Origin of the sequence: Cellulomonas wangsupingiae (assembly GCF_024508275.1) — a bacterium.
Classification (GTDB): Bacteria; Actinomycetota; Actinomycetes; order Actinomycetales; family Cellulomonadaceae; genus Cellulomonas; species Cellulomonas wangsupingiae.
This window is the reverse complement of the sequence record NZ_CP101989.1, coordinates 3843342-3901012: the sequence shown is the minus strand read 5'-3', so window position 1 is coordinate 3901012 and position 57671 is coordinate 3843342. Positions and strand designations below refer to the sequence as shown.

Here is a 57671-nt window from a genome sequence, read left to right as displayed (position 1 = left end):
CTCACAGCGAGTGGACCAGCTCGACGACCCGCGTCAGCACCGTCGGGTCCGTGTCCGGCGGCACGCCGTGGCCGAGGTTCACGACGTGCCCGGGCGCCGCCGTGCCGCGTCGGACGACGTCGCGCACGTGCGCCTCCAGGACGTCCCACGGCGCCGCCAGCAGCGCGGGGTCCACGTTGCCCTGCAGCGGCGTCGCGCCACCCAGCCGCGCCGACGCCTCGTCGAGCGGCACGCGGTAGTCGACGCCCATGACGTCGGCGCCCGCGTCGCGCATCGCGACCAGCAGCTCACCGGTCGCGACGCCGAAGTGCACGGTCCGCACGCCGAGGGCGCGGGCCTGCGCGAGGACGCGCGCCGACGCGGGCGCGCAGTGCGCGGTGTAGTCCGCGAGCGACAGCGCGCCCGCCCAGGAGTCGAAGAGCTGACCCGCGCTGGCGCCGGCCGTGACCTGCGCGGCGAGGAACGCACCCGTGACCTCGGCCGTCCAGTCCATGAGCGCCGTCCACGCGGCCGGGTCGGCGTGCATGAGGCGCCGCGCGGCCAGGTGGTCGCGCGACGGGCCGCCCTCGACGAGGTACGCCGCGAGCGTGAACGGCGCACCCGCGAAGCCGACGAGCGGGGTGCCGCCGAGCTGCTCGACGGTCCGGGCGACGCCGTGCGTCACCGGGGCGAGCCGCGCGGCGTCGAGGGGGCCGAGGTCGCGCAGGCGCGCGACGTCGTCGAGCGTGCGGACCGGCGAGGCGACGACCGGACCCGTGCCGGGCACGATCTCGACGTCGACCCCCACGAGCTTGAGGGGGACGACGATGTCCGAGAAGAACACCGCCGCGTCCACGCCGTGGCGCCGGACGGGCTGCAGCGTGATCTCGGCCGCGAGCTCGGGGTCCAGGCACGCGTCGAGCATCGCGACGCCCGCACGGGACGCGCGGTACTCCGGCAGCGACCGGCCGGCCTGACGCATGAACCACACGGGAAGGCGTTCCGGGCGGTCCCCGGAATAGGCGCGCACCAGCGCGGAACCGGTGGTGCGGCCGTCGACGAGAGGATGGTGTGGGGGAAGACTCACCCGATCGATTGTGCCCGACATTTCCCGGGATGATTCAATCGGTTCCCGTGGTGCTCATGTCCCTGGTCGCGAGCCACCACGACCTGGACCTGACCGTGCTCGAGCGTCTGCAGTCCGACGTCCACGCCGTCGGTCGCGAGGTCGTCGCCGCGACCAACGCCGTCACCGGTGCCGTCGTGCTCGCGACGTGCAACCGGTTCGAGCTGTACCTGGACGTCGACGACACCGCCCACGCCCCGCGCGCCCGTCGGGCCGTCGCGCAGGCCGTCGCGGCGCGCTCCGGGTACAGCCCCGACGACGTCGCCGAGCACCTGCGCCCGCTCGTCGGTGCCGACGCGAGCGAGCACCTGTTCGCCGTCGCGTCGGGTCTCGAGTCGATGGTCGTCGGGGAGCGGGAGATCGCGGGGCAGGTGCGGCGGGCGCTGACCACCGCGCGCCGCGACGGGACGACGACGTCCACGCTCGAGGCGCTGTTCCAGGCGGCGTCCCGCGCGTCGCGTGCGGTGGAGGCGTCGACGGGCCTGGGCTCGACGGGCCGCTCCGTCGTCGGCGTCGCGCTCGACCTCGCCGCGCGGACCCTGCCGCAGGGGGAGGCCGGCGTCGACTGGTCCGCCGTCCGGTGCGTCCTGGTCGGCACGGGCTCCTACGCGGGCGCCAGCCTCGCGGCCCTGAAGGCTCGCGGTGTGCACGACGTGCGCGTGTACTCGCCCAGCGGGCGGGCCGGCGCCTTCGCCGCCGCCCGCGGCGTCACGGGGCTGCCCGCCGGTGCGGACCTGCTGCCCGAGCTGGCGCGCACCGACCTCGTCGTCGCCTGCTCCGGCGCCGCCGGCACCGTCCTGGGGGTCGAGGCGCTCGCGGCCGCCCGACGCGGGTCCGCGCAGCCGCTGACCGTCGTCGACCTGGCGCTGCGGCACGACGTCGACCCCGACGTCCGCACCCTGCCCGGTGTCGCGCTGGTGTCGCTGCAGTCCGTGGCGGAGCACGCCCCCGCCGAGCACGCGGCGCTGAGCCGCGCGCGGGACGTCGTCCTGGAGGCGGCGGAGGACTTCGAGGCCGACCGCCGCGTCCGCGAGTGGGACCCGGCCGTCGTCGCCGAGCGCACCCGCGTGCTCGGTGCGCTGGAGGCCGCGCTGGCCGCCGTGCCGCCGGAGGCCCGGGACGAGGCACGCGCCCGCACGCTGCGTCGGCGCACGCGCAGGCTCCTGCACGGGCCGACGGTCGCGGCCCGCGCGGCCGCCCGCGTGGGGGACGCCGCCGGGTACGCGCGCGCTCTCGCCGACCTCGCCGCCGTGCCCGTCCCGGACGTCAGCGCCTGACGCCGCCTTCCCGCGGTGCGCCTCGTTGCGGAGGCGGGGTGGCCGAGCGCGCCGTAGCGTCGGCCGGGCACCTGACCGCCCGGCGCCAAGGAGACGGCATGAGCACGATCGACCAGACCATCGACGTCGACGTCCCTGTCCGCACCGCGTACGACCAGTGGACGCAGTTCGAGGAGTTCCCGCACTTCATGGAGGGGGTCAAGGAGGTCCGGCAGATCAGCGACACGCTGACGCGCTGGGCCACGGAGATCCAGGGCGTCGACCGCGAGTTCGACGCGACGATCCTCGAGCAGGAGCCCGACGTGGTGGTCGCGTGGGCCAGCGTGGACGGCACGATGCACGCGGGCCGCGTGACCTTCGAGCCGCTGGGGCCGGGCCGCACGCGGGTGACGGCGCACATCGAGTGGAAGCCCGAGTCGTTCGTCGAGAAGGTCGGTGCCGCCGTGGGCGCCGACGACCGGCAGGTGAAGAAGGACCTGCACAAGTTCAAGGAGTTCATCGAGTCCCGCCGCACGGAGACCGGCGCCTGGCGCGGCACCGTGCGCGACGGGCACCCGATGCCCTGACACCCCGCGGTCCGGTGCGTCCAGGGCGACGACGACCCGCAAGAAAAAGCGCACCGGGCCTGGTCGGGGGGGAGGACCAGGCCCGGTGCGGTCTGTGGGCCGGCCCCGAGGGGCCGACCGGACCGGGATGCTTCGTGGAGCACCGCTCGGGTTCGTGCCGGTATGTCTGGGATGCTACGCGAACGCGGCGTCCCGTGGGTGAATATTCACAGATCAGATGTCACGAGTGCGCCCAGTGCCGCTGCTGCGCCGCCGGCCCGGGGGCCCACGTGTGCGGCACGACCTGGTTCGTCTCGATGTCGGTGAGCTCGGCGGCGTAGACGATCGCCTCGTAGACGCCGGCCTCGACGCGCTCGAGGTGCAGCCGCTCGGCCCGCTCGATGTCGTCGCCCAGGTGCGAGATGCGCGCCACGACGTACCGCTGCGCATCCTGCCACTGGTCGACCACGCGGACCGACAGCCCGTTCCACCGTGCCGTCAGGTCGAGCTCGAACAGCTCGGTGACGTCCTCCCGGGCGACCCGGCGGTACCAGCGGCCCGAGGGCGACTGGTGGAACCCGGTCTCCGCGAGCGGGGGGTTCGCCAGCGCGAGCACGACCGTGTGCCCGCCGTCGACGACGTCCGCCTCGAGGTACGCACCGTGCCACTTCGCGACGGGCCCGACGCACCGCGACAGCGACGCGAGGGCCGGGCGCGGCGCGCCGAGCTGCGTCACGGTCCAGCCGGTGCCCACGTCGCCGTAGCGCGCGAGGAGCGTCGAGGTGCCGTCGTCGTGGACGCGGATGAGCTCGGCACCCGGGGGGATGCGCGAGTGGCGCAGCCACCACAGCGGGACGATGTAGCCCGGCACGTCGCGGTACTGCAGCTGCGGCGAGGACTCGAAGCGCAGGATGTCGATCGAGCGGTCGTACGGGCTGAACGGGGACCCCGGGTAGCCCAGGCCGTGCACCTCGAAGAGCTGTGCCGGCGTCGTGGCGAACGCGACGTCCTCCGCCCGGACCACGTAACCGGCGATCCGGTCGTGACCCTGCGTGAGGTGCGCGTGCGCCAGCGACGGTGTGATCGCCTTCTGCATCAGTGTCACGTGTGGCTTCCTTGCCGGATCGGACTGAAGGGGAGGATTCCGACGACGCCGACGATTCTGACCCGATCCAGGGCACATGTCCAGGTGTCGAAACGTCTCGACAGGGACCGCTCCCACTCCCGGGGCCGCAATTAGGCCGAACGGGTGAGGCAACCGGGGGACGTTCCGCCCGTGAGCCGGACGAAACGGACGTCACCTTACTCCAGGTGGGCGACGAGCGCAGTAGCCAGACCGGTGTACGTCGCCGGCGAGAGGTTTCGCAACCGCTCGGTGGTCTCGGCCGGCAGGCCCAGGCCGTCGACGAACTCCCGCATGTCCTGCGCGGTGAGCCGGCGGCCCCGCGTCAGCTCCTTGAGCCGCTCGTACGGGTTGTCCATGCCGGCCACCCCCGCGACGGACGCCGCGCGCATCGCGGACTGCACGGCCTCGCCCAGCACCTCCCAGTTGCCGTCGAGCTCGCGCGCCAGCAGCTCCTCGTCCACCGACAGGGCCCGCAGGCCGCGACGGACGTTGTCGATCGCGAGCAGCGAGTGGCCGAACGCCGGGCCGATGTTGCGCTGGGTCGTGGAGTCGGTGAGGTCGCGCTGCAGCCGGCTCGTGACGAGCGTCGAGGCGAGCGTGTCCAGCAGCGCGCACGAGATCTCGAGGTTCGCCTCGGCGTTCTCGAAGCGGATCGGGTTGACCTTGTGCGGCATCGTCGACGAGCCCGTCGCCCCCGCCACGGGGATCTGGGTGAAGACGCCCCGGCTGATGTACGTCCACACGTCGGTGGCCAGGTTGTGCAGCACCCGGTTGAAGCGGGCGACGTCGGCGTACAGCTCGGCCTGCCAGTCGTGGGACTCGATCTGCGTGGTCAGCGGGTTCCACGTCAGGCCCAGGTGCTCGACGAACGTGCGCGACACCATCTGCCAGTCGGCGTCGGGGACGGCCGCGAGGTGCGCGCCGTACGTGCCCGTCGCGCCGTTGAGCTTGCCGAGGTACTCGTCGGACGCGATGCGGCGCAGCTGGCGGCGCAGGCGGTGCGCGAGGACCGCGATCTCCTTGCCGAGCGTCGTCGGGGTGGCGGGCTGGCCGTGCGTCAGCGCGAGCATCGGGACGGCGGCGTGCTCGGCCGCCAGGGCCGCGACCTCGTCGCTCAGCGCGACCGCCGCGGGGAACCAGACCTCCCGGACCGCGCCGCGCACCATGAGCGCGTAGGACAGGTTGTTGACGTCCTCGCTGGTCAGCGCGAAGTGCACGAGCTCGTTGACCTGCGGCAGCACGGTGTCGGGGCGCAGGGCCTCCGGGGCCGCGGCGATGCGGCGCTTGAGGAAGTACTCGACCGCCTTCACGTCGTGCACCGTCGTCCGCTCGATCTCGGCCAGCTCGGCGATCTCGTCCGCGCCGAACGTGGCGACGACGTCGCGCAGGTAACGCTCCTCATCGGGGGCGAGCGCCGGGGCGCCCGGGACCACGGCGTGCGACGTCAGGTGGATGACCCACTCGACCTCGACCTCGACGCGCGCGCGGTTCAGCGCCGCCTCCGAGAGGTGGTCCACCAGCGGCGCGACGGTCGGGCGGTAGCGGCCGTCGAGCGGGCCCAGCGCGATCGGCGGAGTCACGTCGGCGAGGGGGACGCGGGGCGAAGAGGCGTCGTCGATCGGCATGGGGTCAGTGTTTCAGAGGCGGGGGTGGCGAGGCGCCGGACGTCCGCCGGGCCACGGGACGCGGCGTGGACGTCTGCGCCTCAACCCCGCGTCGACACCGTCACCGTGAACTTCGGCCCCCGGCCGACCTGACGCGTCGGGCCGACGACGTGCTCGAGCGTCGGGCGGTACCGAAGGTGGGAGTTCCACACGGCCCAGAGCTGCCCGTCGGGGCGCAGCACGCGGGCGGCGTCGACGAACAGGGCGCGCGCGACGCCGGGGTGCACGGTGGCCTCGACGTGGAACGGCGGGTTGAGCAGGACGAGGTCGACGCTCCCGTCGGGGATGCCGGCGGTCCCGACGGCGCGGGTGACGCGCACGCGCTCGGTGAGGCCGTTCGCCTCGACGGTGGCCTGCGCGGACGCGACGGCCGCTGCGGACTCGTCGGTCGCCGTCACGGTCAGGCCCGGCCGTGACCGGGCGAGCACGACCGCGAGGACCCCGGTGCCGCAGCCCAGGTCGAGGGCGGTGCCGGTGGTGTGCGGGACGTCATCCAGGTGCGCGAGCAGCGCCCGCGTCCCGATGTCGATCCCGGTGCCGGCGAACGCGCCGCCGTGCGCGCACACGGTGATCCCGAGGTCCGGGTGCTCGACGCACTCCGGCCAGCGCCGTGCCGGTCGCTGCGACGCCGGCAGCGGGGACGAGGCGACGATGACCCGCGACTTCTGCCGCGCCAGGCGTGCCCGGACCTCCGAGAAGTGCCGGCCGAGCACGTCGTTCATCGCGTGGGTCATGTGCTTGACCCGGCCGCCGGCCATGACGACGACGTCAGGGTCGGCGTGCTCCGCGACGAGCGCGGCGACCTCGTCCAGCGCGTCGAGCGCGCGAGGCAGCTGCACGAGCACGAGCCGTGCGCCCGCCAGGAGCTCCGGGGTGAGGCCGTGCGACGTGAACCCGCCCGTCATCCCCAGGCGCCCGGCGTTCGCGTGCAGCGCGAGCTCGCCGGTGAGGCGGTCCTGGTGGGTGCGGACCCCGCTGACGCCGTACCGGGCGATCGCCCCGAGGGTGAGCGCGCCGTACCGGTCACCGATGACGACGACTGTGCCGTCACCGGCCGCAGCGAGCTCGGGCGCGGCCTCGTCGAGCAGCAGACGGTCGGTCGCGTCGACGGCGTGGAGGTTCGGTCCGTCGAGGTCGGGGTCGCGGCGCAGCTCGTCGAGGACGTCGCTCATCGCGCACGCCGGGGTCGGGTCATCAGGTCGAGGCTAGCAACGCGGGGTGGGCGGCCGGACCGGGGGTGCGCCGAGCAGTGTCGGGCACCGAGGATCGGGCGTCGCGACCGCCGTGGCCTGCGGCCGGGCGCACGGACTTGTCGCGGCGGCGTGCCGCGCGCTCCTCCGTCCGAGGGTCGGGAACCGCCCGGTCCCCGCCCGACCGACGACCGGCGAGAAGGAGGGCATCATGCGCTGCCGCTACCTGCGGGTGACGCTCGCGCCCAGCGCGTCCGCACAGTACGTCGGCCAGGTCGGCGTGCACGACGAGCTCACCGTCCACCACCCGACCCGTCACGTCGTGGTGGGCCGGACGCACGTACCGCAGGTCCTCGAGCGGCACCGGGCAGCCGGGCCGCCCGACTGGGGAGGTCTCCGAGGCGGCTTCGTGACGTCGCAGGCGACGACGGCGAACCCGCTCGCTCGAACGGTCGATGACGAGGCCGAGCGCCGCGGGCAGGATGACGGCGACCGCGGTTCGTCACGACCCGGCGAGCAGCCGCACGACGCGCCGGTCGACCGCCGCCCACGCGGTGTCGCCGACCCCGGGGTACGCGCCGCGATCGAGCCCGCGCAGGGCGGCACCGAGCCGCTCGAGCGTCTCCCTCACGACGCGCGCGGCCAGCCGTGGGGGCATGCCCCAGCCGCCGGCCTCGGCCGCGAGGTGGGCGGACGTGAGCGCGTCGATCTCCTGGACCCCGTCGACGTCCATCGCGACGCGCGTCTCGGCGTGCCGGTGGTGCGTGTGCATCGCGACGTCGTAGGCGGGCGCCAGACGGTGCGTGCCGTCGGGCAGGTGCAGCACCGACAGGTTCTTGGCGTGGGCGTCGGTGTTCCCGACCGCCACGTTGAACGTCGTGAGTGCGAGCAGCCCGTCGAGCGGGACGCCGAGCCGTTCGAGGCGCGTGGCGATCTCGCGGAGCGACGGCAGCCGCCTGCCGTACTGGAACTTGCGCTCGGGGTCGGTCGTGTCGAGCCCCAGCAGCTGGGCGGCGTCCTCCTGGTGGACCCGCTCGGTGGTCTCCGGGCCGACGACGCGGTCGTACCGGCGCACGACGAGGGCGCGTCGCCCGGCGAACGTCCGGTGGTACGCCTCGACGTCGCCGAGACCGCACGCCCGCGCGAGCGCGAGGGACGCCTCCTCGGTGTCGGTGAGGTCCGCCGACCGGGAGTCGGCAGGACGGGCGACCTTGAGGATGTGCGTGGACGGGCGGTCGGGCGTCGGCAGCGCGAAGCCGTCGGAGGTCGCGGCCAGGACGATCTTCGACTCGAGGCCCGCGATGGACGTCGGCTGGTCCGCCGTGCCCTGCTCGGTCGCCTCGTCGAGGAGGGCTCCGATCTCGCCGTCGTCGAGCGTGCGCAGCGGGACGCGCGGCCGGTCGGGCGCTGCACCCTCCGGGACGAGCGCGAGTGCGCCGGCGGTGTCGCGCCCGTGGACGGCGAGGAAGCCGACCACGTCGTCCGGGGCCACGCCGGCGCGGCGCGCGAGGTGGCTGCGGGCGCGACCCTCCGGCATGAGACCGCGGAGCCAGGCGCTCACGGCGACCGGCGACGGCGCGCGGTCGGAGAGCGGCAGCAGCCCGGACAGCACCGCCGAGCCGTGGCCCCAGCGTGTGAGGGCGTCGTCGGTGAAGCGCAGCCGGACGCGGTCGTCACGGTCGCGTTCGACCTGCGCGGCCAGCGTCCCGTAGAGCCACGCGTCGAGCGTCCGGACGCTCACCGCTCGTGCACCTCCATGCGCACGTCGAGGGCTCGGAGCATCGCGAAGAGGCGTCGCGTGTAGAGCGTCGGCGTGCCGGACTCGATCTGGTAGACGTACCGGCGGTCGATGCCGAGCGCGTCGGCGAGCGCGTCCTGCGAGAGGCCGCGCCGCTCGCGGACGAGCCTCAGGAAGGCGCCGAGCTCGGCGGCGCTGTTCACCGAGGCCCAGGCGGGCCGGTCCTGCTCAGCCATGCCGGCTCCTCCATGGGTTGATATCTGCGCATGCGATCGATGCGAGGATATCAGCCCATGACCCGGATGGGCTGATATCAGCGCTTCCAACTGACCAGTGGTCGAGGTGGCGGTCGCGTGTCCCGTCGGCGCGGCGGGTGCGCGGGACGTCCGGGCTGACGTCCCCGCTGGTTACAGTCCCCTCGTGCAACGGAGCCACGCGGGCCGTCGGCTGTGGGTCTGGGTGGTCCTGCTGGGGCTGACCGGACAGCTCGCCTGGACGGTCGAGAACATGTACCTCAACGTGTTCGTCCACGACACGATCACGGACTCCCCGACGGTGCTGGCGACGATCGTCGCGGCCAGCGCCGTGGCGGCGACGGTCACGACGCTGCTCGCCGGGGCGTGGTCGGACCGGGTGGGCCGGCGGCGGCCGTTCATCGCGGGCGGGTACGTGCTGTGGGGTGCGTCGACGGCGGCCTTCGGCCTGGTCGGCGTCGACACGGCCGCCTCCCTGGCGCCCGCGCTCGACGCGGTCGTCGTCGCGGTCGTCGGGATCGTGCTGCTCGACTGCGTGATGAGCGTGTTCGGTGCCACGGCCAACGACGCGGCGTTCAACGCGTGGGTCACGGACTCCACCGACGCGTCCCACCGGGGCCGGGTCGACGGCGTGCTCGCGACGCTGCCGCTGCTGGCGATGCTGCTGGTGTTCGGCGCGCTCGACCCGCTGACGCGCGACGGCCGCTGGTCGGTCTTCTTCGCGGTCGTCGGCGGGGCCACGGTGGTGGTCGGCGTCGTCGCGTGGTTCGGCCTGAAGGAGGCGCCGACGCCGCGCCCCGGCGGCACCTACCTCGCGAGCCTCGTGCACGGGCTGCGGCCGAGCACCGCGCGCGCGCACCCGCGGCTGTACGTCGCGCTGGCGGCGTGGGCCGTGCTCGGCACCAGCACGCAGGTGTTCATGCCGTTCCTCATCATCTACGTGCAGCGCTACCTCGACATCGACGGGTACCCGGTCGTCCTGGCGTCGGTGCTGCTGGGCGCCGCGGTGGTCAGCGTGCTCGGCGGGCGCGTGCTGGACCGCGTCGGGCCGCACCGCGCGATCCTGCCCGTGGCGGGCGTGTACGCCGTCGGGCTGCTGCTGATGTTCCCCGCGCGCGGCATGCTCGCCGTCATCGGCGCGGGGATCGTCATGATGTCGGGGTTCATGCTGGGAGTCGCGGCCGTCTCCGCGACCGTGCGCAACCTGACCCCGCCGGACCGTGCGGGCCAGGTGCAGGGCCTGCGGATGGTGTTCGCCGTGCTCGTCCCGATGGTCGTCGGCCCGTTCCTCGGCGCGGCCGTGATCGCGGGCGCCGACGAGACGTACGTCGACCTGGGCGTCGTCAAGCAGGTGCCGACGCCGTGGGTGTTCGTCGCGGCGGCGGTCGTGGTGGCGTTCGTCGTCGTCCCGGCGCGACGGCTGCGCGACGTGCCCGTGCCCGTGCCCCTGCCCGACGAGACCCCTGACGTGGAGGTGCCCTCGTGATGACGCCCTGGGGCGAGGCCCTGGACCCCGACGCGGTCCTCCCCGAGCACCCGCGCCCGCAGCTCGTGCGCGACTCCTACCTCAACCTCAACGGCCGCTGGGACCACGCGGTCACGCACGCCACCGACGAGGAGCGCCCGCAGGTGTGGGACGGCCCGATCCTCGTCCCGTTCTCTCCCGAGGCCCCGCTGTCCGGCGTCGGCCGCACGCTGCAGCCCGACGAGGCGCTCTGGTACCGCCGCACGTTCACGCTGCCCGCGGGGTTCGTCCGCGACCGCGTCCTGCTGCACCTCGGCGCCGTCGACCAGGACGCGCAGGTCCGGGTCGACGGCACCGACGTCGGCGGTCACCGCGGCGGGTACCTGCCGTTCACGCTCGACGTCACGGACGCCCTGGTCGGCGACGAGCACGAGGTCGTCGTGCGCGTCCGCGACGTCACCGACACCTCCTGGCGCAGCCGCGGCAAGCAGAAGCTCGAGCCGGGCGGCATCTGGTACACCCCGCAGTCGGGCATCTGGCAGACCGTCTGGCTGGAGTCCGTGCCGGCGCGGTGGGTGGACCGGCTCGTCCTGGCGCCCGACCTCGCGACGGGTGAGGTCGAGGTGACGGTCGTCGCGGGCGGCGGCGCCGGCGAGGCGGAGGTCACGGTCGCGGCCGACGGGCGCGAGGTCGTGCGTCGCACCGTCCCGACGGGCGTCGCGACGCGCCTGCCCCTCGGCCCCGACGTGCGCCCGTGGAGCCCCGACGACCCCTACCTGTACGACGTCGAGGTGCGCCTCGGCGACGACCGCGTGACCAGCTACGTCGGCATGCGCTCGTTCGGCGTCGGACCCGACGCGCACGGCCGCAGCCGCCTGCTGCTCAACGGCGAGCCGTACCTGCACGCGGGCCTGCTGGACCAGGGCTACTGGCCCGACGGGCTGTACACGCCGCCGTCGGACGCCGCGATGGTCCACGACATCCGCACCGCCAAGGACCTGGGCTTCACGATGCTGCGCAAGCACATCAAGGTCGAGCCGCTGCGCTGGTACCACCACTGCGACCGGCTCGGGATGCTCGTGTGGCAGGACATGGTCAACGGCGGGCGGACGTACCACCCGGCCGTCGTCACCGCGCCGGTGCTGACCCCGCTGCGGCTCGACGACTCCCGGTACCGCGCGTTCGGCCGGCAGGACGCCGAGGGCCGCGAGGAGTTCCTCGCCGAGGCCGACGCGACGGTCGAGCTGCTGCGCAGCGTGCCGTCCGTCGCGCTGTGGGTGCCGTTCAACGAGGGGTGGGGGCAGTTCGACGCCGCGGCGGTCGCGGCGCGCGTCGCGGCGCTCGACCCGACCCGGCCCGTCGACCACGCGTCCGGCTGGCACGACCAGGGCGCGGGGGACCTGGTCAGCCGGCACGTCTACTTCCGTCCCTACCGGCTGTCGCGCGCCGACGCGGCCGACCCGCGCGCCGCGGTGCTCTCGGAGTACGGCGGCTACTCGCACCGCGTCGAGGGCCACACGTGGTCCGACAAGGAGTTCGGGTACCGGCGCTTCCGCGACCGCGACGCCTTCGAGCGCGCGTACCTGCGGCTGCAGCACGCGCAGGTCGGGCCGGCGGTCGACGACGGGCTCGCGGCGTTCGTCTACACCCAGCTCGCGGACGTCGAGGAGGAGACCAACGGCCTGCTGACGTACGACCGGCGCGTCGTGAAGGTCGACGCCGAGGCCGTCCGCGCGTCGAACCGGCGGCTGCGCGAGCGGCACGACGTCGCCGCGGGCCTGCACGCACCGCGTCCGCTCGCGGTCACGGAGCGGGAGATCACCGCTCCCGTGAGCCTCACGCTGCCGGACGGCCGGCTGAACCCCGCCGCCGTGGGCTGGACCCGCACGCCGCTCGTCGACACCGACGGGGTCGGGCGGGGGCTGCGCGGGCGGGGCCGCAACAAGCGCTGGGAGTACTGGGCGGTCACCACGCCGACGCACGTCGTCGCGCTCGTGGTGTCCGCCCTCGACTACGCGGCGCTGCACGGCATCTGGGTGCTCGACCGCACCACGGGCGAGGCGGTGGCGCACGACGCGATCGGCGCGCTGACCGGCTCGGCGCGGTTGCCCGGGACGCTCGGACGCGGGCCGGTGCGCGCCGCCACGCGCGCGGTGCGGATCGCGATCGACGAGGTCCCCGGCGGGACCCGCCTGCGCGCGGTGGGGGAGCGCGTGCGCGTCGACGTCGTCGCGCACCGGCCCGACGGGCACGAGTCCCTGGGCGTCGTCGTGGCGTGGTCCGACACCCTCTTCCAGTACACCGTCAAGGACGTCGCGCGCCCCGCGACGGGCACGGTGTGGGTCGACGGGGTCGCGTCGGACGTGCCGGCGGGGGACTCGTGGGCGACGCTCGACCACGGCCGCGGCCGCTGGCCCTACGACGCGCGGTGGAACTGGGGCGCCGGGTCCGGGCGCACCGACGGGCGCGTCGTCGGCCTGCAGGTCGGTGGGCGGTGGACCGACGGGACGGGATCGGTCGAGAACTCGTTCCTCGTCGACGGACGGCTGACGAAGATCAGCGAGGAGCTCGTGTGGGACTACGACCCCCAGGACTGGCTCGCGCCGTGGCGCGTCACCGGCACCGACGTCGAGCTCACGCTCACGCCGTTCCACCTCAAGGAGTCGGCCACGGACCTCAAGGTCGTCGTGTCCCGCACGCACCAGTGCTTCGGCCACTGGTCGGGGCGGGTCCGCGACGCCGGCGGGACCTGGGTCGCGGTGCGCGACGTCGTCGGGTGGGCGGAGGACGTGCACAACCGCTGGTAGCGAGGGACGCGCCCGGTCCGCGCCACGGGGTCCCCGCCCGCGTCGGCAGATAGCCTGAGCGTCGGCCCGCCACCGACGGTCGGCCGCCGACCCCCTGGAGCCCACGGTGCCGACCCGCCAGGCCGCAGCCGCGGCGACCGCACTGGCCGCGGTCCTGGTGGTCGTCGGGGTCCTCGCCGCCGCGCTCGTCGGCCCGCTGTCGCTGCAGGGGACGCCCGACGTCCCCGTCGTCATGCCCGAGCTGACCGAGCTGCCCGTCCTGCCGTCCGACACACCTCCGTCGGAGCAGACCGCCGACCAGGAGCCGCCGACCACGCCCTGGTGGGCCGTCTGGGTGGTCCGCGTGGTCCAGGTGCTGGCCGTGGCGCTGCTCGGGCTCGCGCTGTTCCTGCTGCTGCGGCACGCCGCACGCGGGTGGCGGTTCGACCGTGGCACCGACGACGAGGACGACGTGCCGCCCGGCGACGGCGAGAGCAGCGAGCTGTCCGTCACGGCCGTCGCCGCGCTGCGCGAGGGCGTCGCCGCGGCGACCCGCGCGCTCGACGAGGACGTGCCGCCCGGTGACGCCGTCATCGGGGCGTGGGTCGCGGTGGAGACGGCGGCGGCCCGCACGGGCGTCGAGCGGGACCGCGCGCAGACCGCGAGCGAGTTCGCCGTCGACGTGCTCGGCGCGACCCGCGCGGACCCCGCGGCGACCCGCGAGCTGCTCGGCCTGTACCTGGAGGCGCGCTTCGGTGCGCACCCCGTCACCGTCGACGACGTGCGCCGCGCGCGGGACCTGCTGGCCGTCGTGGCGCGCGGCCTCGTGCCGCGCGACGAGCAGGACGGGCCCGCGACGCAGGAGCCCGCACCGTGAGCGGCGTGCGCGAGGCCCTCGCCCGGGGCTGGGACCTGATGTGGCGGCCGCTCGCCGCCGGTGGCCTCGTCGCGGGCGTCACGCTCGCGCTGGGCATGACCGTCGCGTCCGCCGTCGTCCTCGCGCTGGCCGTCGTGACGCTCGCCGCCGTCGTGCTGCGGGTCGACGGCCGTGCCGAGCCGCGCCCGGCACGCGCCGTGGCCACCCGGCACGAGGGGGCGCGCGGGGACGTGCACGACCTCGCGTGGACCATGGTGGGCCGCGACGGACGGGCCGGTGAGCGGGCGCTGCGGCGCCTGCGGGACGCGGCCGCGCGCCGCATCGCCCGGCACGGCCTCGACCTGGGCGACCCGGACCAGGCGGACGCCGTCGCCCGGCTCGTCGGCGCCCGCGCGTACGGCACGCTCACCCGCCGCGGTCACCCGCTGCCGACCGTCGGGGACCTGAGCCACGCCCTCGGCGTCCTGGAGCGCCTCGGCGCCACCCGTGACCGCACCGACCCCGACCCCGACCCGGCGAACCTGAGGACGAACCAGCGATGACCCAGACCCCCGCGCCCCTCGCCGTGGCGGACGCCGCGGCACGTGGCCGTGCCGTCCTCGACGAGGTCGCCACCGCCGTCGTCGGCATGGCCGAGCCCTTGCGCGTCGCGCTCGCGGCCGTGCTGGCCGGCGGGCACGTGCTGTTCGAGGACGTCCCGGGGCTGGGCAAGACCCTCGCCGCCCGCAGCCTCGCGACCGCCCTGGGGCTGGACTTCCGGCGCATCCAGTGCACCCCGGACCTGCTGCCGTCCGACGTCACGGGCTCGAGCGTCTTCGACCCGGTGACCTCCGAGTTCACGTTCCGTCCCGGGCCGGTCTTCACGGGCCTGCTGCTGGCCGACGAGATCAACCGCACCGCCCCCAAGACGCAGTCCGCGCTGCTCGAGGCGATGGCGGAGCGCCAGGTCAGCGTCGACGGCACGACGCACGCGCTGCCCGCGCCCTTCCACGTCGTCGCGACGTCCAACCCGGTCGAGTACGAGGGCACGTACCCGCTGCCCGAGGCGCAGCTCGACCGGTTCATGGTGCGCCTGGCGGTCGGCTACCCGGACCGGGACGCCGAGGTCGACGTGCTCGGGCGCCGCCTCGCGCGCCGCCAGGAGGGCGCGTCGGTGCGCCAGGTCGTGGACGCGCAGACGCTGCTGGCCATGCAGGCCGGCGTCGAGGGCGTGGACGTCGACGCGGACGTGCTGGCCTACTGCGTGGACCTGGCGGCGGCGACCCGCACGCACCGCGCCGTCGAGGTCGGCGCCTCGCCGCGCGGGTCGCAGGCGCTCGTCCTGGTGGCCCGCGCGCTGGCCGTGCTGGACGGGCGGGACTACGTGACGCCCGAGGACGTCAAGGCCGTCGCCGTGCCCGCGCTCGCGCACCGGCTGTCGCTGACGCCGCAGGCGTGGGCCGCGGGTCTCGCGCCGGAGGCCGTCGTGCGGGAGGTGCTCACGCAGGTGGCCGGGCCGACGACGGCACGCCGCGCGTGAGCCTGCCCGAGGCGCCGCCGGCGCGTCCCCCCACGTGGGTGGACGACGCCGTCGTGGAGGCCGCCCCCGCCGGGCGGTGGACGCCCGCGCTCTCGGTGACGTGCGCGTCGGCCGCGTGCCTGGTGCTGCTGGTGGCCGGCGTGCTGGCCGCGCGCCCGGACGTCGCCGTGCTCGGCGCGGCCCCGCTCGTGCTCGCGGTGCGGGCGCTCGCCCGTCGTCCCGCCGGCGCGCTGCGGGCCTGGTTCGAGCCGGACGTGACCGGGGACGATCCCGACGGGACGGGCGCGCCCGGGGGCGTGCGCGCGCGGCTGGGCCTGGAGGGACCGGGGTCGTGGGCGCGCGTCGTCGTGCGACGGCAGGACCGGCCGGGCGCCGACGTGCTCGTGCGCGTCCGGCACGAGCGGTCGCTGCCCGTCGTCGCGCGGACCGTGCGCACGGGGCCGCAGGAGGTCGCGACGGCCGACGTGCAGGGCGTCGGGCCGGACGGCGCGTCGGTGGCCGAGCCGACGCCGTCGGTCACGCGGCGCACGACCGTCCTGCCGTCGACGACACCCCTGCTCGACCTGCCCCTGCCTGTTCGGCTGCGCGGCCTGACGGGCCCGCACGAGTCGCGCCGGCCCGGGGAGGGCGGCGGCCTGCGCGACGTGCACCCGTGGGCGCCGGGGGACCGGCTGCGGCGCATCGACTGGCGCGTCACGGCCCGGCGCTCTCCCGACCTGCGCGAGCTGTACGTGCGGCGCGAGCACGCGCAGGCGGAGGCCGTCGTCGTCCTGGTCGTCGACTCGCGCGACGACGTCGGCCCCGACCCGCGCACCTGGCGCGGGGCGCTCGCGCCCCGCCCCCAGGACGCCACATCGCTGGACCGCGCGCGGCAGGCGGCCGCGTCGCTCGCGCGCGCCTACCTCGACGGCGGCGACCGCGTCGGTCTCGACGACCTGGGGGTGCGCCGCCGGCCCGTGCCGCCCGGCGGCGGCCGGCGGCAGCTCGACCGGATCCGCCACGCCCTGGCCCTCACGGCCCCCGAGGGTGAGCCCGCGGCGCGGCTGCGCCCGCCGCGCGTGCCGTCGGGAGCGCTCGTCGTGATGTTCTCGACGTTCCTCGACGACGAGTCCGCCCGGGTCGCCGCACGGTGGCGGAACGCCGGCCACCGGGTGGTCGCGGTCGACGTGCTGCCCGCGCTGCGCACGTCCGGCCTGTACGACCGCGAGCGTCTCGCGGTGCGCCTGATGACCCTGACCCGCGAGGACCGCATGGCCGAGCTGGCCGACCAGGACGTCGAGGTCGTGACGTGGCGCGGCCAGCCGGCCGTCGCCCTGCGGGTGCTCGCACGCCGGGCGCAGCGCCGGCCCGGCGCGGGGGTGCCGCGATGAGCGCGCGGTTCGGCTCCGAGGGGTTCGGGGCCCGGGTGCAGGACCTGCTCGGGCCGCTGGGACGCGCGCCGCGGCGCCGTGGCGAGCCCGCCGAGGTGGACGTGCGCACCGGGCGCACCGTCCCCGCCGTGACCGTGCGGGCGGCGCTCGCGGTGGCCGGCGTGGCGGCGGTGGTCGTGGCCGCGACGGCCCCCGGGCGGGTGGTGCCCGTGTCGCTGCTCGGGCTGATGGTGCTGGTCGGTGCCGCGCCCGCCGTCGCGCCGCGCCTCCCGCTGACGGCGCTGCTGCTGCTGGTCGTGGGCGTCCGGCTGCTCGTCGCGGACCCGGCGCCGCCGCTCGTGCTCGCCGCGCTGGTGCTGCTGGTGCACGTCGTGCTGCGGCTGGCCCCCGTCGCGGCGCGCACGGGGTGGCGGACGGACGTCGAGGTGGCGGTGCTGCGCGACGACCTCCCCGCGGCGCTCGCCGCGCAGGCCGGCGCGCAGGTGCTCGCCCTGGTGGCCGGCCTGGCCTCCGCTGCCGACGCCGGGACGGGGTGGCACGTCGTGGGGCTCGTCGTCGTGCTCGGCCTGGCGACGCTCGCGATCGCGCCGCCCGCGCGGCCGTGGTGGCGCGCGGCGCCCTGAGCCCGCGGGGGACGCCCGCGGGCCGGTGAGCCGACCCCAGGGGCCGCCGGCGGCGGGTGCGTCCCCAGGTCGGGCCGCGGGCGGCCCGCGACCTGCGCCGCGCTCCTAGCGTCGAGCACATGTCGACGACGGTCATCGGGCCCGCGCTGGCGGACGTGCGCGCGGCGGTGTGGGCCGCGCAGGTCGCGGTCGTGCGCGCGGGCACCGTCACGTGGACGGGCGTCGCCGCCGACGCGGCGGAGGCGCGGCGCCAGGACCTGCTGACCGACCTGCGGCGCTGCCTGGACGCCCTCGACGCGGCGGACCGGCTGGTTCTGCAGGCGCGCCGCGCCGAGCAGCGGTGCGTCCCGGGCCGTGCCCTCGTGCCCGCGGGCGGCGGGACGTGGCCGTGAGGGACGGGCGGTCGCTCACCCTGGACGGTGGCCGCCGCGTGCTGGTGGACGCGAGCGAGCTCGCCCTGGTGGCGCACCGGCTGCGCGACGCCGCGGACGGGCTCGACCGGGCCGACGGGCGGCTCGGCGTCGCGGCATGGGCTGCTGGCCTCGCGGCCGGCTCGCCCGAGGCCCGCGCGCTGCAGGACGCCGTGGACGCGCTGCGGGTGGCGTCGGCCGGGCCGGCCGCCCTCGCCCGTGACCTGCACGACCTCGCGACGCGGACCCGCGACGCCGCCGCCGTCTACGACCTCGCGGAGACGGACGCCCAGGCCCGGTGGGCGCGGGTCGTCGGGATGCTCGGACTCGTGGTCGGGGCGGGGCCGGTGGGGCCGGCCCTGCTGACCGGCGCTGCGGTGGGCGTCGCCGTCGGGGACCTGCTGATCGAGGAGGCGGGCCGGCTCGTGGGCGGTCCGTCGGGCTGGCCGTCGATCGGGGGCCTGAGGGAGGACGCGGAGCGGATCGCCTCCGTGCCGCAGCGGGTCGTCGACGACGGACGCGGTGCCCTCGTCCTGCAGCTGCTCGCCGCGGCGCTCGGGTCGATGACCGGCGCGTACGCCCCGCAGCTCGACCCGGTGCGACGGTTCTCCGCCCACGTCGCGGGTCTGCTGCCGGCGCGCGACGTGCGGCTCGTGCCGCGCACCGACCCGCCGGACCTGCCGGCGCCCCGCGGGATCGGTGACCTCGTCGACCTCGTCGCGCGCACCTACGACGACGGCACGGCGACCGGGGAGCCCGGCACGCCGGTGGCGACGATCACCGTGCAGGCCCTCGACCACACCGACGGCACCCGCTCGTGGGTCGTCGCCGTGCCCGGCACCCGTGCAGCCGGCCTGACGGGCGACGTGCCGACCGACAACGGCACCAACCTCGCGCTCGAGGGCGGCGTGCCCGACGTCATGAGCCGGGCGGTCGTCGAGGCGATGGCCGCCGCCGGGATCGGCGCGGACGAGCCCGTCGCGCTCGTCGGGCACAGCCAGGGCGGCATGGTCGCGACGCAGGTCGCGGCGGCGACGGCGGGCGCGTACGCCGTGCGGCTCGTCGTGACCGCGGGGTCCCCGGACGTCCCGGCGACGGTCCCGCCGGGTGTCGCGACCGTCACCCTGCGGCACCGGCAGGACGCGGTGACCGTCCTCGACGGCAGGGTCGGCGAGCGCGGGGGAGCGGCTGCGCTGTCGGTGGTCCGGGACCTGGCGACGACGGGCGGCCCCGCCCGCCCGTCGTTCAGCACCGCGCACACCGTCGCGGGCTACGTCCGGACCGGCGCGATGGTCGACGCGGCGCTCCCCGACCTGGCGGCCGACGACCCGGTGCGCCGCGCGCTCGCTGACGTCCTTGGCCCCGCGCCCACCGTCGCGACGACCACGCAGGTCACCGTCACGGTCGCCCGTCCGGAGGACCCGGCGCGACCGACGTCGTGGCCCGCCGGCTCGCCGGGCGGCGCGCCCGGGTGGCCGCCGGCCCCGCGGGTTCTGCCGACGCCGGAGGTCCTGGGTGGCCCCGCGGTGGGAGTTACCGGTCCCGCGACGACGACGTCATCGACGACAGCACGAAGCTGACGACCGAGATGATCAGCGCACCGATGATCGCCGTGCCGAAGTCGTCGATCCGCAGCCCCCAGGTCGTGCGCTCCGTGATCCACTCCGTGAGCAGCAGCATCAGGGCGTTCACCACGAGCGTGAACAGACCGAGCGTGAGGATGTAGAGCGGCAGCGAGAGCAGGGCCACGACCGGCTTGACGATCGCGTTGACCAGGCCGAAGACGAGCGCGACCGCCAGGATGATCCCGACGGTCTGCGTCGTGGTCTCGCCGCCGACGACCACCAGGCCGGGCAGGATCAGGGTGGCCAGCCAGATGGCGACCCCGTTGATGAGCACGCGGACGACGAATCCCATGGTCCGATAGTGCCCCTTCCTGGCCGTTTGCACAGGCCGGACGCCCGGCGCGCCGCGCAGCGGCCCCAGCGACGGGTACTGGATCGCTCTCTCACGTGCGGGCCCGGGCCCTGGACTGCCACCCCCACACCCCCCCTTCTGGCGTGAGAGTGCAATCCAGTCACGTCTGCGTCCTGGGGCGGGTGACTGGATTGCGCTCTCGCGGGCGGGTTGAGGGCCCTGGACTGCCACCCCCACACCCCCCCTTCTGGCGTGAGAGTGCAATCCAGTCACGTCTGCGTCCTGGGGCGGGTGACTGGATTGCGCTCTCGCGGGTGGGGTGGGGACTGGATTGCGCTCTCGCGGGTGGGGGTGGGGTGGGCGGTGGCATGCTGGCCGCGTGAGTCGCGTCCCCCTGCGCCGTGTGTTCGCCGAGCTGCCGCCGTACGTGCCGGGCGCACGTGCCGCCGTCGGCGCCGCCGCCTACAAGCTGTCGTCGAACGAGAACCCGTACCCGCCCCTGCCGTCCGTCGTCGCGGCCATCGTCGACGGCGCCGCGGACGTCAACCGCTACCCGGACATGCACGCGACCGAGCTGACGACGGCCGTCGCGGGGAGGCTCGGCGTGGCGCCGGAGTCGGTGGTCGCCGGGACGGGGTCGGTCGCGGTGCTGGGTCACGTCCTGGCGGCGGTCTGCGAGGCCGGCGACGAGGTGGTCATGCCGTGGCGGTCGTTCGAGGCGTACCCGATCGCGGTGGCGCTCGCGCACGCCCGGCAGGTGCGCGTCCCGGTGGGCCCCGACGGGCGGCTCGACCTGCCCGGCATGGCCGCCGCCGTCACCGAGCGCACGCGCGTCGTGCTGGTCTGCACGCCCAACAACCCGACCGGTCCCGCGGTGCGCGACGACGAGCTGCGCGACTTCCTCGCCGCGGTGCCGCGCGACGTGGTCGTCGTCCTCGACGAGGCGTACGTGGAGTTCGTCCGCGACCCGCAGGCGCCCGACGCCCTCGCGCTGTTCGCCGAGCACCCCAACGTGGTGCTGCTGCGCACGTTCTCCAAGGCGTACGGGCTGGCCGGGCTGCGCGTCGGGTACGCGGTGGCCCGTCCGCGGCTCGCTGCGGGCATCCGCGCGGCGTCCACGCCGTTCGGCGTCTCGCACGTCGCGCAGCTCGCGGCGCTCGCGTCGCTGCGCGCCGAGAGCGAGCTGCTGACCCGTGTCGACGCGATCGTCACCGAGCGCACCCGCATGCTCGCGGGCCTGCGCGCCCAGGGCTGGGACGTCCCCGACAGCCAGGCGAACTTCGTGTGGCTCCCGCTCGGGCACCGCGCCGCCGGGTTCGCCGAGCGCTGCGCGCACGCGGGGGTGCTGGTGCGCCCGTTCGCCGGGGACGGGGTGCGGGTCAGCGTCGGCGAGCGCGAGGCCACCGACATCTTCCTCGCGGTCGCCGAGGCGCACGGCCCGCGCTGAGGCACCCCCCGCGCCGCGGGGAGCGGGCGCGCGTCGCGTCGTCGTCGCCGTCAGGTGGCGACCGGCGCGGCGGTGGGTGGCGCGGCGGTGAGACGCGCGCCCGCCACGTCGCGGGTGTCGTGGGCGCGGTACCAGGCCGCGAGCACGGCCACCGCCAGCAGCACCTCGGCGACGTCCCCGACGTAGTACATCCACTGCGCCGCGGCCTCGACGTCGGCCGCTGCGTGGACGCCGCCCGGCGGCAGCCGGTCGGCGTGCGCGTACAGCAGCTTGGCCAGCGCGGCGTGCGCGCCGCCCGCCGCCACGAGCACCACGAGCCGGGTCGCCGTCCCGGGCCGCCGCGGGGCCGGGTCCGGCCCGGCGAGGGCCCACGCGAACAGGTACCCGGCGAGCAGGAAGTGCGCGTGGACGAGCACGTGCGCGGGCGCCGACCGCGTGGTCAGCGCGTACAGCGGCGTCAGGTAGAGGACGGCGAGGCCGCCGACGTGCAGGGCGGCCGCCGTCACCGGGTGGCTCAGGACGTGCACGGGACGCGCGCGCAGCACGCGCCCGACGACCCGCCGCACGCCCGGCGACCCGGCGCCCAGCAGGAGCGTCACGGGCGCCGCCAGGACCAGCGCGAGCGGTGCGAGCATGCCGAGCAGCAGGTGCTGGACCATGTGCCGGGTCGCGTCGCCGGGCACGACGGCGAGGGCCGGGGAGAGGGCGACGGCGACCAGCGCGCACCCCGTCGTCCACGCGAGCGTGCGGCCCGCCCGCCACGGGCGCGGCATCCGCCGGCCGTACCGCGCGGTCGCGGCCACGTACGCGGCGACGAGCGCCACGGCCAGGACGACCGGCACGATCGTCTGCGCACCCCAGGCCTGCGCGGGCGCGACGTGGTCGCCGCCGTGGGCGAGCACCGGCGACGCGACCACGGACGAGACGACCCCGGACGGGACGGCCACGGTCACGCCGCCGCGCGCGCGGGCACCGCCCGCCGCGCCCGCCGCCACAGCACCGCACCGATCCCGAGCAGCAGGACCGCACTGGCGGTCCACGCCAGGTCGTACGGCAGCAGGTCGACGCCGTACCGGATCTGGTGGACCCGCAGCAGCTTGTGGTCGACGAGCGCGTCGACGAGCTGGAAGCCCCCGGCGCCGAGGAAGAACCCGGACCACGCGGCGGGCACGACGAGGGCGCCGCGACGGCGCAGGTCGGCCAGCAGGAAGAAGCCGGCGACGAGCGCGACGAGCTCGGCCGCGTGCAGCAGCCCGTCGGACAGCAGGGCGACGTCGGGCGTCCCGCGGTCGTAGAAGTGGTGCCAGGCCAGGACCTGGTGGAAGACGATCTCGTCGACCGCGGCCATGACCCCGGCGCCGACGAGCGCGGCGGCACCGGCGGACCGGCGGCGGGCGGACGTGGGCGCGAGGTCTGCGGTCACGACGCCTCCGGCGGGGGGTGGGACCATCGAGCGTCGCGCACCGGGCGGCGTCGTGCCACCGCACGCGGCCCCGCTTGTGGGGATCCCACAAGCGGGGCCGCGCGAGCGTTGTCCGGACCGGGCCCTCGTAACCTACGGATCCGTAGCCTACGCTGACGTAGGTTCGATTCCCCAGCGAAGGAGCACCGCGTGAGCACGACCGTTCCCGCGGCCGACGGCCCCCTGACCGACGACGGTCTCGTCCAGCTGCTCACCCCCACGGGTGAGCGCGTCGGTCACCCCGAGTACGACCGGTGGGCCGCCGACCTGGACGGTGACCGGCTGCGCGCGATGTACCGCGACATGGTCCTCACCCGCCGCTTCGACAACGAGGCGACGTCCCTGCAGCGCCAGGGCGAGCTCGGGCTCTGGGCGCAGTCGCTCGGGCAGGAGGCCGCGGCGGTCGGCTCCGGCCACGCGCTGCGCCCCCAGGACCACGTGTTCCCCTCGTACCGCGAGCACGGCGTCGCGCACGTCCGCGGACTGGAGATGACGGACCTGCTGCGGCTGTTCCGCGGCGTCGACCACGGCGGCTGGGACCCGGCCGACCACGGCTTCCACCTGTTCACCCTCGTCATCGGCTCGCACACGCTGCACGCGACCGGCTACGCGATGGGCGTGCAGCGCGACGGCCTCGTCGGCACGGGCGACCCGGCGCGCGACACCGCGGTCGTCGCGTACTTCGGTGACGGCGCGACCGCGCAGGGCGACGTCAGCGAGGCGCTCGTGTTCGCGTCCGTCAACCAGGCACCGGTCGTGCTGTTCTGCCAGAACAACCAGTTCGCGATCTCCGAGCCGACGACGCGCCAGGCGCGCGTCCCCCTCGCGGCCCGCGCACCCGGTTTCGGCATCCCGTCCGTGCGGGTCGACGGCAACGACGTCGTCGCGTCGTACGCCGTCACGCGCCAGGCGCTCGAGCGGGCCCGCAGCGGCGGCGGCCCCACGTTCATCGAGGCGTACACGTACCGCATGGGCGCGCACACGACGTCGGACGACCCCACCCGCTACCGCACGTCGGAGCAGGAGGAGTACTGGCGCCGCCGCGACCCGATCGAGCGGCTGCGCGTGCACCTCGAGCGCACGGGCGAGCTGCCCGAGGTCTTCCAGGCGCAGCTGGCCGCGGAGTCCGACGCGTTCGGCGAGCACATCCGCACGACCGTCCGCGCGATGGGCCACCCGTCGCCGCACACGATGTTCGACCACGTCTACGCCACGCCGAACGCCGTCGTCGACGCCGAGCGCGCCTGGTTCACGCAGTACGAGCAGTCCTTCGTCGACCACGACGGCCGCCGGACGGCAGGAGGCCACCGATGAGCGTCACCAGCGAGCGCGCACGCCTCACCGACCTGCCGCCGGCACCCGCCCCGCCCCCGTTCCCGACGGGCACGCAGCGGCTCCCCATGGCCAAGGCCCTCAACCTCGGCCTGCGCCGGGCGCTGGCGAACGACCCGCGCACGCTGCTCATGGGCGAGGACATCGGGCGGCTCGGCGGCGTCTTCCGGGTCACCGACGGGCTCTTCGCGGAGTTCGGCGACGACCGCGTCGTGGACACGCCGCTCGCGGAGTCGGGCATCGTCGGCACCGCGATCGGCCTCGCGCTGCGCGGGTACCGGCCGGTGTGCGAGATCCAGTTCGACGGGTTCGTGTTCCCCGCGTTCGACCAGATCACGACCCAGCTGTCGCGCATGCACTACCGCTCGCAGGGGCGGCTGCGGCTGCCCGTCGTCATCCGCATCCCCTACGGCGGCGGCATCGGGGCCATCGAGCACCACAGCGAGTCGCCCGAGGCGCTGTTCGCGCACACCCCGGGCCTGCGCGTCGTGTCCCCGTCGACCGCGTCCGACGCCTTCACGATGATCCAGCAGGCGATCGCCTCGCCCGACCCCGTCATCTTCCTCGAGCCGAAGGGCCGGTACTGGGAGAAGGGCGACGTCGACCTCGACGCACCCCTGCCCGCACCGCACGGCAGCCCGACGGACCTCGACCACGCGCGCGTCGTGCGTCCGGGCACGGACGTGACCGTCGTCGCGTACGGGCCGACGGTCGCGACCGCGCTGAAGGCCGCCGAGGCGGCCGCGGCTGACGGCACGAGCATCGAGGTCGTCGACCTGCGCACGATCTCCCCGCTCGACACCGCGACCGTCGCCGCGTCGGTGCGGCGCACCGGCCGCTGCGTCGTCGTCCACGAGGCGCCCGTCCTCTACGGGACGGGAGGCGAGGTCGCGGCCCGGATCACCGAGGAGTGCTTCTACCACCTGCAGGCACCCGTGCTGCGCGTCGGGGGGTTCCACACCCCGTACCCGGTCGCCAAGATCGAGCACGACTACCTGCCCGGGCTCGACCGGCTGCTCGACGCCGTCGACCGCACCCTCGCGTTCTGACCCCCCGGAGACCCCGCGTGCCCACGTACCAGCAGTTCCCCCTGCCCGACGCCGGTGAGGGCCTGACCGAGGCCGACATCGTCACCTGGCACGTCGCCGTCGGCGACCGCGTCGAGGTCAACCAGACGATCGTCGAGATCGAGACGGCCAAGTCGCTCGTCGACCTGCCGTGCCCGTGGACGGGCGTCGTGACCCGGCTGCTCGTCGACGTCGGCACGACCGTCGAGGTCGGCACGCCGATCATCGAGGTCGACACCGACCCCGACGGGGCGGCCGGACCGGCGGACGCAGCGCCGGGCGCCGCAGCGCCGGCCAACGCCGCTGCGGCCGCGCCGGTCGCCCACCCGGCGGACGGGGTGCGGGCCCGCCACCCCCACCCCACCAGGTCGTCGGCCGAGCCCGGCGGCGCGGACGAGATCGAGGCCGCGCGCGAGGACCTGGCCCCGGCCGACGGTGCCCGCTCCGGTGCGGTGCTCGTCGGCTACGGCGTCGCGGACGCCGGCACGGCGCGCCGGGCCCGCGCGGTGCCGGGTGGTACCGCCACGGCCGTAGCCCCCGCGCCCGCGACGGCCCCGCGCACCGGCGGCGACGCAGCGCCCCGACCGGACGGCCGGACGGGCCACGCGCTCGCCAAGCCGCCCGTGCGCAAGCTCGCGCGGGACCTCGGGCTCGACCTCGACGCGATCACGCCGACCGGCCCGGGAGGGATCGTCACGCGCGAGGACGTGCTCGCCCACTCGGTGCGCGCCGAGGGCCGCGCGCTCGCGACGTACCCGGGCGACGACCGCCCGTGGGCCGCGGGCGGCACCGTCAGCCCCGACGGCCGCCAGACGCGCGTGCCGGTGAAGTCGGTCCGCAAGCGGACCGCCGAGGCGATGGTGTCGAGCGCGTTCAGCGCGCCGCACGTCACGGTGTTCCACACGGTCGACGTCACCCGCACCATGAAGCTCGTCGAGCGGCTGCGCGCGGACCGCGAGTTCGCCGACGTGCGGGTCACGCCGCTGCTCATCGCTGCCAAGGCGCTGCTGCTGGCCGTCGACCGGCACCCCGAGATCAACGCGTCCTGGGACGAGGCGTCGCAGGAGATCGTCTACAAGCACTACGTGAACCTGGGGATCGCGGCCGCGACGCCGCGGGGCCTGGTGGTGCCGAACGTCAAGGACGCGCACCGCCTGGACCTGCTGAGCCTGGCGCGAGCGCTGGGCGAGCTGACGTCCACGGCGCGCGCGGGCCGCACGTCGCCGGCCGCGATGTCCGACGGCACGATCACGCTGACCAACGTCGGGGTGTTCGGCATCGACACCGGCACGCCGATACTCAACCCGGGCGAGGCGGCGATCCTGGCGTTCGGGGCGATCCGTCGCCAGCCCTGGGTGCACAAGGGCAAGATCAAGGTCCGCGACGTCACGCAGCTCGCGCTCAGCTTCGACCACCGGCTGGTCGACGGCGAGCTCGGCAGCCGCGTGCTGGCCGACGTCGCGGCGGTCCTGGCGGACCCGGCGCAGGCGCTGGTCTGGGGCTGACCGGGTCGCGTCCCGGGGGGTGGGACGCGGGACCTCGATGCGGCGCTGCCGCCCCGGCGGAGTGCTGAAACGATTCCGTGGATGGACCGCGGGCGCTCCGGGAGCGATGTTCGGCCGGTGCCCGCCGACGAGTACCGCGTACCGGGCCGGAGCCCGCTCGTGCTCGCCCGTGGGGTCGGCCTGACCGCTGCCGTGCTCGCCGGCGCGGTCGGCGGCCACTGCCTGGCCGGAGGTCACGTGCCCGGGCCCGCCCTGCTGGGTGCCGTCGCCGCGCTCGTCCTGGTGGCGGGAGTGCTCGGCGCCCGCACGGCCGCAGGGCGCAGCACGCGGCTGGCCGCCGTGCTCGGTGCGGCCGCGCTGGCCGTCGCGCTGCAGCCGCTGCTCGCGATGCTGGCGGCCCCGGCCGCCGGCAGCGTGACGGTGGCCGGTGGCCACGCGGAGCACGGCGCCACCCCGGCGGGAGGGGCCGGCGACGATCTCGGGACGGCGGACGAGGCCCTCTCCACCGACGACGCCGCCACGCCGATCGACCTCGCCGCCCTGCGCGATGCGGGCTTCGACCTCGACGCCGTGCGCGCGGCCGGGACCGACCTCGACGCGCTCGTCGCGGCCGGGCTCGACGCCGCGACCCTCGAGGCCGCGGGACTCGACCCGACCGACCCCCACGCGCCGCACACCGTGGCGGCGCTGGTCGCGGCCGCCGACCGGGCCGCGGCTGCGGACCCGCCGCCGGCCGCCGACCCGCCCGCCGCCACCACCGCCGACGCGCCGCCCGCCACGACCGACACCGCCGCGCGACGACAGGCGGCGCTCGGGGTGACCGTGCTGGCCACGGCGCTGCTCGCGCACACCGCGCTGCGGCTGCCCGCCCGCCGGGGACGTGCCGTGCCGTGGGCAGCCGCGCCTGCGTGACCGGGCGGCGGTTGGCCGCGCGCGGCGCGGGCGTGATGGGATCGGGGCGCTGTCGTCCCTCCAGGAAGGTGGTCGTCGTGCCGTCCGTCCCGTCCCCCCGCGCGCGTGCCGCGCGGCGCACCGCCGCGCTCGCCGCGCTCGTGCTGCTGCTCACGGCACTGGGGGCCTCGCCCGCCGCCGCGCACAACACCCTGCGGTCCACGGACCCGGCGGACGGGTCCACCGTCGCGACGGCACCGGCGCAGGTGACGCTGACCTTCGACCAGCCGGCGACGGAGCTGGGCACCCAGGTCGTCGTGACGGGACCGGACGGTGCGGTGCTCAGCGCGGGCGCCGCGCAGCTCGTCGACGCGTCGGTCGTCCAGCCGCTCGTCGCGGAGCTGCCCGCGGGGACGTACACCGTGGACTGGCGGGTGACGTCGGCCGACGGGCACCCGCTGTCCGGCGCGTTCACGTTCACGGCCACCGACGCCGTGGGCGGCGCGGTGCCGACGGCGGACGCCGCGCCCACGCCGGAGCCCTCGGCGGAGGACGTGCCGGCCGACGAGCCCACGGAGGACGCGGCGGTCGAGTCCACGGTCACGGCGGTGCCCACGCCCGCAGCGCCGCCGCCGGCGGACGGGCCGTCCGCCGGGGTCTGGATCGCGGTGGGGCTCGGGGCGCTGGCGGCGCTGGGCGGCGGGGTCATCGCCGCGGTCGTCGCGCGTCGCCGCGCGCGGGCCGACGGCGCGCCGGCCGCGGACGGCGCCGGGCCCGGGCCGACGACCGCGGAGTGAGACCCGCCACGGGGCCGGCGCAGGGCCGCCGCCCGCCCGGACGACCCGTGCGGGACGCCTAGGCTGTCCGGGTGGACCAACCCGTGAGCCTGGCGCGCCGGGGAGCCCTCGGCGTGCTCGCCGCGACGGGTGTCGTGGCGGTCCTCGCCGGGGTGGCGTTCACCGGCAGCAGCGCGGCCGTCCTGCTCGGGGACCCCGGTGCGCTGGTGCGGTGGGGCCTGCCCGTCGTCGAGACCCTCACCGAGCTCGCCGCGTCGCTGACCGTCGGCGCGCTGGTGCTGGCGGTGTGCGTGCTGCCGCGCCGCACGTCGGCGCCCGCGCGGACGCCGACGTCGGACCGCCCCGCCGCCGACGGGTCCGCCTACCCGCGCAGCCTGGTGCTCGCGGGGGTCGCGGCCGGCGCGTGGACCGTCCTGTCGGTCGTGCACCTCGTGCTCGCGTACGCCTCCGTCGCCGGCGTGCCTCCCACGGCACCGTCGTTCGGTGACGAGCTCGTGCTGTTCGTCACGCAGATCGACCTGGGGCGGACGCTGCTGTCGGTCACGACGGTCGCCGCGGTCGTCACGGCGCTGGCCCTCGTCGTCGCGACGCCCACGGGTGCGGCCTGGACCGCCGCGCTCTCGCTCGTCGCGCTGTGGCAGCTCGGGCAGACCGGCCACGCCGCGGGCGCCGCCGGCCACGACCTCGCGACGTCCGCGATGGTGCTGCACCTGGTGAGCGCGGCCGTGTGGATCGGGGCGCTCACGGCGCTCGCGATCCTGGTGGGCAGGCTGGGTGCCGACGTCGTGCCGGCCGTCGCGCGGTACTCGGTGGTCGCCGGGTGGTGCGTCGCGGGCGTCGCCGTCTCGGGTGCCGTCAACAGCGTCGTGCGCCTCGGCGGGTGGGACGGCCTCGAGACCCGCTACGGCGTGCTGCTGATCGTCAAGATCCTGCTGTTCGGCGCCCTGGCGCTGCTGGGCCTCGCGCACCGCCGTGCGACGATCCCGCGGCTCGCCGGCGAGGGTGGGGCCCTGCTGTTCTGGCGGATCGTGCTCGTCGAGCTCGCCGTCATGGGGGCCGTCTCCGGCGTCGCCGTCGCGCTGGGCTCCTCGCCGCCGCCCGTGCCGGACGCCCCCGCCACGGACACGTCGCCGGCCTACCTGCTGACCGGCCACCCGCTGCCGCCCGAGCCCACGGCGCTGCGCTGGCTCACCGAGTGGCGCTGGGACGTGCTCATGGCGTGCGCGGCCGCCGCGGGCATCGTCGTGTACCTGCGCTGGGTCCGCCGCCTGCGGCGCCGCGGGGACGCGTGGCCGTGGGCGCGCACCGCGTCGTGGGTCGCGGGCATGCTGCTGTTCGCGTGGACGACGTCCGGCGGGCCGTCCGTCTACGGGCACGTGCTGTTCAGCGCGCACATGATCCAGCACATGGTGCTCGTCATGGTCGTGCCGCTGTTCGTCGCGCTGTCGGCGCCCGTGACGCTGCTGCTGCGCGCCGTGCCGGCCCGCGCCGCGACGCTGCGGGACGACGCGTCGCGCGGCCCGCGCGAGTGGGTGCTCACGCTCGTGCACAGCCACGTCGGGCGGTTCTTCGCGCACCCCCTGGTGGCCGCGGTGAACTTCGCCGGGTCGATGGTGCTGTTCTACTACTCCGGCCTGTTCGAGTGGTCGCTGCGCACCGGCGTCGGGCACCTGGCGATGGTCGTGCACTTCACGCTCGCGGGGTACCTGTTCGCCAACGCGCTCGCGGGCGTCGACCCCGGCCCGACGCGCCCGCCGTACCCGATGCGGCTGCTGCTGCTGTTCGCGACCATGGCGTTCCACGCGTTCTTCGGCGTCGCGCTGGTGGGCGGCGAGGGCCTGCTCGTGGCCGACTGGTTCGGGCTCACGGGCCGTGACTGGGGGTCGTCGGCGATCCGCGACCAGCAGATCGGCGGGTCCATCGCCTGGGGAATCGGGGAGATCCCCACGCTCGCGCTCGCCGTCGTCGTGGCCGTGCAGTGGACCCGCGACGACGAGCGCACCGCACGCCGTCGGGACCGCCGCGTCGACCGCGACGGGGACGACGAGATGGACGAGTACAACGCCATGCTGGGCCGCCTCGCGGACCGCGACGCGCCGCGCTGACCCTGGGCCGACCGGGTGGCGTCGCCCCGGGTCGGCAGCGTGCGGCGTGTGCATCCTGCGTGATCGCGCGACGGGACCCGTCGGGATCGGCCACCATGCAGGCGTCGTCGGGGCGCCCGCGCCGGGCCGGCGACCGACGCGTGAGGCGACCCGCCCGACCCGAGGAGAAGCGTGAGCACCGAGGACCCGACGACGACGCCGGACGGGGTGGGGCCCGTCCCTCCGCCGCCCTCGGGCCCGTCGGCCGACGAGCCGCCCGCCCCGTCGCTCACCTCGCCGTACCCGGCGCCGCTCGTCTACACACCGCCGCCGGCGTACGTCCCGCCGCCGGCGTACACCCCGCCGCCGTCCGTGTACACGGCTCCGCTCTACGGCACGCCGTCCCCGGCGGCCGCCGGCCCGTCGTTGTACGACGCGGAGCCCGAGGACGACGCGGTGCCGGAGGGCGACGCGGTGGCGGGGGACGACGCGGTGGCGGGGGACGACGCGGCGCCGGAAGCGCCGGTGCCGGATCCCCCGGGTGCCGCGACGCCGGCGGTGAGCGGTGCGGCAGGGGTGACGACGCCTCCGGCGGCCGGCGCGGGGTCGACCGGTGCGCAGCCGTGGGGCACGCCGTCCGCGGGCGGTGTCGCACCGGCCGAGGGGCGCCGTCGCAACCCGGCGGCGCCGGCGTCGGTGATGCTGGGGCTCACGGCTCTCGTCGTGGCCCTGGGGCCCGCCGGCGGGGGCACCGTCATGGCGGTGCTGCTGGCGGCCGCCGCCTTCGTCCTGGCCGTGGTCGCCGGGATGCGCGCGATCAACGGCGCGGGTCGCGGTGCGGCGGCGGGAGCGGTCGGTGCCTTCGTGGCGGTGGTCGCCGTGGTCGTCGCGATCGGCACGGTGATCGCAGCGGGCGTCGACGGGGACGAGTCGTCGGGCGCGCAGGACGGCGCCGAGCAGGACGGCGTCGTGCAGGAGGACCTCACGGGCGAGGACGGCGGCGCCGCGGACCTCGTGTCCCCGACGGACGTGCGCCCGCTCGTCGTCGCCGAGGTCGCGCACGGCCCGCACCCCGAGCTCCCGGACGCCTGGTGGTACGTGGTGGTCATCGACAACCCGAACCCGGAGCACGTCTTCCCGCTCGCGGAGGTCTTCGTCGACGCCGTCGACGCCGAGGGCACCCTGCTCCTCTCGCGCGGGGAGTACGTCGACGCGGCGCCGGGATCGGTGGCGGTCACGGGCACGTTCCACGACCTGGCCGGCCTCGAGCCGGCGCACGTGGAGGTCCGCGTACCGGTCCTGCAGGACGTGGAGCACGCCCCGGACGGGGCGCCGCTGACGACCGGGGACCTGACGGCCACGGCGTCGTCGTGGGGCGTGAACGTCGAGGGCGTGGTGCGCAGCGAGTCCGCGACCGACCTGGACATGGCGCGGGTCGTGGTGGTCGCCCGCAGCCCCGACGGACGGATCCTGGGCGGTGCCCGCGGGTACGTCGACAAGCTGCGCGCGGGCGGTGAGGCACAGTTCGACGCGGACTTCTTCGTCGTGCTGCCCGAGGACACGCAGTACACGGCGTACGCGTCGCCCTGACCCGGGCGCGGGCCGGGCCGCAGGCCGGCCCGCCACGCCCAGGTCGACACGCCGGGTCGTCACCGACGCGTCACACGCCCACGCGTGTCGCGGCGCCGCAGGAAACATCGTGGCGCCACGATTCACCCGTCCGTGTCGCCCGCGAGGAAGTGGATCCGCCCGTGCTCAAGAAGTCACCCTCCGCCAGGTCCGCCACCTGCACCCTGACGTTCGCGCTGCCGACCACCGCCCTCGACGGTCCGGTCAGCGTCGTCGGGACCTTCAACGACTGGACGCCGGGGGCGCACCCCCTGCGGCGGCGCAGCAACGGGACGGCCAGCGCGTCGGTGGTCGTGCCGGCCGGCTCGACGGTCCGGTTCCGGTACCTGGGCGCGAGCGGGCGGTGGTTCGACGAGGCGGACGCCGACGAGATCACGCCCGAGGGCTCGGTCGTGCGGGCGTAACGCAGATCACCTCGGTCAAGGGCGTGCCGGGTCCCGGGCGGTCACGACCCGTGCCCGGCGCGCTGCACCCGCGTACTTGGACGCGCGACCACCAGAGTGCGGCGCGCCGTTGGCACAGCTGTGGGGCGGGCTTTCCCTGGCCGTGGACCGAGTTGCGGAGCGCGCCCCCGAGCGGGTGAATTCCCCTGGTCAGGCGCGATCGTATCGATACGATGTTCCCCTGACGCGACCCGGCACGACCGACCACCGCGCACTGCCCCAGCCACACCACCAGCGCGGAGTACCCCTGCATGTCCCCGTCCCTCACCGTCGGCAGCCCTTGGCGCGTCATCGCGAAGTTCGCCGTCCCGCTCCTCATCGGCAACGTCGTCCAGCAGCTCTACCACTTCGCCGACGCCCTCGTCGTCGGCCGCACCCTCGGGGTCGACGCGCTGGCCGCGGTCGGCGCGACCGGCAGTCTGCTGTTCCTGCTCATCGGGTTCGCCTGGGGCATGACGTCCGGCTTCGCGATCCCCACGGCCCAGGCGTTCGGCGCCGGGGACCTGGCCGCGGTCCGCCGCTCCGTCACCTCCGGCGCGATCCTGACGGGCGCCGTCACGCTGCTGCTGACCATCGGCGCCCCGCTGCTCGCCGGCCCGGCGCTGCGCCTGCTGCGCACCCCGGAGGAGCTGCTGCCGGAGGCGACGACGTTCGCCGTCATCAGCTTCCTCGGCGCCGCGGCGACGATGTTCTTCAACTTCCTCGCCGCGATCGTGCGCGCCATCGGCGACTCCCGCACGCCGCTGATCTTCCTCACCGTGAGCTGCGTGCTCAACATCGTGCTGGTCGTCGGCCTCGTCGGAGGCCTCGGCACCGGCGTCGGCGGTGCGGCCCTGGCCACCGTCGTCGCGCAGGGCGTCTCGGTCGTCCTGTGCCTCGCGTACGTGCGGCGCCGCGTGCCCGTGCTGCACGTGCGCCGCGCGGACTGGCAGGTGACGCGGGCCGACCTCGCGCACCACCTGCACCTCGGCCTGCCGATGGGCTTCCAGGCCTCGATCATCGCCATCGGCACGCTCGCGGTGCAGGTGCGGCTCAACGAGCTCGGCTCCGACGCCGTCGCCGCCTACACGACGGCCACCCGCGTCGACGGCCTCGCGGTGGCGCTGCTCGCCTCGCTCGGTCTCGCCGTGTCGACGTTCGTCGCCCAGAACAAGGGCGGCGGCCGTCCCGACCGCATCCGTGCCGGCGTGATCCAGGCGGTGTGGATGTCCATCGCCGGGTCGGTCGTCATCGGGGCGGTCCTGGTGACCTCCGGCGCCGCGATCGTCCGGTTGTTCGTCGGTGACGGGGCCGAGGACGTCGTCGCGATGGCCGCGTACCTGCTGCTCGTCAACGGCGCCCTGTACGCCGTGCTCGGCGTGCTGTTCGTCCTGCGCGGCGCGCTGCAGGGCCTGGCCTACACGCTCGTGCCGACGGCCACCGGCCTCGTCGAGCTCGTCGGCCGCGTCGGCGCGGCGATCGTCCTGGGCGCCGCGTACGGCTTCGGCGGTGTCGTGTGGGGCAACCCGCTCGCCTGGCTCGGCGCCGTCGCGCTGCTGATCCCGGCGTACCTGCGGGCGCACCGGCGTCTCGCGCAGGACCCGATCGCCCCCATGGCGCAGGTCGAGGCCACGCCCGTGCCCGTCTCGCTCGAGGGCCCGTCGGACGGGTCGCAGGTCGTCGACGCCGTCGTCCCGCAGCCCCGACCCGGGCAGGAGCACACAGCGTGCCCCGACGACGCGGGCGAGCTGCGCGAGCGCGTCAGCAGCTGAGGCCCGACCCCGCGACGTGCGCCCACGCCGGGACTCCCGGCGGCGGGCCGCACGCCGTAGGGTCTCCTCGGTGCCGCGGGGCACCCGCTGAAGGGGGACTGATGCAGCAGGCTGTCGCGCGACGGACCCGGGTGTCCGTCGGAGCCGCGTACGCGGCGCAGGGGTTCGGGTACGCGACGGTCGTCACCGCGATGCCGGGGCTCAAGTCACGCACGGGCATCGACGACGGCACCATCTCGATCGTCCTGCTGCTCGGGGCCGTGCTCGCCGCCGTCGGCTCGATGCTCGCCGAGCGGTTCGCGCGGCGGTCGGGCAGCCGCACGCCCGTGGTCGTGGGCCTGCTCGCCCAGGCGGCCGGCCTGGTCCTCGTCACGACCGTCACCTCGGTGCCCCCGCTGTTCGGTGCGTTCGTCGTCTTCGCGCTCGGCCTCGGCATGGTCGACGCGTCCGCCGGCATGCAGGGCGTCGCGCTGGAGCAGCGCGTCGGCCGGCCCCTGATGTCCACGCTCTTCGCGTGCCTCACGGGTGCGGCCGTCGCCGCCGCCCTGGTGCAGTCCGGCCTCGCCCGGCTGGGCGCCACGACCGGGGCCGTCGCGGCGCTGCTGGTCGCGGCCGGCGTGGCCGCTGCCGTCGCGCTCGCGGTACGGCCGGGGCTGGTGCGCGGCGCCGACGCCCCCGCGCCGACGGCGCACGTGGCCGTCACGCCGCCCGACGCGGCCCCGGTCAAGCGCACACCCCTGCCGCGCGCCGGCATCTGGCTGTTCGGTGCGATGGTCGCGGTCGCGTTCGTCGTCGACTCGGCCGTCAGCAGCTGGAGCACGGTGTACCTGCACGACGGGCTCGGGGCGACGGGGGCCGTCGCACCGCTCGGCTACGCGGCCTACCAGGGCGCCGTGCTCGTCGCCCGGCTCGCGGGTGACCCCCTCGTGCGCCGGTTCGGCCGCGCGCGCGTCGCGGGACCCACGGTCGTCGTGGCGGCGGTCGGCCTGTTCGTCGTCGTGCTCGTCCCCAGCCCGGCGGCCGCGATCGTCGGGTTCGCGCTCGCGGGCGTGGGCGCCGGGACGCTCCTGCCGCTCGCGTTCTCCGCGGCGGCCGAGCTCGCGCCCGAGCGCCGCGACGACGTGGTCGCGCGCATCAACCTGTTCAACTACGCCGGTGCGCTCGTCGGCGCCGTGGCGCTGGGCCTGTTGTCCGAGGTCACGGGCCTGGGGCCGGCCTTCGTCGTGCCCGCGGTCCTGCTGATCCCCGCGCTGCTGGTCGTCCCGCGGTTCGACCGCCCTGCGACGCTGGCGGTCCGCGGCGCCGACCGCAGCCGGGTCTGAGGAGCGCCCTGCCGGCATCACCCCCGCGTGACCCGTGCGTGGTACCCGCTCCGGCAACGGGGTGGTGAGACGGTCGCGCTCTCATGACGGGCGCCGCCCCGGCCGATGAAGGCTCGACGACGGGGAGGAGGACCGAGCATGCCTGCAGGCGACTCCGCGGCGCACGAGGCGAGCCGCCAGCTCGCGCTCGCCGCCGCGCACGACAAGGCCGCGGCCGACGCACGCGCGACGGCGTCGCGGTACGGCGTCGCGTCCGCGACCGAGCAGCGCACGGCCCGTGCCCTCGCGCCGCTCGCCGCCGCGGGCTACCACCTCCTCGCCGACCGGCAGTGGCCCGGCAGCAGGCGCGCGCAGGTCGACCTGGTCGTCGTCGGCCCGGGCGGCGTCTTCGTCGTCGACACCAAGGCGTGGGCCGACGTGTCCATCACCGAGGACCGCATCCACCGCGGCCAGGAGGACGTCACCGACGACCTCATGGCGCTCGCGGACCTGGCGTACCGCACGGAGGGGGAGCTGGCCGAGGTCGGGCTCGCGCCGGGCGAGGTGCACGCCGTGGCGGTCCTCGCAGGGCGGTCGGGCGTCGACGAGCGGGTCGGGCCGGTCCGCGTCCTGGGCGAGCGCGACGTGCTGCGGCACATCGCGCGCCGCGGGTCGCGGCTGGGTCCCCGGCAGGTCGACGCCGTCCTCGCGCGGTGCCTCGAGTGGTTCCGGCAGGTGGGCGACCCGGCCCCGGTGAGCACGACGCTGCCCGAGCCGGTGCTGCCCGCACCGCGCGGCCCCGTCCCCGTCGACGAGCCGGAGGCCCTGCTCACCGAGGACGAGGTGCAGCAGGTCATGCTCGAGGGCCTCATGGCCGCGCCCGTCGAGGAGTGGATGGCGTTCCTGCACCCCGCGCAGGCGCGTGTCGTGCGCCGCTCGTACAACGGCCCGGCACGGATCCGGGGGGCCGCGGGCACCGGCAAGACGGTCGTCGGCCTGCACCGCGCCGCGTACCTGGCGCGCACCCGCCAGGGCAAGGTCCTGGTCACGACGTACATCCGCACGCTGCCCGACGTGCTGCGCCAGCAGCTCACCCGGCTCGCGCCCGACGTGGTCGACCGCGTCGAGTTCGCCGGCGTGCACGAGACCGCCAAGCGGATCCTCGACGAGCGGGGTGTCACGCACCGCATCGACGGCCGGCAGATCGCCGCGGCGTGGACGGCCGCATGGGGCAAGGTCGCCGGCGGCAGCATCATCGACACCGACCGCCACGAGCAGGACTACTGGCACGACGAGGTCAGCTGCGTCATCAAGGGCCGCGGGCTGACCCGCTGGGAGCAGTACGCCGACCTGCCGCGCCTGGGGCGGCGTCACCGCCTGGGCCCGCAGCAGCGCCGCGTCGTGTGGGACCTGTACGAGGCGTACCAGCAGGAGCTGCGCGCCCGCGGCGTGCACGACTTCGCCGACCAGATCTCCCTGGCGGAGGCCGAGCTGCGGCGCGAGCCGCCCGCCGAGCGGTACACCGCGGTCGTCGTCGACGAGGCGCAGGACCTGACGTGCGTGATGATCCGCATGCTGCACGCGCTGGTCGGTGACGGGCCCGACGGGCTGACCCTCGTCGGCGACGGCCAGCAGACCATCTACCCGGGCGGGTTCACGCTCGCGGAGGCCGGGGTGTCCGTGGCGGGCCGCGGCGTGGTCCTGGACGTCAACTACCGCAACACCCGCGAGATCCTGCAGTTCGCGTCGGTGCTGGTGCGCGACGACGAGTTCGCCGACATCGAGGGCGCGACCGCGCGGGGGGACCGCCCCACCGAGGTCGCGCGCACCGGGGCGAAGCCCGTGTACGTGCGCTGCGCGACCGAGGCGGACCGGCAGCGTCGCCTGGTGCTGCGCGTGCACGAGGTCGTCGCGGAGGTCGGCACCAACTTCGGCGACGTGGGCGTGCTCTCGCTGTCGCGGCGCGGCGTCGAGGCGGCCATCGACTCCCTGACGAAGGCCGGCGTGCCCGTCGTCAACCTCGAGAAGTACGACGGCGTGCCGAACAACCGCGTCAAGGTCGGCACCGTGAAGCGCGCCAAGGGCCTGGAGTTCAAGCAGGTGCTCGTCGTCGACCCGTACGCGTCGTGGCTCAGCGAGAAGGCCGACCGGCTCGACGACGTCGAGCGTGAGCGGCGCGACTACCGGCTGCGCGAGCTGTACGTCGCGATGACGCGTGCGCGTGACGGGCTGTGGGTCGCCGCGATCTGACGCACCGCGGGCGCGTGCGTCTCCACCCGTCGTGTCCAGCAGCACCGCCGCCGTGACGTCCGGTCCACCGCGCACCGGGTCCCAGACCTGGATCCGGGTGCGGGCGGGGAACCCGTCGACCAGCGTGACGCGCTGCCGGTAGCCCGGCCGGCCGTTGACGAGGACACGGGACTCGACGACCGCCGTCGCCCCCGTGACCTCGAGCCGCTCGACGCGCTCGCCGATCACGGTGAGCCTCGCGTCGGACGCGCGGACCAAGGAGGCACCGAGCGGACGGCTGTGCCCGGGCAGGATCCGGGCGTCCACCGCCACCGGGCGGGTGCCGGGTCGGGTCGGTGCGGGTGGCAGGTGGCGGCCGGTGGGCGGCGGCGTCAGTTCTGGCGGGGTGTGGCCGCGGGTGGCGGGTCGCACACGAACGTGGGGCACAGCTCGCTCTCGCCGCCGCACTCGGGCACGACGAACGTCACCCAGTACTCGTAGGCGACCCCGGGCTGCTCGGCCGGCTGGGTGTCGACGTAGGTGAAGTTGTCGTCGAGGCGCTCGACCTGCTCGACGCGCTGCCACGCGGTGGTGCCGGCGGGACGGCGGTAGACCACGAACGGCTCCGGTACGCCGATCGTCTGTGAGGAGTCCCAGGTGACGAGCACCCCGTCGGGGGTCTGCTCGGCCTGGACCCAGTTGACCTGGTGGACGGTGGCGCAGTAGTCCTCGAACGTCGCCTCTTCGTCATCGCTCGGGGCGGCGACAGGTGTGCGCGTGTCCGGGGTGTCCGCGGTGTTGGCTGGCCCGCAGGCAGCCATGGTGAGGACGACGAGCACCGCGAGCGCGGTGCTGACTGCTGCCCGCACGCTGCCCCCTTGCTCCGCTGCTGCGCTGTCGGCTGGACGGTAGACCGGCGCGTGAGCACGGGTCAGGCGCTTCATGGCGAACCACCCGAGCAGCGCAGTGCGCGAGGATCGCGACAGGAGGATGTGCCCGCGCACGTCAGGCGGCGAGCGCGACCACCGGCTGCGTGAGCTGGGACGTCGCGATGACGCGTACCCGCAGCGGCGTGCAGGGGAGGCCGTCCGACGCACCGCGGGTGCCGGCGGACGCCCGGTCCACCGCGCGTCGGGGCGGTAGGTTCCCGTCCGTGAGCTCCCCGCACGGCGTGACGCCCGCCGGCCCTCCCGTCCCCGGCCGGCCGGAGGGTGCGCCCGGCCCGGCCGCGGCGCCTCTCCCGGGCCTGCGACGGCCGCGGACCACGTCGCTGACCGGGCCGGTGCTCGTCACCGTGCTCGGCGTCGTGCTGCTGCTCGGCACGGTGGTCGCCGCGACCGCGACGGCGGTGACCTTCATGGGCGCGGTGGCCACCGGCGTCCTGGCGTCCGACGGCAGCCCGGGACCCGAGGTCCTGGCGGCAGCCCCGGCCCCGGGCACGACGAGCGTCGAGCTGACGGCGGGGGAGCGCTACGCCGTGCACCTGGTCGTCCCGGCCGGCGCCCTCGGACGCGACGAGCGACCCACACTCGACCAGGCCGTACTGCTGCTGGCGCCCTCGGGCGAGGTCGTGGCGGCGGACGGGTCCCCGGGGGTGACGTCGACCTCCCGTGCGGGCGGGTGGACCGCGGCGAGCGTCGGGGCGTTCACGGCCCCCGAGTCCGGGACGTACGAGGTCACGGCGCCCCCGGCAGCCGTGCAGGACGCGTGGGTCGCGGTGACGCCCGACACCGCGTTCGCGCCGTTCTTCGCCTCGATCTGGGGGACGGTGCTGGGGGTGTTCCTCGTCATCGGCCTGGGTGCGGCGGGGATGGCCGCGCTCATCGGCGGGATCGTGTGGTGGGTGCTGCGGGCGCGGGCCCGCCGGGCCGTCGACGCGCCGCGCTGAGATGACGGGACCCTCCGACCGCCGGCCGGTCGAGACGCACGGGCGCGCCGAGCGCACCGGCAGGCCGAGGTTGCGCGCACCGTGGGGGCCGGGGCCACGGCGTCGTGCGGGCGTCAGGCCGGCGGAGTGCCCTCGCGCAGGGTCGCGACGGACCCGCGCGCCCGCAGGGGCACGGGGAGGCGGTGCACGCGCTCCGGTGACGGGTCCCCGGAGACCTCGGCGATCAGCAGCTCGACCGCGCGTCGCCCGAGCTGCTCGTGGGGGATGGCGAACGACGAGACCCCCGGCCGCAGCCAGTCGGCCATCGGGTAGTTGTCGAAGGACACCACGGACACGTCGTCCGGGATGCGCAGGCCCGCTTCCTGCAGCGCCTGGTAGGTGCCGAACGCGAGGCGGTCGTTGAAGCAGATGACGGCCCGCGGGCGCGGGTGCTGCGCGAGGAGCTGGTGGGTCGCGGCCCAGCCCTGCGGCGGCACCCAGTCGTCGCACAGGTGGCCGGAGGCGGGTGCCAGGCCCGCGGCCGCGAGCACCTCGTGGATGCCGGTGAGCCGCTCGACGCCCGCGACGGTGTCGGGGGGCACGTCGCCCAGACCGGGCCCGGCGCCGACCAGGTGGATCTCGCGGTGCCCGGCGTCCAGCAGCACGCGGGCGGCGGCACGGCCCGCCTCGACCTCGTCCGGGACGACGGCCGGTGCCCGGGTGGTGCCGGAGGGCAGGGTGTTGAGCAGCACCGTGGGCAGCCGCTCGAGCTCGGCCGGCACGGCACGCGTGCGCGTGAACATGGAGGTCAGCATGATGCCGTCGACCCGGCGGTCGAGCATGGCGTCGATGAGCGCGCGCTCGATGGCGGGGTCGCCCTCGGTCTCGCCGATGAAGAGCATGTACCCGTGGTCCCGTGCGGCCTCGATCGCGCCCTTGATCATGTCGCCGGCCATCTGGCCCGTGGCGACGGTGTCGGAGACGAGCCCGAGCGTGCGCGTCGTGCCCTTGCGCAGGCCCACGGACAGGATGTTGGGGCGGTAGCCCAGCTCGGACGACGCGTCGCGGACGCGCTCCTGCACGGTCTGCGAGATGCGCAGCTCCGGACCGCGTCCGGAGAGCACCAGAGAGGCCGTCGTCGACGACACCCCGGCGGCGCGTGCGACGTCGGCGAGCGTCACACGTCGGGTCAACGTCGATCCTTCCGTCGCGGCGATCCTACGGGTCGCCGGCTGCCTGTCGGGGCGCCGGAGCGGTGGTGACGCTCCCATCCGGGCCATTGTCCGAGTGCTCCGGAAACACGGTCGCTCCGTCACCGATCCGTGACCTGACCTGGCTTGACACGGCCGTTGCGCAGTGGCGAGCATGACCGTGCTAAGACGATTTAGCAAGGGTCCGCGCCCTCCGGGCCCCGCCCGACGGAGAAGGAGACACCGGTGTCTCGTACGACAGGAAGGTCCCGGAAGGCGGCTGCTGCCACGTCGCTGTTCGTGGCCGGCATCCTCGCACTGACCGCGTGCAGCGCCCCCGGCGCGAGCACCACCGACGAGCCCACGGCCGACGGCGACGGAGCCGCCACCGCCGAGGGCGACTGGACCTGCGGCACGGACGACGTGACGCTCGAGGCGTACCTCGAGACCGGCTTCCCGCTCTCGACCGCGCTCTTCGAGGAGTTCGAGAAGCAGCACCCCAACGTCACGTTCGACGTCCGCGAGGACCAGTTCGCCGTCATCACCCAGAACGCGCCCCGCGTCCTGGCCGACAACCCGCCGGACCTCATGCGTCTGCCGCAGATGTCCGACCTCGTCGGCGACGGCCTGCTCTACAACCTCGACGAGGCCGCCGAGCACTTCGGCTGGACCGAGTGGCCCGCCTCGCAGCTCGCGCAGATGCGGGTCGACGAGGACGGCCGCCGTGGCAACGGCCCCCTGTACGCCATGGGCAAGAACTACTCGATGACCGGTGTCTTCTACAACACCGAGCTCGCCGCCCGGATCGGCATGACCGAGGCGCCCAAGACGCTCGCCGAGCTCGACGAGTGGATGCAGAAGGCCAAGGACGCCGGCATCACCCCGTCCAACCAGTTCAACGGCGGCGCCACCGGTGGCCTGGCGTTCCCGCTGCAGCTCCTCATGGCGTCCTACGGCTCGGTCGACCCGATCAACGACTGGACCTTCCAGAAGCCGGGCTCGCGCATCGACACCGAGGACAACATCAAGGCGGCCGAGCACCTCAAGAAGTGGATCGACGCCGGCTACTTCGCCGACGACATCAACTCGCTCGACTACTCGCAGATGATGGGCCAGTTCATCGACGGCAAGAGCCTGTTCATCTTCAACGGCGACTGGGAGTCGGGCAACCTCGACACCCAGATGGCGGGCAAGGCCGGCTTCTTCCTCATGCCCCCGCTCGAGGAGGGCGGCAAGGTCGGCGCCATGTCGGCCCCGCTGACGTTCGGCATCTCGTCCAAGGCGGCGAACCCGCAGTGCGCGGCGTTCTTCTTCGACTGGATCGCCACGAACGACGACGCCCGTGCGCTCGCCGTCGAGGTCGGCGGCTCGCACCCCATGGGCCCGGCCGACGCCTTCATGCCGGAGGTCGACCCCGAGTCCGTGACCGGCCAGACCCTGTCGGCCGGCGCGACGATCGCCGAGGACAACGGCGCGATGGAGTTCATCGCCAACGCGACCGGTGCCATCTACGCCAAGAGCTGGACCCCGAACCTGCAGAAGCTCGTCGCGGGTGACCAGACGGCGGAGGGCCTGCTGCAGGCCGTCCAGGCCGACTACGAGAGCGAGATCGACGGCTGATGACCCAGATGCGGACGACCGGTGCACCCGGTCGCCGCGAGGTCGCCGCCCAGGCGTCGACCAGCCTCGAGGCCAGGCGCCGCGCTCTCAAGGCGCGGCGCCTGCGCCGGGGCTGGGCCGCTCTCGGCCTCGTGGTCCCGGCTGCCTTCTTCTACGTGCTGTTCGTGCTGCGCCCGCTGGTGCTGACGGTGCAGTACTCGTTCTACGACTGGAACGGTGTCGGCGCCTCGACGTTCGTCGGCGCGGAGAACTACACCCGCCTGGTCGAGAAGCCGGAGCTGCTCGGCTCGATCGTCAACGCGCTCGAGCTGATCATCTACTTCAGCTTCGTCCCCGTGATCCTCGGCCTGCTCACCGCGGCCACGATCCGCAAGTTCGCGGCGAGCCGCCTCGCGCTCCTCTCGCGCACCGTGCTGTTCCTCCCGCAGGTCATCCCGCTCGTCGCGGCGGGCATCATGTGGACGTGGATGCTCGCCACGGACGGCGTCGTCAACGAGCTCATGCGCGCCGTCGGCCTGGGCTCGGTCACGCGTGCCTGGCTGGGTGACACGAGCACCGCGCTCGGCGCCGTCGGCGTCATCGGCGCGTGGGTCGCCCTCGGCCTGTGCCTCCTGCTGCTGCTGTCCGGCATGACGAAGATCGACCCGGCCCTGTTCGAGGCCGCGCGCATCGACGGCGCCGGCGCGGTCCGCGAGTTCTTCGCGATCACCCTGCCGAGCGTGCGCCAGGAGATCGGCGTGTGCGTCACCGTGACGGTCATCGCCGCGCTCGCCGCGTTCGACATCGTCTACATCTCCACGCAGGGCGGGCCCGCCAACTCGACGCTCGTCCCCGGCCTGGAGATCTACTACCTCGGCTTCTTCTCCCGCGAGGTGGGCCAGGCCTCCGCGCTCGCCGTCGTCTTCATGGCGCTCGTGCTCGCCGTGGTCCTGCCGATCCAGCGCCTGACGAAGGAGGAGGACTGATGATCGTCTCCCGCCGTGAGGCGTGGCTCGGCCGCGCGCTGCTGGTCCTGCTGATGGCCGTGACGGTCGTCCCGTTCATCAGCCTGTTCGTCACCGCGCTGCACAAGCCCGGCACGTACCCGTCGGGCCTGGCGTGGCCCGAGACGCCGTACTGGTCGAACTTCGTCGACGCCTTCCAGGCGGCCGACATGTGGGCGCTGCTGTGGTCGAGCTTCCTCATCGAGCTCGGCGTGGTGCCCGCGGCGCTGCTCATCGCGACGCTCGCCGGGTTCTCGCTTGGCCACCTGCGCCCGCCGGGCCACCGGTGGATCTTCCTGGCGTTCGTCCTCGGCCTGACGCTGCCGTTCCAGGCGATCATCGTCCCGCTGTACTACCAGATGCGGGACATGCAGCTGCTGAACACCCGGTGGGCGATCATCCTGCCGCTGCTCGGCCTGTACATGCCGTTCGCCGTCATGTGGATGCGCGCGCACTTCGTGACGATGCCCCCGGACCTGTCCGAGGCCGCCCGCATCGACGGCGCCAACACGTGGAAGCTGTTCACCCGCGTGCACGTCCCGCTGTCGCGACCCGCGCTGTCGTCGCTCGGCATCCTCATGTTCCTGTGGACGTGGAACCAGTTCCTCCTGGCCGTGGTGCTGGTGGACGACCCGAAGAACCGCACGATGGCCGGTGCGCTCGGCGCCTTCCAGGGGCAGTGGGGCACGGACATCCCGCTGCTGTGCGCGGGCTCGCTGCTCATCCTCACCCCGACGCTGCTGGTGTTCCTGGCCTTCCAGCGGCAGTTCGTGTCGGCGCTCATGCAGGGGGCGCTGAAGGGATGACCACCGCGGTGACGGCGCGCCCGCCGTTCGACCCCGCGATCGCCGCCGCCCTGACGGACCGGCCCGAGCACGTGGTCACGAGGCTCGCGCCGGACGAGATCGACGCGCTGCGCTCGCGTGCCGAGCCGCCGGACCTCGACGAGGTCGCGACGGCGTCGCGCCGCACCCTCACGTGGCACGCCGCGCCCGGGCCCGCCGGGGACGTGCGCGTCGCGCTGCTGCGGCCCGCGGGCGACGGGCCCGTGCCCGTCCTGCTGCACCTGCACGGCGGCGGACTCGTCGTCGGCACGGTGTCGGACGACGTGGCCGCGTCCGCCGCCACCGGGCCCGGCTGGGCGGTCGCGTCCGTGGACTACCGGCTCGCACCCGAGCACCGGTACCCCGCCGCGGTCGAGGACGCGTACGCCGCACTCGTGTGGCTGGTCGGACAGGCGGCCGCGCTCGGGCTCGACGCGACCCGCGTGGTCGTCACGGGCGTCAGCGCCGGTGCCGGCCTGGCCGCCGCGCTGGCGCTGCTGGCGCGGGACCGCGGGGGTCCGGCGATCGCCGGGCAGCTGCTGGTGTGCCCGATGCTCGACGACCGCAACGACAGCGCGTCCGGTCACCAGATGGCCGGCGTCGGGTCCTGGGACCGGACGGCGAACGCGACCGCGTGGGCGGCGTACCTCGGCGAGTCCGCCGGCGGTCCGGACACCCCGCCGTACGCGTCGGCCGCGCGCGCGGCCCGCCTCGGCGGTCTGCCGCGCACCTACGTCGACGTCGGCTCCGCCGAGACCTTCCGGGACGAGTGCGTGCAGTACGCGGCGCGGATCTGGGCCGACGGCGGCGACGCGGAGCTGCACGTGTGGCCCGGCGGGTGCCACGGCTTCGACGGGCTGGTGCCCGACGCACCCGTCTCGCGTGACGCCCGCGTCGCCCGGGCGCGCTGGCTCGCGCGCGTCCGCCGGCGTGGCGTGACCCCCTGACGCCCGTCGGTGCCCGCCTTCCCCCGAGGCGGGCACCGACGGGTCCCCCTCCCCGAACGCCGGTCCCGCACGTGCGGGCCGCTGCCCACCCAGGCGACGATGGTCGCCGGACGACGACGGAGCCCGACGCGTGACCCACCACGGCCCCCAGCTCATCACCTACGCCGACCGCCTCGCGGGCGACCTGCCCGGACTGCGGGCGCTGCTCGACGGGGCGCTCGCCGGCGCGTTCGACGGGGTGCACGTCCTGCCCTTCTACACGCCGTTCGACGGCGTCGACGCCGGCTTCGACCCGCGCGACCACACGCAGGTCGACCCGCGCCTGGGCACGTGGGACGACGTGCGGGCGCTCGCGCAGGGCCGCGACGTCATGGCCGACGTCATCGTCAACCACGTGTCGGCGGACTCGGCCCGGTTCCGGGACGTCCGCGAGCACGGTGACGCCTCCCCGCACGCCCCGATGTTCCTCACGCTCGGCGCGGTCTTCCCCGACGGCGCCACCGAGGACGACCTCGCGCGCATCTACCGCCCGCGCCCGGGCCTGCCGTTCACGGTGATGACGCTGGGTGGCCGGCGGCGGCTGGTGTGGACGACGTTCACACCCGACCAGGTGGACATCGACCTGCGGACGCCGCAGGCGTGGGAGTACCTGACGTCGGTGGTCGACGCGCTGACGTCCGGCGGCGTGACGATGCTGCGGCTGGACGCCGTCGGGTACACGGGCAAGGAGGCGGGCACCGACTGCTTCATGACGCCGGCGACCGACGCGTACACCGAGCGGATCGTCGAGCAGGCGCGGGCCCGTGGGGCGCAGGTGCTGGTCGAGGTGCACGGGCACCACACGCAGCAGATCGAGATCGCCCGCAAGGTCGACCTGGTCTACGACTTCGCGCTGCCGCCGCTGGTGCTGCACGCGCTGACCGCGGGCGACCTCGAGCCGCTGGCGGGCTGGCTGCGGATCCGACCCGCGAACGCGGTGACCGTGCTGGACACGCACGACGGCATCGGGATCGTCGACGTGGGCCCCTCCGACCTGCGCCCCGGCGAGCCGGGCCTGCTGGCCCCGGAGCGGATCGACGCGCTCGTCGAGCGGATCCACGAGAACTCCGGGGGGACGTCCCGGCAGGCCACGGGCGCCGCGGCGTCGAACCTCGACCTCTACCAGGTCAACTGCACGTTCTACGACGCGCTGGCCCGCGACGACCGTCGCCTCGTGCTCGCGCGGCTGCTGCAGCTGTTCGTCCCCGGGATCCCGCAGGTCTACTACGTGGGGCTGCTTGCCGGGTCCAACGACATGGACCTCCTGGCGCGCACGGGCGTCGGCCGTGACGTCAACCGGCACCACTACACGGCGGCGGAGGTCGAGGCGGCGCTGACCGCCCCGGCCGTCCGCGGCCAGCTCGCCGGCCTGCGGCTGCGGTCGACGCACCCCGCGTTCGACGGCGACTTCACGTGGGACCTGGACGGCACGCGCGGCACCTTCGTGCGGACCTCCGGCGCCGCCCGCGCGACGCTGACGTTCGACGTCGCCGACGGCTCGTTCGAGGTGCGCGCGACCGGGGACGACGGCGAGCGCGTCGTGCTGACGGATGCGGACCTCACCGCCTGAGCTGCGGCAGGATGCGGGGATGGACACTCCCGGCCTCGCCGACGTCATCCGCTACGTCGATCCGGACCCCGCCGCACCCACCGCCGTCCTGACGTTCGACGACGGCCCCAACCCGCCGGACACCGTCACGCTGCTCGACCTGCTGGCACGCGAGCAGGTGACGGCGGTGTTCTGCCTGGTCGGGCAGCAGGTCGAGGCGCACCCGGACGTCGTGCGGCGGATCGTCGCCGACGGGCACGTGCTCGCCAACCACTCGTTCCGGCACGACAACCTCTCCCAGCTCACGCCCGACGCCGTCCGCGCGGACCTGACGCGCACGCTCGACGCGATCCACGCGGTCGTCCCCGACGCTCCCGTCCCGTTCTTCCGTGCGCCGTTCGGGCACTACGGGCACGCGATCGTCGTCGCCGCCGAGCTCGGCATGCGCACGCTCGACTGGCAGCTCGCCGTCGAGGACTGGGTGCCGCCGGGGGTCGACGAGCTGGTCCGGCGTCTGGGCGGCGTCGAGCCCGGCGGCGTGGTCCTGCTGCACGACGGCGGCGGCGACCGCAGCCAGACGGTCGCGGCGGTGGCGCGTCTGATCCCCCGGCTGCGGGGGGAGGGGTGGGCGTTCACCGTCCCGCGGTAGCACCCGTCAGCGCGGCCGCGGCGGTGCCGTGCTGCCGCGCACGACGAGCCTCGTCGGCACCACGACGTGGTGGCCCGGCAGGCGGGCGTGGTCGCGGATCTGCCGCACGAGCAGCTCGACCAGCTCGGCGCCGATCGCGCTGAAGTCCTGCCGCACGGTGGTCAGCGGGGGCCACAGGTACTCGGCCAGCGGGATGTCGTCGAAGCCGACGACGGAGACGTCCTGCGGGACGCGGCGCCCGGCCTCGTGCAGCGCCCGCACGACGCCCGCGGCCATCTCGTCGTTGGCACAGAACACCGCCGTCACCTCGGGGTCCGCGGCGACGGACGCGCCGATGCGGTAGCCGGAGGCGGCGGACCAGTCGCCGTGCCACTCGTCGGGGACGGGCCTGCCCGCGGCGCGCAGCCGGGTGCGCCAGGCGTCGGCCCGCACGCGCGCCGGGGTGGAGTCCGGGGGGCCGGCCACGTGGTGCACGGTCGGGTGGCCGAGGTCGAGCAGGTGCTGGACGGCGAGGGTCGCGCCCTCCGCCTGGTCGGTGCCGACCGCCGGGTGGTGGCCGACGAACCGGGAGTCGGACACGACGACGGGCAGGCGCGGCGGCAGGGCCAGGGTGGCGGGGGTGGCGTCCTCGGCGCGGATGACGATGAGCCCGTCGATGGCCTGGTGGTCGAGGCGGCGCACGGCGTCGGAGACGTCGGACGACGACGGCGTGCGCACGTCGACGAGGCTGACGGTGTACCCGTGCTGGCGGGCGGCCTCGACCACGCCCTCGAGGGTGCGGGACTCGCCGGTGCGCGTCAGGCGGTGGGCGATGAGCCCGATCGCGTGGAAGGCGCCCGAGCGCAGGGCCCGCGCGGCGTGGTTGGGGCTGTAGCCCAGCTGGTCCATGGCGGCCAGCACCCGGTCGCGCGTCTGCGGGCGGACGTTGGTGGCGCCGGTCGAGACGCGCGAGACGGTCTGCTGCGAGACGCCCGCGAGCCGCGCGACGTCGGCGATGGAGGGGCCGGTGCGGGTCGCCTGCGACATGGCGGGAGCGTAGCAGTGGCGACGTCGCCATCCGGGGTCTGATGCGTCGCACCGGCACAAGATGGTGACGTCACCATCTTGTGACCTGCAGAGATGCTGCAACTTCTTGACAGGATCGGACATCCGGTGACAACGTGCCTCTGTCGCCGATGATGACGTCAACATCCGGCACACGAAGGAGTGTCCCGTGACCCAGACCGCCGTGCCGATCGCGGCGCCGCCCGCCGGTGAGGCGCTGCCCCGGCGGCGCTCACGTCCGTCGTGGGCCGGCTGGGGGTTCGTCGGCCCGTTCATGGCCGTCTTCACGCTCGTGTTCCTCGCGCCCATCGCGTACTCGCTCTGGATCAGCCTGTTCCGCACCCAGCTCGTCGGCGGCACGGCGTTCGTCGGCCTCGAGAACTACTCCCGGGCCCTGCAGGACCCGCAGTTCTGGTCGGCCCTCAGCCGCGTCAGCGTCTTCCTCGTGGTGCAGGTCCCCGTGATGCTCGGCATCGCGCTGCTCGTCGCGCTCGCGCTGGACAGCGGCCGCCTCTACGGGCGGGACTTCTTCCGCATCTCGATCTTCCTGCCGTACGCCGTCCCGGCGGTCGTCGCGACCCTCATGTGGGGCTTCATGTACGGCACGCGCTTCGGCCTGGTCGGCAACATCAACGAGGCGTTCGGGATCAGCGTGCCCAACCCGCTGTCGCCCGACCTCGTGCTCGCGGCCATCGGCAACATCGTGACCTGGGAGTTCGTCGGCTACAACATGCTGATCTTCTACTCCGCGCTGCGGACCGTGCCGACGTCGCTGTACGAGGCGGCGCAGATCGACGGCGCCGGGCAGTGGCGCGTCATCACGGCGATCAAGCTGCCCGCGATCCGCGGCGCCCTCGTCGTGGCCGGCATCTTCTCGATCATCGGCAGCTTCCAGCTGTTCAACGAGCCGAGCATCCTGCAGAACCTGGCGCCCAACGCCATCACCACGTACTTCACGCCCAACCTGTACGCGTTCTCGCTGTCGTTCTCCGGGCAGCAGTACAACTACTCGGCCACGGTCGCCATCATCATGGGCGTCCTGACCATGGTGATCGCCTACGTCGTCCAGCTGCGCGGCATGCGCAAGGAGGCGTGAGCGATGACCACCGCCACCCCGTCGCCGGCCGCCGCGACGCCCCGTCGCGCGCCCGCCCCGCGCCTGCGCAGCACGCGCGGCCGCGGGCGCAGCGTCGACCGGCCGCGCCGGTCCGTCCTCCTGACGGTCCTCACGGGGATCGTCCTGCTCTACTCCCTGGTGCCGCTGGCGTGGCTCGTCATCAACGCCACCAAGACGCAGGGCGACCTGTTCTCGTCGTTCGGCCTGTGGTTCGGCGACTCGTTCGCGCTGCTGACGAACATCGGCCAGACGCTCACCTACGACGACGCCATCTTCGTCCGCTGGTTCCTCAACACTGTGCTGTACGTCGCGCTGGGGGCAGGTGGTGCGACGGCGCTCGCCGTGATCGGCGGGTACGGGCTGGCGAAGTTCACCTTCCCCGGCAAGCGCGGCGTGTTCGCCGTCGTCATCGGCGCCGTCGCCGTGCCCGGGACCGCACTGGCCGTGCCGACGTTCCTCATGTTCAGCCAGCTGGGCCTGACCAACACGCCGTGGTCCGTCATCATCCCGTCGCTGATCTCGCCGTTCGGCCTCTACCTGATGTGGACGTTCGCCGCCGAGGCGGTCCCCACCGAGCTGCTGGAGGCCGCGCGCATCGACGGCGCCACCGAGGCGCGGACGTTCGCGCAGGTCAGCCTGCCGCTGCTCGCGCCCGGCATCGTCACGGTCCTGCTCTTCACGATGGTCGCGACGTGGAACAACTACTTCCTGCCGCTGATCATGCTCAAGGACCCCGACTGGTACCCGCTGACGCTCGGCCTCAACGCGTGGAACGCGCAGGCCGCCACCGCGGGCGGCGAGGCGATCTTCCACCTCGTCATCACCGGGTCCGTCCTGACGATCGTCCCGCTGGTCGTCGCCTTCCTCTTCCTGCAGCGCTACTGGCAGTCCGGCCTGGCCGCCGGTTCCGTCAAGGAGTGACGCACCACCCCCCGCGCCCACCCGGCGTTCCCAGCACGACGACGTGAGAGGACACCCTCATGACCCGCACCACCCGCCGCGCCGCAGTCCGCGGCGCCGCCCTGGTCGGCGCGCTCGCGCTGACGCTCGCCGCCTGCAGCAGCGGCGGCGACGACGACGCGGCCCCGGACGCCGCCGCCGAGGAGGGCGGTGAGCTCCTGGTCTGGGCGTGGGACCCGACGGTCGAGCCCATCGCCGACGCCTACATGGAGGCGAACCCCGACGTGACGATCGAGCTCGTCAACGCCGGCACGGGCAACGACCAGTACACGGCCCTGCAGAACGCGATCGGTGCCGGGTCGGGCATCCCCGACCTGGCGCAGATCGAGTACTACGCGCTCCCGCAGTTCGCGATCGGCGAGTCCCTGGCCGACATCACCGAGCTCGGCGCCGGTGACCTCGAGGGCACCTACACGCCCGGCCCGTGGTCGGCCGTCAACCAGGGCGAGGGCATCTACGGCCTGCCGCTCGACTCCGGCCCGATGGCGATGTTCTACAACGCCGAGCTCTTCACGCAGCACGGCATCGAGGTGCCGACGACGTGGGAGCAGTACGTGGCTGCCGCGACCGCGCTGCACGCCGCCGACCCGAACGCGTACATCACGGCCGACACCGGCGACGCCGGCTTCGCGACCTCGATGATCTGGCAGGCCGGCGGCCGCCCGTTCGAGGTCGACGGCACCACCGTGACGATCGACCTGGCCGACGAGGGCAGCGCGAGGTTCGCGACGCTGTGGCAGCAGCTCGTCACCGACGACCTGGTCGCGCCGATCAGCGCGTGGAGCGACGAGTGGTACCAGGGCCTCGGCAACGGCACCATCGCCACGCTCGTCACCGGCGCGTGGATGCCGGGCAACTTCGAGTCCGGCGTGGCCGAGGGTGCGGGCAAGTGGCGCGTCGCCCCCATGCCGCAGTGGACCGAGGGCGAGTCGGTCTCCGCCGAGAACGGCGGCTCCGCGATGTCCGTCATGGAGGCATCGGAGAACAAGGCCCTCGCGTACGACTTCCTGGAGTTCGCGTCGTCCGGTGACGGCGTCGCGCTGCGCCTCGAGGGTGGCGGCTTCCCGGCCACGGTCGCGGACCTGGAGTCGGAGGAGTACCTGGCGCAGGAGTCGGAGTACTTCGGTGGCCAGAAGATCAACGAGGTGCTCGCGCAGGCGGCGGGCGACGTCGCCGAGGGCTGGCAGTACCTGCCCTTCCAGGTGTACGCGAACAGCGTCTTCAACGACACGGTCGGCCAGGCGTACGTCTCCGGGACGACGCTGACCGAGGGCCTCGCCGCCTGGCAGGACCAGCTCGTCACCTACGGCAACGACCAGGGCTTCACGGTCGACTGAGCACGGCCGCCGTGCCGCACGCCCGACGCACGGGCGTGCGGCCCGGCCCGTCGTGGCACCCGCACGTCCCCGAGGAGAGCTCTGCCATGCCCACGTTCGAGATCGGCGAGCAGGACTTCCTGCTCGACGGCCGCCCCCACCAGGTGCTGTCCGGCGCGCTGCACTACTTCCGCGTCCACCCCGACCTGTGGGCCGACAGGATCCGGTCCGCGCGGCTCATGGGGCTCAACACGATCGAGACGTACGTCGCGTGGAACGTGCACGCACCGGCGCCCGACGTGTTCGACACGAGCGGCCCGCGCGACCTCGGCCGGTTCCTCGACCTCGTCGCCGCCGAGGGGATGCACGCGATCGTGCGGCCCGGGCCGTACATCTGCGCCGAGTGGGACAACGGCGGGTTCCCCGCCTGGCTGTTCCGCCTGCCCGGAGTCGGCGTGCGCCGCAACGAGCCGACGTACATGGCCGCCGTGCAGCGGTACCTGGAGCAGGTCCTGCCGATCGTCGCCGCGCGTCAGGTCACGCGCGGCGGCCCGGTGATCGCGGTGCAGGTCGAGAACGAGTACGGCGCGTACGGCGACGACCAGGACTACCTGCGTGCGCTCGTCGCGATCAACCGCGCCCAGGGCATCGACGTGCCGCTGCTGACCTGCGACCAGGCCGACGACGCCATGCTCGGGCGCGGCGGCCTGCCCGAGCTGCACCGCACCGCGACGTTCGGGTCGCGCACCCCCGAGCGCCTCGAGGTGCTGCGCCGCCACCAGCCCACCGGGCCGCTCATGTGCATGGAGTTCTGGTGCGGCTGGTTCGACCACTGGGGCGCGCACCACCACACGACCGACCCCGCCGCGTCGGCCGGCGACCTCGACGCGCTGCTCGCCGCCGGCGGGTCCGTCAACGTCTACATGTTCCACGGCGGCACCAACGCCGGGTTCACCAACGGCGCCAACGACAAGGGCGTCTACCAGCCGACCGTGACGTCGTACGACTACGACGCCCCGCTCGCGGAGGACGGCACCCGCACCGCCAAGTACGACGCCTTCCGCGAGGTGCTCGGCAGGTACGTGGACCTGCCCGGCGACACCGCCCCGGCGCGTCGGCCCGCGCCGACCGCCACGCTCGACGCCGGGCGCCGCACCGTCGGGCTGTGGTCGCTCGTCGACGGCCTGGACGGCTGGGTCGACGCGCACCACGTGCCGACGCACGAGCAGGTCGGGGCGTCGAGCGGGTTCGTCCTGCACCGCACCCACGTCGACCTGGCGGCCCCCGCGGTCCTCGCGTTCACCGAGGTCCGCGACCGCGCCCAGGTGTTCCTCGACGGCCGCCCCGTCGGCGTCGTCGACCGGTCCGAGCGCGCGACGTCCCTCACGCTGCCGGCCGGGACCGGGCGGCTCGACGTGCTCGTCGAGGACCAGGGCCGCGTCAACTACGGGCCCCGCATCGGCGAGGCCAAGGGCCTGATCGGCCCCGCGACGCTCGGCGGGCGCGAGCTGACCGGGTGGCGCGTGCTGCCGCTGGACGTCGACGCGCTCGCGTCGTCGCCCGCGCTCGACGCGGCACCGGCCACGGGCCCCGTCGCCGGACCGTCGTTCAGCGTCTGGGAGACCGACCTGCCGCGGGCCGACCTGTTCGTGTCCACGCGCGGCTGGGGCAAGGGCGTCGTGTGGGTCAACGGCACGTCGCTCGGCCGGTACTGGTCGAAGGGCCCCCAGACCACCCTGTACGTCCCCGCCCCGGTCGTGACCGGGCGCGGCGACCACGTCGTCGTCCTCGAGCTGCTCGGCGGAGCGGCCGCGCTCGAGCTCGTCGACGCACCGGACCTCGGGCACACCGAGTTCTGAGCACCACCGCACCACCGCAGGAGCACCCCACCTCAGAGAAGAGGACAGGATGACGACGACGTCACGTCGCACGACAGCGGGAGCCGCCGTGCTCGCGCTGACGGCCGGGCTCATGGCAGCCCCGGCCGTCGCCTCACCCGCCGCGGCGGCCCCCGCCACGGCGACCACCGTGACCCCGAACCCCTGGTACGCGGGGGAGACGTTCCAGGGTTGGGGCACCTCGCTCGTCTGGTTCGCGAACGCGACCGGCGGCTACCCGGCCGACGTCCGCCAGGACCTGTACGACAAGCTGTTCACGGCCGACGGCCTGGACCTCAACATCGCCCGGTACAACATCGGCGGCGGGCACGCGTCCGACGTCGAGGACTACCTGCGCCCCGGCGGCGCGGTGCCGGGCTGGTGGCAGGCCGACGCGACCGGCGACCTGTACGGCGCCCCGACGACGCACGAGAACGCCGCCGCGGTGCGCGAGGCGTTCGACCCGGCGGACGACCGGTACTACGACCTCGACGCCGACGCGGGCCAGCGGTGGTGGGTCGAGCAGCTCGCGGCCGACGAGCAGATCACGCACTGGGAGACGTTCGCCAACTCCGCGCCGTGGTTCATGACGGAGAACGGGTACGTGTCCGGCGGGTTCGACGCGACCACGGAGCAGCTGCGGCCCGACTCCGTCGACGCCTTCGCGCAGTACCTGGCGCGCGTCAGCGAGGCGCTCGAGGACGCGCACGGCATCGAGGTCGCGACGATCGACCCGCTCAACGAGCCGAACACCAACTACTGGGGCACGACGCTCGACGAGGACGGCGTCCCGGTCGGCGGCCGGCAGGAGGGCATGCACGTCGGCCCCGCCCGGCAGGCGGACCTCATCGACGCGCTCGCGGGCCGCCTGCGCGCCGAGGGCTCGACGACGGACGCCGTCGTGTCCGCGATGGACGAGACCAACCCCGGCACGTTCGTCCGCAACTGGAACGCGTACGACGCGCAGACGCGCGCGAACGTCGACCAGCTCAACGTGCACACGTACGGCACGGGCGGCCGCGTGACGGTCCGCGACCTGGCCAAGGTGGCGGACACCCCGCTGTGGATGAGCGAGGTCGAGGGCAACTGGGTCAACGGCTGGAACCCGGCGAGCATCGCCAACGGCCTGGGCATCGCCGGCCGCATCCAGGACGACCTGCGCGAGCTGGAGCCCGAGGCGTGGGTCTTCTGGCAGCCGGTCGAGGACCTCTACAACATGGAGATGCCGAAGCCGCAGGGCGAGGACCTCAACTGGGGCGGCGTCTTCATCGACCTCGACTGCCGGTGGTACGGCGAGGGCGAGGACCGGGTCTTCGCGTCCGAGCGGCGCGTCGAGGACGCGGACGGCGACCTGTCGCAGGTCGAGCCGTGCGGCGTCGTCACCAACACCAAGTACGACACCACGCGCAACTTCACGCACTTCGTCCGGCCGGGCGACCGCCTCATCGGCACGGACTCCACCACCACGACGGCGGCCCTCAAGGCCGACGGCACGTCGACCGTGCTCGTGCACACCAACGCGACGGCCGAGCCGGTCGAGCTCACGGTCGACCTGCGCCACTTCGGCACCATCGCGCCGGGAGCGACGGCGACGCCGTACGTGACGACGGAGTCGCCGGCGGACGAGCCGAGCCGCAACGCGCTCGTCGAGGGCGACGCCGTGGCGGTCGACGCCGCGGCGAGGACGGTGACGCTCACGCTGCCGGCCAGGTCCGTGACGTCGATCGAGCTGTCCGGCGTCAGCGGCGTGGCCGCGGACGCGGCCGCGATCGCCGATGGTGCGACGTACCAGCTCACCGGCGTGCAGAGCGGCAAGGCCCTCACGGCCGCGGCCGACGCCGCCACGGCGACGACCATCACGACGCCGGCCACGACGGCCGACGCCGCACGCACCCAGGTGTGGACCGCGCACGAGGTGCCCGCGACCGGGCGCCTCGACCGCACCAAGCGCGTCGTCCTGACCGACGCCGACGGCCGCGTGCTCGGGGCGACGGCCGCGGGGACCGACCTGCGGGCGGTGGACGTCGAGGCGGCGAAGGCCGACCCGGCGACGCGCTGGATCGTGTCGTCCGCCGACACGCTCACGTTCGCGCTGGTCAACGAGGGCATCGGGCAGGCGCTCGAGGTCGGCGGGCAGTCGACCGAGGAGAACGCCGGCGTCGGGGTCTGGACCTCCGGCGGGGGCGCGCACCAGCGCTGGTACCCGCGGGACACCCGCGCGACCGGCGTCCTGCCCGTCGCCCTGAGCACGACGGTCGGCGCCGTGCCCACGCTGCCGGCCACCGTCGTGCCGACGTACCGCTGGGGCACCGGCGCGGCCGCCACGGTCGTGTGGGACGACGTCCCCGCGTCCGCGTGGGAGCAGCGCGGCCAGGTGACGGTGACCGGCACGGCGACGGACGTGTTCGGCACGTCGCTGCCCGCCACCGTGACCGTCGACGTCGGCGGCTACACGGTGACCGACCCGGTCTCCGTCACGACGTACGTGGGCTCCGGCCTCGCGCCGGTGCAGGCCGCCGCGCCGTCCGTCGTCCCCGCCCGCATCGGGGCGTCGACCGCGACGTTCGACGCACCCGTCACGTGGGACTGGTCGGGCGTCACCGACGCGTCGTTCGTCGACGAGGGCGTCGTGGCCGTGCCGGGCACCGCCGAGTCGAACGAGGCCGGCGCCGCGCCGGTCCCGGCGACGCTGCACGTCGTGGTGACCGCCCGCTCGTCGGCCAACGTCGCGACGGACCCGGTGACGACCGCCTCGGCGACCTTCACCGAGCCGGGCTACTCGATCGAGGGCACCCGCAACGGCGTGCGCACCGACAAGGCGTGGTCGAACTGGAAGTCGTCGGACAAGAACGTGTCCGACACGCTCACCTACACGTTCGCGACGCCGATCGAGCTCGCGGACGCCGCGGTGTACTTCTACCCCGACGGCACGAGCTGGGCGCAGGAGATCGCGGTCGAGGTCCTCGACGCCGACGGCGCGTGGACCCCGGTGGCGGACAGCCCGGTCACGGTGGACTCGCCGACCGACGGGTCCGCGCCCGTGGTGCCCGTCGACCTGCGCGGCGTCACGGCGCACGGTGTGCGCTTCGTCATGACCGCGCACGAGAACACGCACATGGTCGTGTCCGAGGTCGAGATCGGGGCCGTCGCACCCGCGGCGTCGTCGGTGGCCGACCTGGCCGCGCTGCGCACCGACGGCGTCGACGTGCCGGGCTTCGCCCCGGACGTCACGTCGTACGAGGTGACCAGCGCGGGGTCGGCGTGGCCGACGGTCGTCGCGGTGCCCGTCGACTCGGCGGCGCGGGTGGAGGTGACGCAGCCCTCGGAGGGGAACGGCGGCGTCGCCACCGTGCGCGTCACGTCGCCCGACGGCACGGTGACCACCGAGACGACCGTGCGCGTGGTGCGCCAGGCGGTCGTGCGGGGCGTGACGATCGGCGGGCTGGACGCCGACGGGGCAGCCGCCGTCCGGGGACGGCTCACCGCCGTCGTCGACGCCGACCCCGCCGACGCGCGGCTCACCTACCGGTGGGCGGTCGACGGCAAGCCCGTCCCCGGCGCGCACCGGGCGACGTTCACGCCGACCCGCAAGCACGTCGGCGGGGCGGTGACCGTGACGGTGACCGCCGCGGCGCGGGGCTTCGCGACGTCGACGGAGGTCACGTCGGCGCCGGCGACGGTCGTCGCGGACGTCGACCCGGGCGGGCCGGGCAAGCCGGGTCACCCCGGGAAGCCAGGGAAGCCGGGTGACCCGGGGAAGCCGGGGAAGCCGGGTGACCCCGGCAAGCCGGGCAAGCCGGGGAAGCCCGGGAAGCCTGGCAAGCTCGGCGGGCCGGTCGGGCCGGTCGGGCACGTCGGACGGTGACGTCCGCCGCCTGACACGCG

48 protein-coding genes (1 of these 48 only partly in view) are annotated in these 57671 nt (G+C 75.0%); 35 read left to right on the top strand and 13 right to left on the bottom strand.

Annotated features, from left to right (window positions below; genetic code table 11):
* Both NP075_RS17915 and hemE read right to left on the bottom strand, forming a co-directional pair.
* On the bottom strand, nucleotides 1-5 hold the beginning of the coding sequence (locus NP075_RS17915; RefSeq protein WP_227563452.1) for a protoporphyrinogen/coproporphyrinogen oxidase. Its footprint begins 1453 nt before the window's first position; 5 of the gene's 1458 nt are visible here — the first part of the coding sequence; its start codon is at nucleotides 3-5; its stop codon lies off the left edge, out of view.
* Nucleotides 2-1066 carry a uroporphyrinogen decarboxylase gene (gene hemE / locus NP075_RS17910; protein ID WP_308054130.1) on the bottom strand — a complete coding sequence of 355 codons (1065 nt, stop codon included), beginning with the start codon at nucleotides 1064-1066 and terminating at the stop codon, nucleotides 2-4. Before hemE ends, NP075_RS17915 begins: the two co-directional genes overlap by 4 nt.
* A 56-nt stretch (nucleotides 1067-1122) precedes the next feature.
* Between hemE and NP075_RS17905 the strand changes: the two genes are divergently transcribed.
* Nucleotides 1123-2382, top strand: a complete 1260-nt coding sequence (locus NP075_RS17905; protein ID WP_227563515.1) for a glutamyl-tRNA reductase — start codon at nucleotides 1123-1125, stop codon at nucleotides 2380-2382.
* 98 nt (nucleotides 2383-2480) lie between these two features.
* Nucleotides 2481-2948, top strand: a complete 468-nt coding sequence (locus NP075_RS17900) for an SRPBCC family protein (protein WP_227563450.1) — start codon at nucleotides 2481-2483, stop codon at nucleotides 2946-2948.
* A 220-nt stretch (nucleotides 2949-3168) separates the two neighbouring features.
* On the opposite strand, the gene NP075_RS17895 is transcribed toward NP075_RS17900, so the two are convergent.
* The 5 genes from NP075_RS17895 to NP075_RS17875 form a co-directional block, all read right to left on the bottom strand.
* Nucleotides 3169-4023: a hypothetical protein gene (locus NP075_RS17895; protein WP_225214773.1), complete on the bottom strand. Its 855-nt coding sequence runs from the start codon at nucleotides 4021-4023 to the stop codon at nucleotides 3169-3171.
* A gap of 206 nt (nucleotides 4024-4229) precedes the next feature.
* Entirely contained in the window at nucleotides 4230-5678 is a 1449-nt protein-coding gene (purB, locus tag NP075_RS17890; RefSeq protein WP_227563449.1) for an adenylosuccinate lyase, read from the bottom strand.
* An 80-nt stretch (nucleotides 5679-5758) separates the two neighbouring features.
* Nucleotides 5759-6889 carry a class I SAM-dependent methyltransferase gene (locus NP075_RS17885; protein ID WP_227563448.1) on the bottom strand — a complete coding sequence of 377 codons (1131 nt, stop codon included), beginning with the start codon at nucleotides 6887-6889 and terminating at the stop codon, nucleotides 5759-5761.
* Nucleotides 6890-7409: 520 nt separating this feature from the next.
* Nucleotides 7410-8648, bottom strand: coding sequence for a HipA domain-containing protein (locus tag NP075_RS17880; protein WP_227563447.1), 1239 nt, complete (start codon nucleotides 8646-8648; stop codon nucleotides 7410-7412).
* Nucleotides 8645-8881 (bottom strand): helix-turn-helix transcriptional regulator, encoded by a 237-nt coding sequence (locus NP075_RS17875; RefSeq protein ID WP_227563446.1) that lies wholly within the window; start codon nucleotides 8879-8881, stop codon nucleotides 8645-8647. The genes NP075_RS17880 and NP075_RS17875 overlap by 4 nt, the downstream gene beginning before the upstream one ends.
* Nucleotides 8882-9065: 184 nt before the next feature.
* On the opposite strand from NP075_RS17875, the gene NP075_RS17870 reads away from it, so the two are divergent.
* From NP075_RS17870 to NP075_RS17830, 9 genes are all read left to right on the top strand, one after another.
* Nucleotides 9066-10385 (top strand): MFS transporter, encoded by a 1320-nt coding sequence (locus NP075_RS17870; protein ID WP_227563445.1) that lies wholly within the window; start codon nucleotides 9066-9068, stop codon nucleotides 10383-10385.
* Nucleotides 10385-13171: a DUF2804 family protein gene (locus NP075_RS17865; RefSeq protein ID WP_227563514.1), complete on the top strand. Its 2787-nt coding sequence runs from the start codon at nucleotides 10385-10387 to the stop codon at nucleotides 13169-13171. The genes NP075_RS17870 and NP075_RS17865 overlap by 1 nt, the downstream gene beginning before the upstream one ends.
* Before the next feature lie 106 nt (nucleotides 13172-13277).
* Nucleotides 13278-14027, top strand: a complete 750-nt coding sequence (locus NP075_RS17860; protein ID WP_227563444.1) for a DUF4129 domain-containing protein — start codon at nucleotides 13278-13280, stop codon at nucleotides 14025-14027.
* Entirely contained in the window at nucleotides 14024-14569 is a 546-nt protein-coding gene (locus NP075_RS17855; RefSeq protein WP_227563443.1) for a hypothetical protein, read from the top strand. The genes NP075_RS17860 and NP075_RS17855 overlap by 4 nt, the downstream gene beginning before the upstream one ends.
* Nucleotides 14566-15546 (top strand): AAA family ATPase, encoded by a 981-nt coding sequence (locus NP075_RS17850; RefSeq protein ID WP_227563442.1) that lies wholly within the window; start codon nucleotides 14566-14568, stop codon nucleotides 15544-15546. The genes NP075_RS17855 and NP075_RS17850 overlap by 4 nt, the downstream gene beginning before the upstream one ends.
* Nucleotides 15543-16916, top strand: a complete 1374-nt coding sequence (locus NP075_RS17845) for a DUF58 domain-containing protein (protein ID WP_227563441.1) — start codon at nucleotides 15543-15545, stop codon at nucleotides 16914-16916. The genes NP075_RS17850 and NP075_RS17845 overlap by 4 nt, the downstream gene beginning before the upstream one ends.
* The gene (locus NP075_RS17840; RefSeq protein ID WP_227563440.1) at nucleotides 16913-17539 is read left to right on the top strand and encodes a hypothetical protein; all 627 of its coding nucleotides are present in this window, start codon (nucleotides 16913-16915) and stop codon (nucleotides 17537-17539) included. The genes NP075_RS17845 and NP075_RS17840 overlap by 4 nt, the downstream gene beginning before the upstream one ends.
* 119 nt (nucleotides 17540-17658) lie before the next feature.
* A complete protein-coding gene (locus NP075_RS17835; RefSeq protein ID WP_227563439.1) occupies nucleotides 17659-17931 on the top strand; it encodes a hypothetical protein in 273 nt (90 codons plus the stop codon).
* Nucleotides 17928-19529: a hypothetical protein gene (locus NP075_RS17830; RefSeq protein ID WP_227563438.1), complete on the top strand. Its 1602-nt coding sequence runs from the start codon at nucleotides 17928-17930 to the stop codon at nucleotides 19527-19529. Before NP075_RS17835 ends, NP075_RS17830 begins: the two co-directional genes overlap by 4 nt.
* Here NP075_RS17830 and NP075_RS17825 read toward each other — a convergent pair.
* Entirely contained in the window at nucleotides 19483-19866 is a 384-nt protein-coding gene (locus tag NP075_RS17825) for a phage holin family protein (protein WP_227563437.1), read from the bottom strand. The two genes, NP075_RS17830 and NP075_RS17825, sit on opposite strands and share 47 nt — an antisense overlap.
* A gap of 379 nt (nucleotides 19867-20245) precedes the next feature.
* On the opposite strand from NP075_RS17825, the gene hisC reads away from it, so the two are divergent.
* On the top strand, nucleotides 20246-21313 hold the full coding sequence (gene hisC / locus NP075_RS17820; protein ID WP_227563436.1) for a histidinol-phosphate transaminase: 1068 nt from the start codon (nucleotides 20246-20248) through the stop codon (nucleotides 21311-21313).
* A 50-nt stretch (nucleotides 21314-21363) separates the two neighbouring features.
* Here the strand turns inward: hisC and NP075_RS17815 are convergent, their stop codons facing one another.
* Together NP075_RS17815 and NP075_RS17810 are read right to left on the bottom strand one after the other, a co-directional pair.
* On the bottom strand, nucleotides 21364-22260 hold the full coding sequence (locus tag NP075_RS17815; RefSeq protein ID WP_256791294.1) for a cytochrome c oxidase assembly protein: 897 nt from the start codon (nucleotides 22258-22260) through the stop codon (nucleotides 21364-21366).
* Nucleotides 22261-22262: 2 nt separating this feature from the next.
* Nucleotides 22263-22736 carry a DUF2243 domain-containing protein gene (locus NP075_RS17810; protein WP_227563434.1) on the bottom strand — a complete coding sequence of 158 codons (474 nt, stop codon included), beginning with the start codon at nucleotides 22734-22736 and terminating at the stop codon, nucleotides 22263-22265.
* Between the two features lie 189 nt (nucleotides 22737-22925).
* Here NP075_RS17810 and pdhA point away from each other — a divergent pair, with 189 nt between their 5' ends.
* From pdhA to NP075_RS17755, 11 genes are all read left to right on the top strand, one after another.
* Nucleotides 22926-24089 (top strand): pyruvate dehydrogenase (acetyl-transferring) E1 component subunit alpha, encoded by a 1164-nt coding sequence (gene pdhA, locus NP075_RS17805; RefSeq protein WP_227563433.1) that lies wholly within the window; start codon nucleotides 22926-22928, stop codon nucleotides 24087-24089.
* Nucleotides 24086-25156: an alpha-ketoacid dehydrogenase subunit beta gene (locus NP075_RS17800; protein ID WP_284439902.1), complete on the top strand. Its 1071-nt coding sequence runs from the start codon at nucleotides 24086-24088 to the stop codon at nucleotides 25154-25156. The genes pdhA and NP075_RS17800 overlap by 4 nt, the downstream gene beginning before the upstream one ends.
* Nucleotides 25157-25173: 17 nt before the next feature.
* Nucleotides 25174-26679: a dihydrolipoamide acetyltransferase family protein gene (locus NP075_RS17795; RefSeq protein WP_227563432.1), complete on the top strand. Its 1506-nt coding sequence runs from the start codon at nucleotides 25174-25176 to the stop codon at nucleotides 26677-26679.
* A gap of 117 nt (nucleotides 26680-26796) precedes the next feature.
* Complete coding sequence (locus tag NP075_RS17790) at nucleotides 26797-27591, top strand: hypothetical protein (RefSeq protein WP_227563431.1); 795 nt, start codon at nucleotides 26797-26799, stop codon at nucleotides 27589-27591.
* Nucleotides 27592-27668: 77 nt separating this feature from the next.
* Nucleotides 27669-28367 carry a copper resistance CopC family protein gene (locus tag NP075_RS17785; RefSeq protein WP_227563430.1) on the top strand — a complete coding sequence of 233 codons (699 nt, stop codon included), beginning with the start codon at nucleotides 27669-27671 and terminating at the stop codon, nucleotides 28365-28367.
* Between the two features lie 71 nt (nucleotides 28368-28438).
* Nucleotides 28439-30472: a bifunctional copper resistance protein CopD/cytochrome c oxidase assembly protein gene (locus NP075_RS17780; protein ID WP_227563429.1), complete on the top strand. Its 2034-nt coding sequence runs from the start codon at nucleotides 28439-28441 to the stop codon at nucleotides 30470-30472.
* A 171-nt stretch (nucleotides 30473-30643) separates the two neighbouring features.
* Nucleotides 30644-32041, top strand: coding sequence for a hypothetical protein (locus NP075_RS17775; protein WP_227563428.1), 1398 nt, complete (start codon nucleotides 30644-30646; stop codon nucleotides 32039-32041).
* A gap of 161 nt (nucleotides 32042-32202) precedes the next feature.
* A complete protein-coding gene (locus NP075_RS17770) occupies nucleotides 32203-32484 on the top strand; it encodes an isoamylase early set domain-containing protein (RefSeq protein ID WP_227563427.1) in 282 nt (93 codons plus the stop codon).
* Between the two features lie 290 nt (nucleotides 32485-32774).
* Complete coding sequence (locus NP075_RS17765; protein WP_227563426.1) at nucleotides 32775-34274, top strand: MATE family efflux transporter; 1500 nt, start codon at nucleotides 32775-32777, stop codon at nucleotides 34272-34274.
* Between the two features lie 101 nt (nucleotides 34275-34375).
* Nucleotides 34376-35596 (top strand): MFS transporter, encoded by a 1221-nt coding sequence (locus tag NP075_RS17760; protein ID WP_227563425.1) that lies wholly within the window; start codon nucleotides 34376-34378, stop codon nucleotides 35594-35596.
* 138 nt (nucleotides 35597-35734) lie between these two features.
* Nucleotides 35735-37825: a UvrD-helicase domain-containing protein gene (locus tag NP075_RS17755; RefSeq protein WP_227563424.1), complete on the top strand. Its 2091-nt coding sequence runs from the start codon at nucleotides 35735-35737 to the stop codon at nucleotides 37823-37825.
* Between the two features lie 371 nt (nucleotides 37826-38196).
* Here the strand turns inward: NP075_RS17755 and NP075_RS17750 are convergent, their stop codons facing one another.
* Nucleotides 38197-38673, bottom strand: a complete 477-nt coding sequence (locus NP075_RS17750) for a hypothetical protein (protein WP_227563423.1) — start codon at nucleotides 38671-38673, stop codon at nucleotides 38197-38199.
* A 284-nt stretch (nucleotides 38674-38957) separates the two neighbouring features.
* On the opposite strand from NP075_RS17750, the gene NP075_RS17745 reads away from it, so the two are divergent.
* A complete protein-coding gene (locus NP075_RS17745) occupies nucleotides 38958-39692 on the top strand; it encodes a hypothetical protein (protein ID WP_256791873.1) in 735 nt (244 codons plus the stop codon).
* 113 nt (nucleotides 39693-39805) lie between these two features.
* On the opposite strand, the gene NP075_RS17740 is transcribed toward NP075_RS17745, so the two are convergent.
* Nucleotides 39806-40864: a LacI family DNA-binding transcriptional regulator gene (locus NP075_RS17740; RefSeq protein ID WP_227563420.1), complete on the bottom strand. Its 1059-nt coding sequence runs from the start codon at nucleotides 40862-40864 to the stop codon at nucleotides 39806-39808.
* A 243-nt stretch (nucleotides 40865-41107) separates the two neighbouring features.
* On the opposite strand from NP075_RS17740, the gene NP075_RS17735 reads away from it, so the two are divergent.
* The 6 genes from NP075_RS17735 to NP075_RS17710 all read left to right on the top strand — a co-directional run bounded on the left by NP075_RS17735 (nucleotide 41108) and on the right by NP075_RS17710 (nucleotide 47472).
* Nucleotides 41108-42481: an ABC transporter substrate-binding protein gene (locus NP075_RS17735; protein ID WP_227563419.1), complete on the top strand. Its 1374-nt coding sequence runs from the start codon at nucleotides 41108-41110 to the stop codon at nucleotides 42479-42481.
* The gene (locus NP075_RS17730; protein ID WP_227563418.1) at nucleotides 42481-43446 is read left to right on the top strand and encodes a carbohydrate ABC transporter permease; all 966 of its coding nucleotides are present in this window, start codon (nucleotides 42481-42483) and stop codon (nucleotides 43444-43446) included. The genes NP075_RS17735 and NP075_RS17730 overlap by 1 nt, the downstream gene beginning before the upstream one ends.
* On the top strand, nucleotides 43446-44270 hold the full coding sequence (locus tag NP075_RS17725) for a carbohydrate ABC transporter permease (protein WP_227563417.1): 825 nt from the start codon (nucleotides 43446-43448) through the stop codon (nucleotides 44268-44270). Before NP075_RS17730 ends, NP075_RS17725 begins: the two co-directional genes overlap by 1 nt.
* On the top strand, nucleotides 44267-45235 hold the full coding sequence (locus NP075_RS17720; RefSeq protein ID WP_227563416.1) for an alpha/beta hydrolase: 969 nt from the start codon (nucleotides 44267-44269) through the stop codon (nucleotides 45233-45235). The genes NP075_RS17725 and NP075_RS17720 overlap by 4 nt, the downstream gene beginning before the upstream one ends.
* Before the next feature lie 130 nt (nucleotides 45236-45365).
* Complete coding sequence (gene gtfA, locus NP075_RS17715; protein WP_227563415.1) at nucleotides 45366-46844, top strand: sucrose phosphorylase; 1479 nt, start codon at nucleotides 45366-45368, stop codon at nucleotides 46842-46844.
* 19 nt (nucleotides 46845-46863) lie between these two features.
* Nucleotides 46864-47472, top strand: a complete 609-nt coding sequence (locus tag NP075_RS17710) for a polysaccharide deacetylase family protein (protein WP_227563414.1) — start codon at nucleotides 46864-46866, stop codon at nucleotides 47470-47472.
* 6 nt (nucleotides 47473-47478) lie between these two features.
* Here NP075_RS17710 and NP075_RS17705 read toward each other — a convergent pair whose 3' ends face one another.
* A complete protein-coding gene (locus tag NP075_RS17705; protein WP_227563413.1) occupies nucleotides 47479-48498 on the bottom strand; it encodes a LacI family DNA-binding transcriptional regulator in 1020 nt (339 codons plus the stop codon).
* 187 nt (nucleotides 48499-48685) lie between these two features.
* On the opposite strand from NP075_RS17705, the gene NP075_RS17700 reads away from it, so the two are divergent.
* From NP075_RS17700 to NP075_RS17680, 5 genes are all read left to right on the top strand, one after another.
* Complete coding sequence (locus NP075_RS17700; protein WP_227563412.1) at nucleotides 48686-49612, top strand: carbohydrate ABC transporter permease; 927 nt, start codon at nucleotides 48686-48688, stop codon at nucleotides 49610-49612.
* Between the two features lie 3 nt (nucleotides 49613-49615).
* Nucleotides 49616-50554: a carbohydrate ABC transporter permease gene (locus NP075_RS17695; RefSeq protein WP_227563411.1), complete on the top strand. Its 939-nt coding sequence runs from the start codon at nucleotides 49616-49618 to the stop codon at nucleotides 50552-50554.
* A 59-nt stretch (nucleotides 50555-50613) separates the two neighbouring features.
* Nucleotides 50614-51930, top strand: a complete 1317-nt coding sequence (locus NP075_RS17690) for an ABC transporter substrate-binding protein (protein WP_227563410.1) — start codon at nucleotides 50614-50616, stop codon at nucleotides 51928-51930.
* A gap of 86 nt (nucleotides 51931-52016) precedes the next feature.
* Nucleotides 52017-53768: a glycoside hydrolase family 35 protein gene (locus tag NP075_RS17685; RefSeq protein ID WP_227563408.1), complete on the top strand. Its 1752-nt coding sequence runs from the start codon at nucleotides 52017-52019 to the stop codon at nucleotides 53766-53768.
* Nucleotides 53769-53817: 49 nt separating this feature from the next.
* Nucleotides 53818-57651: a glycoside hydrolase gene (locus NP075_RS17680; RefSeq protein ID WP_227563407.1), complete on the top strand. Its 3834-nt coding sequence runs from the start codon at nucleotides 53818-53820 to the stop codon at nucleotides 57649-57651.
* Nucleotides 57652-57671: the final 20 nt, after the last annotated feature.

Bases quoted from the DNA above. Each gene is read 5' to 3' on its own strand.
- NP075_RS17725 (WP_227563417.1), top strand. From the start codon at position 43,446: ATGATCGTCTCCCGCCGTGAGGCGTGGCTCGGCCGCGCGCTGCTGGTC.
- NP075_RS17895 (WP_225214773.1), bottom strand. From the start codon at position 4,023: ATGCAGAAGGCGATCACACCGTCGCTGGCGCACGCGCACCTCACGCAG.
- NP075_RS17825 (WP_227563437.1), bottom strand. From the start codon at position 19,866: ATGGGATTCGTCGTCCGCGTGCTCATCAACGGGGTCGCCATCTGGCTG.
- NP075_RS17900 (WP_227563450.1), top strand. From the start codon at position 2,481: ATGAGCACGATCGACCAGACCATCGACGTCGACGTCCCTGTCCGCACC.
- NP075_RS17905 (WP_227563515.1), top strand. From the start codon at position 1,123: ATGTCCCTGGTCGCGAGCCACCACGACCTGGACCTGACCGTGCTCGAG.
- NP075_RS17835 (WP_227563439.1), top strand. From the start codon at position 17,659: ATGTCGACGACGGTCATCGGGCCCGCGCTGGCGGACGTGCGCGCGGCG.
- NP075_RS17840 (WP_227563440.1), top strand. From the start codon at position 16,913: ATGAGCGCGCGGTTCGGCTCCGAGGGGTTCGGGGCCCGGGTGCAGGAC.
- NP075_RS17730 (WP_227563418.1), top strand. From the start codon at position 42,481: ATGACCCAGATGCGGACGACCGGTGCACCCGGTCGCCGCGAGGTCGCC.
- NP075_RS17755 (WP_227563424.1), top strand. From the start codon at position 35,735: ATGCCTGCAGGCGACTCCGCGGCGCACGAGGCGAGCCGCCAGCTCGCG.
- NP075_RS17760 (WP_227563425.1), top strand. From the start codon at position 34,376: ATGCAGCAGGCTGTCGCGCGACGGACCCGGGTGTCCGTCGGAGCCGCG.
- NP075_RS17690 (WP_227563410.1), top strand. From the start codon at position 50,614: ATGACCCGCACCACCCGCCGCGCCGCAGTCCGCGGCGCCGCCCTGGTC.
- NP075_RS17680 (WP_227563407.1), top strand. From the start codon at position 53,818: ATGACGACGACGTCACGTCGCACGACAGCGGGAGCCGCCGTGCTCGCG.
- NP075_RS17720 (WP_227563416.1), top strand. From the start codon at position 44,267: ATGACCACCGCGGTGACGGCGCGCCCGCCGTTCGACCCCGCGATCGCC.
- purB (WP_227563449.1), bottom strand. From the start codon at position 5,678: ATGCCGATCGACGACGCCTCTTCGCCCCGCGTCCCCCTCGCCGACGTG.
- NP075_RS17765 (WP_227563426.1), top strand. From the start codon at position 32,775: ATGTCCCCGTCCCTCACCGTCGGCAGCCCTTGGCGCGTCATCGCGAAG.
- NP075_RS17685 (WP_227563408.1), top strand. From the start codon at position 52,017: ATGCCCACGTTCGAGATCGGCGAGCAGGACTTCCTGCTCGACGGCCGC.
- NP075_RS17850 (WP_227563442.1), top strand. From the start codon at position 14,566: ATGACCCAGACCCCCGCGCCCCTCGCCGTGGCGGACGCCGCGGCACGT.
- NP075_RS17705 (WP_227563413.1), bottom strand. From the start codon at position 48,498: ATGTCGCAGGCGACCCGCACCGGCCCCTCCATCGCCGACGTCGCGCGG.
- NP075_RS17710 (WP_227563414.1), top strand. From the start codon at position 46,864: ATGGACACTCCCGGCCTCGCCGACGTCATCCGCTACGTCGATCCGGAC.
- NP075_RS17885 (WP_227563448.1), bottom strand. From the start codon at position 6,889: ATGAGCGACGTCCTCGACGAGCTGCGCCGCGACCCCGACCTCGACGGA.
- NP075_RS17875 (WP_227563446.1), bottom strand. From the start codon at position 8,881: ATGGCTGAGCAGGACCGGCCCGCCTGGGCCTCGGTGAACAGCGCCGCC.
- NP075_RS17865 (WP_227563514.1), top strand. From the start codon at position 10,385: ATGACGCCCTGGGGCGAGGCCCTGGACCCCGACGCGGTCCTCCCCGAG.
- NP075_RS17695 (WP_227563411.1), top strand. From the start codon at position 49,616: ATGACCACCGCCACCCCGTCGCCGGCCGCCGCGACGCCCCGTCGCGCG.
- NP075_RS17800 (WP_284439902.1), top strand. From the start codon at position 24,086: ATGAGCGTCACCAGCGAGCGCGCACGCCTCACCGACCTGCCGCCGGCA.